This is a genomic window from Vibrio sp. OPT18, from assembly GCF_015163615.1.
GTDB lineage: Bacteria > Pseudomonadota > Gammaproteobacteria > Enterobacterales > Vibrionaceae > Vibrio > Vibrio coralliirubri.
In genome coordinates, this window is record NZ_JADDYK010000036.1 from 228,866 (window position 1) to 286,536 (window position 57,671).

The 57,671-nt window shown below is 44.7% G+C and carries 51 protein-coding genes (1 of these 51 cut by a window edge); 36 read left to right on the forward strand and 15 right to left on the reverse strand.

Annotation, left to right across the window (positions count from 1 at the left end; all coding sequences use genetic code 11):
- Positions 1-1,092: threonine synthase (gene thrC, locus IQQ51_RS09035; protein ID WP_228012755.1), on the forward strand; the 1,092-nt coding region annotated here is incomplete at its 5' end.
- 176 nt (positions 1,093-1,268) lie between these two features.
- Positions 1,269-1,928, forward strand: coding sequence for an NADPH-dependent FMN reductase (locus IQQ51_RS09040; protein ID WP_052880101.1), 660 nt, complete (start codon positions 1,269-1,271; stop codon positions 1,926-1,928).
- Between the two features lie 152 nt (positions 1,929-2,080).
- Here the strand turns inward: IQQ51_RS09040 and grcA are convergent, their stop codons facing one another.
- Entirely contained in the window at positions 2,081-2,458 is a 378-nt protein-coding gene (grcA, locus tag IQQ51_RS09045) for an autonomous glycyl radical cofactor GrcA (RefSeq protein WP_017059315.1), read from the reverse strand.
- 326 nt (positions 2,459-2,784) lie between these two features.
- On the opposite strand from grcA, the gene nfo reads away from it, so the two are divergent.
- The 3 genes from nfo (at position 2,785) to IQQ51_RS09060 (ending at position 5,409) form a co-directional block, all read left to right on the forward strand.
- Positions 2,785-3,693: a deoxyribonuclease IV gene (gene nfo, locus IQQ51_RS09050; protein ID WP_050654352.1), complete on the forward strand. Its 909-nt coding sequence runs from the start codon at positions 2,785-2,787 to the stop codon at positions 3,691-3,693.
- Between the two features lie 397 nt (positions 3,694-4,090).
- Positions 4,091-4,771 (forward strand): uracil-DNA glycosylase, encoded by a 681-nt coding sequence (gene ung, locus IQQ51_RS09055; protein ID WP_193840861.1) that lies wholly within the window; start codon positions 4,091-4,093, stop codon positions 4,769-4,771.
- Positions 4,772-4,857: 86 nt separating this feature from the next.
- Positions 4,858-5,409 carry a hemerythrin domain-containing protein gene (locus IQQ51_RS09060; protein ID WP_193840862.1) on the forward strand — a complete coding sequence of 184 codons (552 nt, stop codon included), beginning with the start codon at positions 4,858-4,860 and terminating at the stop codon, positions 5,407-5,409.
- Between the two features lie 152 nt (positions 5,410-5,561).
- Here the strand turns inward: IQQ51_RS09060 and IQQ51_RS09065 are convergent, their stop codons facing one another.
- Entirely contained in the window at positions 5,562-5,750 is a 189-nt protein-coding gene (locus IQQ51_RS09065) for a DUF3545 family protein (protein WP_017059319.1), read from the reverse strand.
- Positions 5,751-6,459: 709 nt separating this feature from the next.
- Between IQQ51_RS09065 and IQQ51_RS09070 the strand changes: the two genes are divergently transcribed.
- Both IQQ51_RS09070 and yaaA read left to right on the forward strand, forming a co-directional pair.
- Positions 6,460-7,887, forward strand: coding sequence for an alanine/glycine:cation symporter family protein (locus IQQ51_RS09070; RefSeq protein WP_032545312.1), 1,428 nt, complete (start codon positions 6,460-6,462; stop codon positions 7,885-7,887).
- Between the two features lie 208 nt (positions 7,888-8,095).
- Positions 8,096-8,872, forward strand: a complete 777-nt coding sequence (yaaA, locus tag IQQ51_RS09075; protein ID WP_048606773.1) for a peroxide stress protein YaaA — start codon at positions 8,096-8,098, stop codon at positions 8,870-8,872.
- A gap of 125 nt (positions 8,873-8,997) precedes the next feature.
- Here the strand turns inward: yaaA and srmB are convergent, their stop codons facing one another.
- Both srmB and IQQ51_RS09085 read right to left on the reverse strand, forming a co-directional pair.
- Positions 8,998-10,263, reverse strand: a complete 1,266-nt coding sequence (srmB, locus tag IQQ51_RS09080; RefSeq protein ID WP_017059323.1) for an ATP-dependent RNA helicase SrmB — start codon at positions 10,261-10,263, stop codon at positions 8,998-9,000.
- Positions 10,264-10,370: 107 nt separating this feature from the next.
- Positions 10,371-11,099: a tRNA1(Val) (adenine(37)-N6)-methyltransferase gene (locus IQQ51_RS09085; RefSeq protein ID WP_193840863.1), complete on the reverse strand. Its 729-nt coding sequence runs from the start codon at positions 11,097-11,099 to the stop codon at positions 10,371-10,373.
- 314 nt (positions 11,100-11,413) lie between these two features.
- On the opposite strand from IQQ51_RS09085, the gene brnQ reads away from it, so the two are divergent.
- A complete protein-coding gene (gene brnQ, locus IQQ51_RS09090) occupies positions 11,414-12,727 on the forward strand; it encodes a branched-chain amino acid transport system II carrier protein (protein ID WP_050651911.1) in 1,314 nt (437 codons plus the stop codon).
- 130 nt (positions 12,728-12,857) lie between these two features.
- Here the strand turns inward: brnQ and fldB are convergent, their stop codons facing one another.
- Entirely contained in the window at positions 12,858-13,379 is a 522-nt protein-coding gene (gene fldB / locus IQQ51_RS09095) for a flavodoxin FldB (RefSeq protein ID WP_048606779.1), read from the reverse strand.
- 150 nt (positions 13,380-13,529) lie between these two features.
- Here fldB and xerD point away from each other — a divergent pair, with 150 nt between their 5' ends.
- The 8 genes from xerD to IQQ51_RS09135 all read left to right on the forward strand — a co-directional run bounded on the left by xerD (position 13,530) and on the right by IQQ51_RS09135 (position 22,983).
- On the forward strand, positions 13,530-14,444 hold the full coding sequence (xerD, locus tag IQQ51_RS09100; protein WP_193840864.1) for a site-specific tyrosine recombinase XerD: 915 nt from the start codon (positions 13,530-13,532) through the stop codon (positions 14,442-14,444).
- A 26-nt stretch (positions 14,445-14,470) separates the two neighbouring features.
- Positions 14,471-15,250 (forward strand): thioredoxin fold domain-containing protein, encoded by a 780-nt coding sequence (locus IQQ51_RS09105; protein ID WP_017062874.1) that lies wholly within the window; start codon positions 14,471-14,473, stop codon positions 15,248-15,250.
- An 80-nt stretch (positions 15,251-15,330) separates the two neighbouring features.
- Positions 15,331-17,067, forward strand: coding sequence for a single-stranded-DNA-specific exonuclease RecJ (gene recJ / locus IQQ51_RS09110; RefSeq protein ID WP_017059329.1), 1,737 nt, complete (start codon positions 15,331-15,333; stop codon positions 17,065-17,067).
- A 235-nt stretch (positions 17,068-17,302) separates the two neighbouring features.
- A protein-coding gene (gene prfB, locus IQQ51_RS09115; protein ID WP_156169623.1) for a peptide chain release factor 2 occupies positions 17,303-18,401 on the forward strand; the annotation gives its coding sequence in 2 pieces (ribosomal slippage) (positions 17,303-17,377 and positions 17,379-18,401; 1,098 coding nt in all).
- Positions 18,402-18,499: 98 nt separating this feature from the next.
- Entirely contained in the window at positions 18,500-20,032 is a 1,533-nt protein-coding gene (lysS, locus tag IQQ51_RS09120; protein WP_017059330.1) for a lysine--tRNA ligase, read from the forward strand.
- A gap of 271 nt (positions 20,033-20,303) precedes the next feature.
- Positions 20,304-21,638 carry a cyclic-di-GMP-binding transcriptional regulator VpsR gene (gene vpsR, locus IQQ51_RS09125; RefSeq protein ID WP_050053118.1) on the forward strand — a complete coding sequence of 445 codons (1,335 nt, stop codon included), beginning with the start codon at positions 20,304-20,306 and terminating at the stop codon, positions 21,636-21,638.
- A 568-nt stretch (positions 21,639-22,206) separates the two neighbouring features.
- Positions 22,207-22,458, forward strand: a complete 252-nt coding sequence (locus tag IQQ51_RS09130; protein WP_017059332.1) for a hypothetical protein — start codon at positions 22,207-22,209, stop codon at positions 22,456-22,458.
- A 213-nt stretch (positions 22,459-22,671) separates the two neighbouring features.
- Positions 22,672-22,983, forward strand: coding sequence for a DUF6482 family protein (locus IQQ51_RS09135; protein WP_004735016.1), 312 nt, complete (start codon positions 22,672-22,674; stop codon positions 22,981-22,983).
- An 88-nt stretch (positions 22,984-23,071) separates the two neighbouring features.
- Here IQQ51_RS09135 and mutH read toward each other — a convergent pair whose 3' ends face one another.
- Entirely contained in the window at positions 23,072-23,737 is a 666-nt protein-coding gene (mutH, locus tag IQQ51_RS09140) for a DNA mismatch repair endonuclease MutH (RefSeq protein ID WP_048606845.1), read from the reverse strand.
- Between the two features lie 616 nt (positions 23,738-24,353).
- On the opposite strand from mutH, the gene rppH reads away from it, so the two are divergent.
- The 7 genes from rppH (at position 24,354) to IQQ51_RS09175 (ending at position 31,883) form a co-directional block, all read left to right on the forward strand.
- A complete protein-coding gene (gene rppH, locus IQQ51_RS09145) occupies positions 24,354-24,872 on the forward strand; it encodes an RNA pyrophosphohydrolase (RefSeq protein WP_017059335.1) in 519 nt (172 codons plus the stop codon).
- A 2-nt stretch (positions 24,873-24,874) separates the two neighbouring features.
- Positions 24,875-27,124: a phosphoenolpyruvate--protein phosphotransferase gene (ptsP, locus tag IQQ51_RS09150; RefSeq protein ID WP_050635061.1), complete on the forward strand. Its 2,250-nt coding sequence runs from the start codon at positions 24,875-24,877 to the stop codon at positions 27,122-27,124.
- A gap of 8 nt (positions 27,125-27,132) precedes the next feature.
- Positions 27,133-27,924, forward strand: a complete 792-nt coding sequence (locus IQQ51_RS09155) for a sulfite exporter TauE/SafE family protein (RefSeq protein ID WP_048606789.1) — start codon at positions 27,133-27,135, stop codon at positions 27,922-27,924.
- A 57-nt stretch (positions 27,925-27,981) separates the two neighbouring features.
- Positions 27,982-28,803: a prolipoprotein diacylglyceryl transferase gene (lgt, locus tag IQQ51_RS09160; RefSeq protein WP_017059338.1), complete on the forward strand. Its 822-nt coding sequence runs from the start codon at positions 27,982-27,984 to the stop codon at positions 28,801-28,803.
- 9 nt (positions 28,804-28,812) lie between these two features.
- A complete protein-coding gene (locus IQQ51_RS09165; protein ID WP_017056122.1) occupies positions 28,813-29,664 on the forward strand; it encodes a thymidylate synthase in 852 nt (283 codons plus the stop codon).
- Between the two features lie 124 nt (positions 29,665-29,788).
- Positions 29,789-31,189 (forward strand): winged helix-turn-helix domain-containing protein, encoded by a 1,401-nt coding sequence (locus IQQ51_RS09170; RefSeq protein ID WP_193840865.1) that lies wholly within the window; start codon positions 29,789-29,791, stop codon positions 31,187-31,189.
- Positions 31,190-31,406: 217 nt separating this feature from the next.
- On the forward strand, positions 31,407-31,883 hold the full coding sequence (locus tag IQQ51_RS09175) for a hypothetical protein (protein ID WP_172380486.1): 477 nt from the start codon (positions 31,407-31,409) through the stop codon (positions 31,881-31,883).
- A 364-nt stretch (positions 31,884-32,247) separates the two neighbouring features.
- On the opposite strand, the gene IQQ51_RS09180 is transcribed toward IQQ51_RS09175, so the two are convergent.
- Positions 32,248-33,393, reverse strand: a complete 1,146-nt coding sequence (locus IQQ51_RS09180) for a Na/Pi symporter (RefSeq protein ID WP_050646294.1) — start codon at positions 33,391-33,393, stop codon at positions 32,248-32,250.
- Positions 33,394-33,782: 389 nt separating this feature from the next.
- Here IQQ51_RS09180 and nhaR point away from each other — a divergent pair, with 389 nt between their 5' ends.
- Positions 33,783-34,673: a transcriptional activator NhaR gene (gene nhaR, locus IQQ51_RS09185; protein ID WP_048615016.1), complete on the forward strand. Its 891-nt coding sequence runs from the start codon at positions 33,783-33,785 to the stop codon at positions 34,671-34,673.
- A 100-nt stretch (positions 34,674-34,773) separates the two neighbouring features.
- Positions 34,774-35,067 (forward strand): ArsR/SmtB family transcription factor, encoded by a 294-nt coding sequence (locus tag IQQ51_RS09190; protein WP_004735028.1) that lies wholly within the window; start codon positions 34,774-34,776, stop codon positions 35,065-35,067.
- A 297-nt stretch (positions 35,068-35,364) separates the two neighbouring features.
- Here the strand turns inward: IQQ51_RS09190 and rpsT are convergent, their stop codons facing one another.
- The gene (rpsT, locus tag IQQ51_RS09195) at positions 35,365-35,625 is read right to left on the reverse strand and encodes a 30S ribosomal protein S20 (RefSeq protein ID WP_004739529.1); all 261 of its coding nucleotides are present in this window, start codon (positions 35,623-35,625) and stop codon (positions 35,365-35,367) included.
- Positions 35,626-35,876: 251 nt separating this feature from the next.
- On the opposite strand from rpsT, the gene murJ reads away from it, so the two are divergent.
- The 6 genes from murJ to ispH all read left to right on the forward strand — a co-directional run bounded on the left by murJ (position 35,877) and on the right by ispH (position 43,738).
- Positions 35,877-37,439: a murein biosynthesis integral membrane protein MurJ gene (gene murJ, locus IQQ51_RS09200; RefSeq protein WP_322632747.1), complete on the forward strand. Its 1,563-nt coding sequence runs from the start codon at positions 35,877-35,879 to the stop codon at positions 37,437-37,439.
- 70 nt (positions 37,440-37,509) lie between these two features.
- Positions 37,510-38,445: a bifunctional riboflavin kinase/FAD synthetase gene (gene ribF, locus IQQ51_RS09205; RefSeq protein ID WP_017088634.1), complete on the forward strand. Its 936-nt coding sequence runs from the start codon at positions 37,510-37,512 to the stop codon at positions 38,443-38,445.
- A 63-nt stretch (positions 38,446-38,508) separates the two neighbouring features.
- Positions 38,509-41,367: an isoleucine--tRNA ligase gene (gene ileS, locus IQQ51_RS09210; protein ID WP_019820547.1), complete on the forward strand. Its 2,859-nt coding sequence runs from the start codon at positions 38,509-38,511 to the stop codon at positions 41,365-41,367.
- 157 nt (positions 41,368-41,524) lie between these two features.
- Positions 41,525-42,025: a signal peptidase II gene (gene lspA / locus IQQ51_RS09215; RefSeq protein ID WP_004735054.1), complete on the forward strand. Its 501-nt coding sequence runs from the start codon at positions 41,525-41,527 to the stop codon at positions 42,023-42,025.
- A 149-nt stretch (positions 42,026-42,174) separates the two neighbouring features.
- Positions 42,175-42,606, forward strand: coding sequence for an FKBP-type peptidyl-prolyl cis-trans isomerase (gene fkpB / locus IQQ51_RS09220; protein WP_082151324.1), 432 nt, complete (start codon positions 42,175-42,177; stop codon positions 42,604-42,606).
- Positions 42,607-42,781: 175 nt separating this feature from the next.
- Positions 42,782-43,738: a 4-hydroxy-3-methylbut-2-enyl diphosphate reductase gene (gene ispH, locus IQQ51_RS09225; RefSeq protein WP_029235087.1), complete on the forward strand. Its 957-nt coding sequence runs from the start codon at positions 42,782-42,784 to the stop codon at positions 43,736-43,738.
- A gap of 157 nt (positions 43,739-43,895) precedes the next feature.
- On the opposite strand, the gene btsR is transcribed toward ispH, so the two are convergent.
- The 3 genes from btsR to IQQ51_RS09240 all read right to left on the reverse strand — a co-directional run bounded on the left by btsR (position 43,896) and on the right by IQQ51_RS09240 (position 48,149).
- Positions 43,896-44,627, reverse strand: coding sequence for a two-component system response regulator BtsR (gene btsR / locus IQQ51_RS09230; protein WP_193840867.1), 732 nt, complete (start codon positions 44,625-44,627; stop codon positions 43,896-43,898).
- A 105-nt stretch (positions 44,628-44,732) separates the two neighbouring features.
- Positions 44,733-46,403 (reverse strand): sensor histidine kinase, encoded by a 1,671-nt coding sequence (locus IQQ51_RS09235; RefSeq protein WP_048606801.1) that lies wholly within the window; start codon positions 46,401-46,403, stop codon positions 44,733-44,735.
- A 255-nt stretch (positions 46,404-46,658) separates the two neighbouring features.
- The gene (locus IQQ51_RS09240; protein ID WP_050651904.1) at positions 46,659-48,149 is read right to left on the reverse strand and encodes a carbon starvation protein A; all 1,491 of its coding nucleotides are present in this window, start codon (positions 48,147-48,149) and stop codon (positions 46,659-46,661) included.
- A gap of 332 nt (positions 48,150-48,481) precedes the next feature.
- On the opposite strand from IQQ51_RS09240, the gene IQQ51_RS09245 reads away from it, so the two are divergent.
- Positions 48,482-48,832 carry a DUF2799 domain-containing protein gene (locus IQQ51_RS09245; protein WP_193840868.1) on the forward strand — a complete coding sequence of 117 codons (351 nt, stop codon included), beginning with the start codon at positions 48,482-48,484 and terminating at the stop codon, positions 48,830-48,832.
- Positions 48,833-49,096: 264 nt separating this feature from the next.
- Here IQQ51_RS09245 and murQ read toward each other — a convergent pair whose 3' ends face one another.
- The 4 genes from murQ to IQQ51_RS09265 are packed head-to-tail and all read right to left on the reverse strand — an operon-like array spanning position 49,097 to position 53,652.
- Positions 49,097-50,017, reverse strand: a complete 921-nt coding sequence (gene murQ, locus IQQ51_RS09250; RefSeq protein ID WP_048658073.1) for an N-acetylmuramic acid 6-phosphate etherase — start codon at positions 50,015-50,017, stop codon at positions 49,097-49,099.
- A 45-nt stretch (positions 50,018-50,062) separates the two neighbouring features.
- Entirely contained in the window at positions 50,063-51,175 is a 1,113-nt protein-coding gene (locus tag IQQ51_RS09255; protein ID WP_193840869.1) for an anhydro-N-acetylmuramic acid kinase, read from the reverse strand.
- Positions 51,172-52,056: a BadF/BadG/BcrA/BcrD ATPase family protein gene (locus tag IQQ51_RS09260; protein WP_193840870.1), complete on the reverse strand. Its 885-nt coding sequence runs from the start codon at positions 52,054-52,056 to the stop codon at positions 51,172-51,174. The genes IQQ51_RS09255 and IQQ51_RS09260 overlap by 4 nt, the downstream gene beginning before the upstream one ends.
- Positions 52,057-52,059: 3 nt before the next feature.
- Positions 52,060-53,652 (reverse strand): sodium:solute symporter, encoded by a 1,593-nt coding sequence (locus IQQ51_RS09265; protein ID WP_193840871.1) that lies wholly within the window; start codon positions 53,650-53,652, stop codon positions 52,060-52,062.
- A gap of 241 nt (positions 53,653-53,893) precedes the next feature.
- Here IQQ51_RS09265 and IQQ51_RS09270 point away from each other — a divergent pair, with 241 nt between their 5' ends.
- The 4 genes from IQQ51_RS09270 to tyrA form a co-directional block, all read left to right on the forward strand.
- Positions 53,894-54,742, forward strand: a complete 849-nt coding sequence (locus IQQ51_RS09270; RefSeq protein WP_193840872.1) for a MurR/RpiR family transcriptional regulator — start codon at positions 53,894-53,896, stop codon at positions 54,740-54,742.
- A gap of 11 nt (positions 54,743-54,753) precedes the next feature.
- Positions 54,754-55,743 carry a beta-N-acetylhexosaminidase gene (gene nagZ, locus IQQ51_RS09275; protein WP_193840873.1) on the forward strand — a complete coding sequence of 330 codons (990 nt, stop codon included), beginning with the start codon at positions 54,754-54,756 and terminating at the stop codon, positions 55,741-55,743.
- A gap of 246 nt (positions 55,744-55,989) precedes the next feature.
- Positions 55,990-57,063, forward strand: coding sequence for a 3-deoxy-7-phosphoheptulonate synthase (locus IQQ51_RS09280; protein WP_017059354.1), 1,074 nt, complete (start codon positions 55,990-55,992; stop codon positions 57,061-57,063).
- Between the two features lie 118 nt (positions 57,064-57,181).
- Positions 57,182-57,671 carry the 5' portion of a bifunctional chorismate mutase/prephenate dehydrogenase gene (gene tyrA / locus IQQ51_RS09285; protein ID WP_050622330.1) on the forward strand. The gene runs 638 nt beyond the window's last position, so the window shows 490 of its 1,128 coding nt (coding positions 1-490); the start codon lies at positions 57,182-57,184; its stop codon lies beyond the right edge, outside the window.

Genomic DNA, 57,671 nt, shown 5'->3' on the forward strand with positions numbered 1-57,671 from the left:
CCAAAAGAGCAGATCGACCAAATGGTGGATGCAGCGTTCCAATTCCCTGCACCAATCAACCAAGTAAAAGACGGCGTTTACGCGCTTGAGCTTTTCCACGGTCCAACACTGGCATTTAAAGATTTCGGCGGCCGCTTTATGGCTCAATCTTTAGCCGCTGTTTCTGATGGTGGTCAAATCACTATCTTAACGGCAACATCAGGTGATACTGGTGCGGCGGTTGCGCATGCTTTCTACGGCATGGAAGACATCAATGTTGTGATTCTTTACCCGAAAGGCAAGATCAGCCCACTGCAAGAGAAGCTGTTCTGTACGCTTGGTAAGAACATCCACACTGTGGCGATTGATGGCGACTTTGATGCGTGTCAGGCTCTAGTTAAAGACTCATTTGATGACGCAGAACTGCGTAAAGAGATTGGCTTGAACTCAGCAAACTCGATCAACATCAGCCGTTTAATGGCTCAGATCTGTTACTACTTTGAAGCGGCTTCTCAGCTGACTAAAGAGCAACGTGAAAACCTGGTTATCTCTGTACCAAGTGGTAACTTTGGTAACCTAACAGCTGGTCTACTGGCTAAAGCGCTAGGTCTACCTGTTAAGCGTTTCATCGCAGCAACCAACGAAAATGACACGGTTCCTCGTTACCTAGAAACAGGCGAGTGGGATCCAAAACCGACCGTTGCAACAACATCGAACGCGATGGACGTAAGCCAACCGAACAACTGGCCTCGTATCGAAGAGCTTTGCCAACTGAAAGGTTGGGGCTTAGATACACTAGGCAAGGGTAAAGTATCTGACGAGCAGAGCGCTGAATCAGTACGCGACCTAAAAGCACAAGGTTACCTATGTGAACCACATGGTGCGATTGCTTACCGTCTACTGGAAGAGCAGCTGCAAGAGAACGAAACTGGCTTGTTCCTGTGTACAGCACACCCAGCGAAATTTAAAGAAGTGGTTGATGACATCCTAGGCTCTGATATCGAACTGCCTGGCCCGCTAGCAAAACACGCGGCGATGGAGTTGTTGTCTGAAGATCTTGATAACGATTTTGAAGCGCTAAAAGCAGTGCTTCGTCGAGTTCAACCTGCGTAATTTTTCAAAAACGTAAACGTAGAACTTAGATAGATCAGAAAAGGTGAATGAGCAATCATTCACCTTTTTTATTGTCTGAGTGTTTTTAAAGTAAGCTTTATTTAAGGGTTTTCTTACGCTTAAATGGCTTTAAGTCAGCTTATTGCTTTAACCCGATCAAAACGGAAAGGGATCGTATGAATTTTTTGATTTTTCTTGGCTCTGTACGTGAGAGCACACCTCCAAGACCTGCGCGATTAGGGATGAGAGTCAGCAAGGCGTGTGAAAAGCTGCTTGCGAATCAACACTCAGAGCATACGGTCGAGATTATCGACCCATTGAATTATGACTTTGGCGATGTGTTTAAGCCTGAGTTTTCGTATCATCGTTCAAAAGTACCCGCACATTTAGCGGAGTTAGCCGACAAGATCGCTAAAGCTGATGGCTATGTGATGGTTAGCCCGGAATACAATCATTCGATGAGCCCAGCGCTAGCTAATATTCTCAATCACTTTGGTAGCTCGCTATTTTCATATAAACCGAGTGCGATTGTGACCTATTCTGCCGGTCAGTGGGGCGGGGCAAGAGCATCCGTTTCAATGCGCACCTTCTTGTCAGAGCTAGGTTGCTTGCCAGTTTCTGCGATGATTCACTTGCCGAAAGCGCAAGAAGTGTTTGATGAAGAGGGCGGCGTTGTTCAAGAGTCTGATCAAGCACAATGGGATGAATACATGAACCGAACATTCCACCAGTTGATGTGGTGGGCACAAGGCGCTGCGCTACAAAGAGACAAGGTGGATCCAACGGCTCTGGCGAAAGCCTTTACTAAAGATCCTTCTCAACGAAATGCGCCATAACCAAATTTGATTGGTGACAGTGCTGTTTGGTTTTAAGGGAACGGGTTCGAGTTGGAACAATAAGCGATAAGAAGTTGCTAGGACAAAAACTAAAAAAGCTTGGCCATTTCTGACCAAGCTTTTTAAATCTTTAACACTCTAGTTTACTGAGATTATAGAGACTCAGTGAACGTACGTGCGATAACGTCACGTTGCTGTTCAGTTGTTAGAGAGTTGAAACGTACAGCGTAACCCGATACACGGATAGTTAGCTGTGGGTAGTTCTCTGGGTGAGCAACTGCGTCTTCTAGCGTTTCACGCTTAAGAACGTTAACGTTTAGGTGTTGGCCACCTTCGATGCGTGGTGCTGCTTCGATTGCAACTTCACGGCTTTCGTACTCGCCTAGGTCTGCAGCTGAGATAACTTGGTCAGCTTCGAAACCTGCAGTAGCAACAACACAACGAGCTTCATTCTTCTCGCTATCTAGTAGCCAGATTGAGTTTAGTAGGTCATCGTTTGCTGCTTTAGTAATTTGAATACCTTGGATCATAACTATCTCCTAGTCCACTGAATGTGGTTTGATTATGGTGTTAACTTTCGATTTTTATTGAGCTGGGTAATATATACCTAATATTAGTAAGGTTAACATTGATTTAAGTCAAAAAACAACCAAAAACCATATTTTTACAAAGGTGATTATATTGAGGTAAATCAATAAAACCTTTGAAAACAAAGTAATTACAAAATATTTTAAAGTATAAAAAATATTTAACAGTCATATTTGTTGTAAGTTTACTACATTTGTTGTGTTTTTATTGAACTGCAACCGATACGACCCTTTATTTATTAAGCATTCTGAAAGTGTAAAGTGATTTAATGACAAACAATAATTCATCCTCAAAACCGGAAACAAATATTAAGTTTATTGGCGCTCATGTATCGGCTGCTGGTGGTGTTGATCAGGCGCCTATGCGTGCACGTGAAATTGGCGCCAATGCGTTTGCACTGTTTACCAAGAACCAGAGACAGTGGGCGGCAAAACCGCTAGAAGCGAAAACCATTAGTGCCTTTAAAGCCAATTGCAAAATGTTGGGCTTCGGTGCTGAGCACATTCTTCCTCATGACTCCTACCTGATTAACCTAGGAGCACCAGAAGAAGAGAAGCTAGAGAAATCACGCGCGGCTTTTATTGATGAAATGGAGCGTTGTAATCAACTTGGATTAACGCTTTTGAATTTTCACCCTGGCAGTCATTTGAAGAAAATCTCAGAAAGCGAATGTTTGGCGAAGATCGCTGAATCGATCAACCTAGCTCATCAAGCGGTACCTGACGTAATCGCAGTGATCGAGAATACGTCTGGGCAGGGCACTAACCTGGGTTGGAAGTTTGAACATCTAGCAGAGATTATCGATCAGGTAGAAGATAAGTCACGTGTTGGTGTGTGCTTAGACACCTGCCATACGTTTACTGCTGGCTATGACTTACGTACAAAAGAGGCGTGTGAGCATACTTTTGCTGAGTTCGACCGCATCGTGGGTATGCACTATCTAAGAGCAATGCACATCAATGATTCAAAAGCTGAGTTCGCGAGCCGAGTCGATCGACACCATTCTTTAGGAAAAGGCGAAATTGGCTGGGATTGTTTTGAGTATATTGCCTCTGATTCTCGCTTTAATGGTATCCCTCTTATCTTGGAAACCATTGATTCGACCATCTGGAAAGAGGAAATTCAACAACTTAGAATGTTTCATCGCTCAGCAACGCTAGCGAGCGAAGAAGCGTAATAATAGAGGGGGAAATTTATTTCCGTCTATTTCTAAAAATTGGCACCTTTCTTTCATAGTATTAAAGTGAATATGTAGTTCACGATGTCTTAGAGGAGGTGCCTTTATGTATTCAATCACCCAAACTTCAACTATTGCAGTCGCACGCCGTTTACCTACACCAAACCGTCACGTGCATAACCACGGCCACCATCGTACACAGCAGAAAAGTGGTTAATCGAGATAAACACAACTTGAACTGATTATTATGATTCATCAACAAGTGAACCCTACACATCATGTTTATTGATAGCTGTATGAGGTATAACTAGAGCCTTATTTAGGACAGTTAGCCGATACAGCTATTTTTTTGTCTGGCGAAAGCCGCTAGAAACCTTGATGATTGGGAAGTAAAACGATGAGCGCACCAAAGACTTGGGAATCCATTATTAATGATGAACGTGATAAAGAGTACTTTCAGAGTGTCCTCGCGTTTGTTGAACAGCAACGTGATAGTGGCAAAACCGTCTACCCGCCACAAGATCAGGTGTTCAGTGCCTTTGATATGACGCCTTTCGAGTCCGTGAGAGTGGTTATCTTAGGGCAAGATCCTTATCACGGTGCTAACCAAGCTCACGGCTTAGCATTCTCAGTGCTTCCTGGTGTGAAAATTCCCCCTTCTCTACGCAATATGTACAAAGAGCTTGCACAAGATATAGAGGGCTTTGAGATTCCTAGTCATGGTTATCTCGATTCTTGGGCACGACAGGGGGTGTTGATGTTGAACACTGTCCTTACCGTAGAAGAGGCAAAAGCACACTCACATGCTAAGTGTGGCTGGGAAACCTTTACCGATGCCATTATTGCTGAGCTTAATCAGCGCTCTGAACCGATCATCTTTTTGTTGTGGGGCGCACACGCTCAGAAGAAAGGCCAAGCGATTGATGACGACAAGCATCATGTGTTGGTTGCACCTCACCCATCGCCATTATCGGCACGCCGTGGCTTCTTCGGTTGTCAGCACTTCTCTACAACCAACAAGCTGCTTTCTTCTATGGATCAACAACCTATTGACTGGCGTTTACCAACAGAAGTGTAGGTTGGTGGTTTTCTGAGCAGGGTCAAATCATAAATCAGCATATTCGTATACACTTATAAATAGTAGGTGTAATGGAGTGCAATACTATGATGATTGAAAGGATAAGACGAGAGCATGGCTATATGGCTCGTTTACTCGCGATACTCAACAGTAAGTTAGAATTTCTGAAAGAGGAGCGAGAAATAAACTATAGCCTGATCGCAGAGGTGGTTCATTACCTTATGAACCATTCAGACAAAGTGCATCACCCTAAAGAAGACGTCATTTATCGCTACTATCTTAAGCAATATGGCAGCGAGCAAGCGATTGAAGACTTGGAGTTAGAGCATCAATTGCTTTCTGAGAAAACGGCGGACTTTTTAGGTTTGGTCGATATGATCCTTCAAGATGCGGTGGTCCCTCAACAAGTCTTTATTGAGCAGCTTGAAGCGTTTGTGAAGGCCCAGCGAAAACACATGGAATATGAAGAGAAGCATGTGCTACCCATGATTGTTGAGGCGTTCACGGTGAAAGATTGGCAAGAAGTGGAGTCTCAATGGCTTCAACCTGAAGATGACCCTGTCTTTGGAGAGACCATCGCCGATCAATATCGCCAACTCGCGGCTCGGGTTCGACAAAATGAACAAGAGTGCGTTTAGCCTGTTTTAATGTTGAAACGCCCCTATTTTTAGGTGCCCTCTATATTAGAGGGTTGGTTTCCAAATGGCGCTTTGAGCGGATTAACTACCTCAAACAATAAAAAAGGCACCTATATAGGTGCCTTTTGCTATCTGATTTCTTATCGTGCTGATTAAAGCTTTATATCGTCAAGGCTAAAATCAAGACCTAGGTTCATCTCTCTCAGCTCTTTCTCAAGCTGCCTACGATCGTTGATGGCTTCGATTTCACGCCACTTACGCTTGAGTGGTTTCGAGCGTGATTTTTGAGTTACACGAGGCATTTCTAGTTCTGATACTTCATCGAATTGAAAGCTATCCATAAGCCATATCTCCTTCCGTGGGACTAGTTCTTACGAACCAATAAATATCATATTTAGGTTCACAATAACTTTGATTTGTTTCTCATTTGTTTCAAATCTATGAAGCTTTTGTTCTATTTTCTTATGCATGCTCACACATTATGAGAATTATTATGTATAAAAAACAGGCAAACAAACCTAAGTAAACGATTAAATTGGGGGTTATTGAATGTTAATTCATTGTGCGAATGGAATAGCGTTTTGACTACAATGCATTGAAGTGCACATGGTGCCGTGCGGTATAGGGATCTCATTGGCCTAGAAAAAAACGAAGATCTTCACTATACCTTGTAAAACCTAGGCTGACGTCATTTTTATAGGATGATGTTCTTGTTGGGGTAGTGCCGTGGCTGTTGTTGATATTATGTCCCGATAATGTGACTTTTATTGGGCTGCATTGTTGAAAGTTGTGTTAACAAAAGGTGTGTTATTAGTGAAATGTCATTTTAATATAAGTGCATTTGCATATTGATTTTTAGGCCGTCTCGCTGCATTATCCGCCCGTCAAAAAATACACTGATACGTAAAATGGATGCATGAAGCGACATTTACAGTCTCAATCGCCGCAAGAATATAACAAGAGTGCCGACACAACATTGACAGAGGCATAGGCGATTAAGAGGAAGGCTAGGAAGCATGATCGGTGCTTAAACTCAATTACGAGGTTCACGTGACAGACTTAATCAATTTGATGAACGATCTCCTTTGGGGATCTATCTTAGTTTACTTACTGGTTGGTGTGGGTATCTACTTCACTGTACGACTAGGCTTCATTCAATTCCGCCATTTCGGCCACATGTTCTCTGTTCTTAGAAACAGCCGTAAAGCAGACAGTGCTGGTATCTCTTCTTTCCAAGCTCTTTGTACTAGTCTCGCTGCTCGTGTAGGTACGGGTAACATGGCAGGTGTTGCTGTAGCACTAACAGCTGGTGGCCCTGGTGCTATCTTCTGGATGTGGCTAATCGCAATGCTAGGTATGGCAACATCGTTTGCAGAAAGCACACTGGCACAGCTATACAAAACGCGTGATAACGACGGTAACTACCGCGGCGGCCCTGCATACTACATGGAGAAAGGCCTAGGCATGCGTTGGATGGGGGTTCTATTCTCTATCTTCCTAATCATTGCATTTGGTCTTGTATTTAACGCGGTTCAAGCGAACGCGATTGCAAGCGCAATGAACACAGCATTCGACCTTGAGCGTAGCTACGTTGGTGTTGGTATCGTAATCATCTCTGCATTCGTTATCTTCGGTGGTATCCGTAAGATTGCACGTACAGCAGAAATCATCGTTCCAATCATGGCATTGGCTTACCTAGCGATCGCTATGTACGTAATGTTCGCGAACATCGAGAAAGTGCCTGAAGTACTGGCTCTTATCTTCAAGAGTGCATTCGGTCTGCAAGAAGCAGCAGCGGGTGGTCTAGGTTACGCAATCGCACAAGCGATGATTAACGGTATCAAACGTGGTTTGTTCTCGAACGAAGCGGGTATGGGTTCTGCGCCAAACGCAGCAGCTTCTGCTACGCCTTACCCACCGCACCCAGCATCACAAGGTTACGTGCAAATGCTAGGCGTGTTCATGGATACCATTGTTATCTGTTCAGCAACAGTCGCAATCATCCTGATGTCTGGTGAGTATGTACCACACGGTGAAGTAACGGGTATCGAACTAACGCAACGTGCACTAACAGCACAAGTGGGCGAATGGGGCGGCATCTTTGTAGCGGTAGCGATTTTCTTCTTCGCTTTCACTTCAATCATTGCAAACTACTCGTACGCTGAAACGAACCTTATCTTCCTTGAGCACAACAACAAGAAGGGCCTAGTGCTGTTCCGTATCGTTGTTCTGGGTATGGTTATGTTCGGTTCTCTAGCGACGTTACCAACGGTATGGGCACTGGCTGACGTATCGATGGGCCTAATGGCGATTGTTAACTTGGTGGCGATTATCCTGCTATCTGGCATCGTGATTAAGCTAGCGAAAGACTACAACCGCCAACTAGACGCGGGTAAAGTACCAACATTCGATTCGAATGACTTCCCAGAGCTTAAGTCTCAGCTGGAAGACGGTATTTGGGACAACAACAAGAAGTAATCTTGTTGGAGCGATAAACGGCTCATCCTAAAGTGATTAGAAAGGCTAAGGTTTCGACCTTAGCCTTTTTCTTTGCCTGTCATTTGTCTCATTCTGTCTATCAAAGCTAATTTTCTCTATCGAAGTAATAGGAAGAGTCATAAAGACAAGTTGATGTTTTTTCTATACTCTAGCAGCATCCAGTTAGATAACCGATTAGGGTAAAGTTATGTTAGTTGTCGTTTCTCCAGCCAAAACACTTGATTACGAATCACCATTAGCGACGGAACGCTTTAGTCAGCCTGAGTTTGTTGAACACTCTGCTGAGCTGATTGAAGAGTGCCGCAAACTGACGCCAGTAGATATTTCTGCACTGATGAAAGTCAGCGATAAAATCGCAGGGTTGAACGTAGCGCGCTTTGAGCAGTGGAGCGAGACCTTTACCCAAGACAACGCACGCCAAGCAATCCTAGCCTTTAAGGGCGATGTATACACTGGCCTAGACGCTGAAACGCTATCGGATGAAGATTTTGATTACGCACAAAACCACCTACGTATGCTTTCTGGGTTATATGGCTTGCTTAAGCCGTTAGATTTGATGCAGCCTTATCGCCTAGAGATGGGGACACGCTTGGCGAATGCTCGTGGTACTAACTTGTACCAGTTCTGGGGCAACATCATCACAGACAAGCTGAATGAAGCATTGAATGCTCAAGGCGACAACGTGTTGATCAACCTAGCGTCTAACGAATACTTTAAAGCCGTGAAGCCGAAGAACTTGGATGGCCAAGTGATTACCCCTGTATTCAAAGACTGCAAGAACGGTCAGTACAAGGTAATCAGTTTCTACGCGAAGAAAGCACGTGGCATGATGGCTCGCTACATTATCGAGAACAAGATCGACTCGGTTGAGGCGCTGACCCAGTTTGATACGGCGGGTTACTACTTCGTTGAAGAAGAGTCGAACGCGAAAGAGCTTGTCTTCAAGCGTGAAGAGCAAAACTAGTAGCCCTTGGCTAACGAGTTACTCTCGGTTTTAGCCCGATAACAGACCAGATAGAGAAAAGCCCCATGCAGCGAACTGCATGGGGCTTTTTTATTGAATCATTTAGAAGCTAGCAAATAGTCAGATTACTTCTTCTTTGCTGCTTTCTTTTTCTTCGCGATTTTTTTCTTCTTCGCGATTTTTTGTTTCTCTACAGCTTTCTTATCTTCTTTCTTCGGTTTCTTCTTCTTAGTCACGGCCGCTTTCTTATGCGTAGGGCGCATGCCTTCGATGAAGCGTTCTTTGATTGGTTCGTCTGTGTAACGAGCCACACGCTCAATCATTAGTTGATCGTGCGCTTCAATGATAGAAACCGCGTTACCTTTTTTACCAGCACGAGCAGTGCGGCCAATACGGTGTAGGTATACGTCAGCCGTACGTGGCATGTCGTAGTTGATTACGTGGCTTACGTCTGGAAGGTCGATACCACGAGCAGCAACGTCAGTCGCTAGTAGTACGTTTACAGAACCGTCACGGAAACGAGCAATCGCGTTGTTACGACGATCTTGAGGCATTTCACCTTGAATCCATGCACATGGGATTTGCGCGCTTTCAAGCTGAGCTCGTAGATCACCTAGACGATCACGCGTCTTCAAGAACACGATGCTGCGCTCAGCTTGCTCTGTGATGACGTGCTTTAGGATGTTCAGCTTGTGCTCTGCTGTGTCTGCACGGTGGTACCACTGAGTGATCTTCTTACGCTCACGAAGTGATGATTTCGCATCGATCTCCGCTGGGTTTTTAAGTAGATCTTCAGTGAAGCCTTCAATGCCTTTACCTTCTAGCGTTGCTGAGAACAGTAAAGTTTGTTTACGCCAGCGACACTCTGCAGACAGACGGTCAACAACAGGGCCAAAGCCCATGTCTAGCATACGGTCCGCTTCATCTAGAACTAGCCATTCAATCGCACGACAGTCAAAACGCTCGCCTTCAATGTATTCCATCAAACGGCCAGGTGTTGCTACTACGATATCTTGAGTCGTACTTAAGATATCTGCGTGCTCTTGGTACATCACACCGCCTGTGATCGTGAAGATGTTTAGGCTGGTGTATTTAGCAAGCTCACGTGCTTGTTCGGTGATCTGCATTGCTAGCTCACGCGTTGGCGTCAGGATAAGCATACGTGCAGGACCAGATTTCTTACGTGGGAAATCCAGTAGGTATTGCAGTGCTGGCAATACAAATGATGCTGTTTTACCAGTACCTGTTGGCGCAGAAGCCAAAACGTCTCTTCCATCTAACGCTTGTGGGATTGCTTCAGCTTGTATCTGTGTTGGACGTTCGTAGCCCATTTCGTCAATTGCTTTAAGCAGCTCTTGGTTTAGATCGAGTTCTGCAAAGGTTCTGATCACTGTTGTTTCTCCACAAGCAATAAATGTTTCTGCCTCAAAAAGCAGACGATAAAAAAGAGTAGTCGGACATTATAGAAGCATTAGTGATTAGGATCACATGGTATTTGCTACATCTTGAGATAAAAATCTTTAGTGAGCGCAATAAATGCTTCGCTATAACCACCTTGGTGGTGAATTGTAAGCGATTCGCGCTGCAAATCTTGCTCGCAAGCAGGATCTTTAGATAACTCGAATAAAATTCGGCTAGCTGGCTTTTTATCTGTTGTTTTCACATCAAGGCGTTTTGCTAGATACCAACCACATTGCTCGGCAAGCTTGATAAAACCTTCCCCCTCAGGCGTCGGTAGGATGAAACTGGCAGTCGCGGCGTCGGTTGTTATCTCGAAACATCGCTGGGCAAGCGCTAAATGATCCAAGCTGTCGGTGTGTCTGGCGGTGGCTCTTTGGCTTTGCTGCGCCTGTTCTCCAGAGTTGAAGTAGGGCGGGTTACAGATGATCGCATCAAACCTTTGTGGAAAGTCGGCCGTTAACACGCTGCCGTGATCAAGGGAGATACGATCTTGCCAAGGCGACTGCTCAATATTAACAGTGGCAGCATCAATGGCGTGTTGATCAATATCTATCGCAGAGATTGAAGCATCTTCAAAACGCTGCGCAGCCATCAAAGCCAGCAGACCTGTTCCGGTTCCAATATCGAGTACACATGATCTTTGTGGCAGGCTTACCCACGCGCCAAGTAATACGCCATCGGTACTGACTGGCATACCGCTTTTCCCGCCGTAAATTGAGAATTGCTTAAAATTGAAGCTTTTAGTTTGCACTGTTTTGTCTTTCATTAATGTTCTGAGTATCGAGATATTTTAAGTGATTAGCTCTAATGTTAACCGCTTGTATGAATCAATGTTCTGCTTGAGAAACTATTGTTGTGAATTATGGTTAGTTTATAATTGTGGCTATTTTTCTATAGCTAGTGGAATCCACTGCCTTTTATTCTCATATGCAAATTTATATGGTGTTTTTGTGTGGTGACTTGCAGCTAGCCAGTTGTTTCGTCATTATGCGCGACTATTTTATAGATTGATTGGCAGCTTTGAGCTGTAACATTCATGTAAGCACAACATAAATTCATAAATATAATTAAGGATTATCTGTGAAACAGAGTCTAAAACTAACAGATATAATGGCATTGGGCTTTATGCTTTTTGCGTTTTTCTTGGGTGCAGGTAACATCATCTTCCCACCTCTAGCTGGCCAATTAGCCGGTGATCACTTCCTGCCAGCGATGTCTGGTTTTCTGCTGACTGCCGTTGGTCTGCCGTTAATCACTATCGTCGCGGTCGCAGTGGCTGGTGGCTCTTGGGGTCACTTAACTAAAGATCTTCCTAAGAAAGCTGCAACCATCATGGCTGTGCTGATCTTTATCATTATCGGTCCTGCATTTGCTGCACCGCGTACTGGCCTTGTTGCCTATGAGATGGCGGTGAAACCGTTCTTCATCGATGCCTCTCAAGCTCACCTAACTCTCTTTTCGATTGCATTTTTTGTAGTAGCGATGTTCTTCTCATGGTCGCAAGGTAAGCTTATTGACATCATTGGTAAGGTACTAACACCTGCATTGTTCGTTGGTTTGGTTGTACTGGCGATTGCTGTGTTCGTTAACCCTCAAGGTGATATTCTTGCGGCTCACGGTGAGTACATCACTCAGCCACTGACCAAAGGTTTCCTTGAAGGCTACAACACCATGGATACTTTTGCTTCTTTGATGTTTGGTATGCTGATTGTTGATGCGATTCGTAGCAAGGGCATTACTGACCGTGCAGCGACGACTAAGTACCTAATTAGCGCGGGTTGTATTGCCGCAGCGGGTCTAGCGTTTGTTTACATCTCTCTATTCTACCTAGGCGCAACAAGTGCAACAGTCGCAGCTGGTGCCGACAATGGCGGCGCTATCTTAAGTCTATACGTTCAATCGTTGTTTGGCCCTTCTGGTCAGCTAGTGCTTTCTGTGATCGTACTATTAGCGTGTCTAACTACGGCGATTGGCCTTGTGTCAGCATGTTCTGATTACTTCAGCTCGCTAACGCCTCTGTCTTACAAGACTTGGGTAATCATCAACGGTGTCGCTTGTGCAACCGTTGCGAACGTTGGCCTTTCTCAACTGATTTCTCTGTCTGTTCCAGTACTGTTTGCACTGTACCCAGTCGCTATCGCGTTGGTTGCTCTGACATTCTTGCGTAGCCGTTTCCCTAATCCAAAAGCGGCTTACCGCGTAGTGGTATTAGTGTCACTGCTGTTTGCTCTTATTGATGGCGCTAAAGTAGCGGGTGTAGATGTGTCTGCACTTAAGATGCTGCCACTGTTTGAGATCGGTATGGGTTGGTTGCTTCCAACAACGGCTGCAATCATCTGTATGTTCTTCGTTGGTAAATCAACAGAACAAGAGATGGCTGAAGAGACTGTTTAATCTTCCGTTGAGATTAGATTGTCCTTCGAGATGAAATAGAAAAGGCCTCATTACTCCGCAGTAATGAGGCCTTTTTGTATTCTGTGGTCTTTTTATATTCAGCTACTTAGCCGGGAGCACTTCTGATTGGTTATAGCTTTTCGCTGTACTCAACCAGTACTTGTTCAACCCAGCTTGCGATACGGTCGTCGCTAAGCTCGTATTGTGAATCTTCATCAAGCGCCAAACCAACGAATTGAGATTTGTCTTCCGTTAACGCTTTAGACGCTTCGAACTCGTAGCTATCATCGTTTGGCCAGAAGCCAACAAACTCTGCACCCGCGGTTTTCAGTTCATCATGCAATAGACCCATCGCATCGAGGAACCATTCACCGTAGCCTTCTTGGTCACCCAAACCAAACAGAGCCACAACCTTGCCTTTCATTGGCGTGGTTGCGATGTCTTCCCACAGTTCATTCCAATCTTCTTGGATTTCACCGAAGTCCCAAGTCGAGATGCCCAGCAATAAAAGGTCGTAGTCCGCCATCAATGAAAGAGGGGTTTCTTTCACGTTATGGATATCAACTAGGTCTTCACCAATAATGCCGCGAATTTTCTCTGCTGCCATTTCTGTGTAGCAGGTGGTTGAGCCGTAAAATAATCCAATTTTCATAGCAAACGTTCGATTTTAATTTCAGATGGCGAATTCTAACCATAAATCGACTTCGATTGCAGCGATTATCCGCTCAAGTCGTAATTTTTATGGCATTCATATTTGCTCTGGCATACTCTCAAAACAGTTTCCAATATTGTGAGTAACACTATGCAGTCGCCTCAAGGGCAGAGCGCAGACCACGGTCTCGTTGAGCAGTTTTTAGATGCTATGTGGATGGAGCGAGGATTATCGGAGAATACGCTTGTCTCGTACCGTACCGATTTGTCCAAGTTATTAGCGTGGATGGAAAAGAACAATTACCGCCTCGACTTCATTAGCCTTTCAGGTTTACAGGATTATCAAGGCTGGTTAGCCGACGCCGGTTTTAAGCAGACTTCTCGTGCCCGTATGTTGTCGGCGATTCGTCGCTTGTTCCAATACTTACACCGCGAGAAAATCAGAGGTGATGATCCAAGTGCTTTGTTGATCAGCCCGAAGTTGCCGCAACGCTTGCCGAAAGATTTGAGCGAAGAGCAGGTTGATGCTTTGCTTGATGCGCCAGATCCGAACGATCCGATTGAGCTTCGCGATAAGGCGATGCTTGAGTTACTCTATGCAACCGGTTTGCGTGTGACAGAACTGGTTAGCTTGACGATGGAAAATATCAGCCTAAGACAGGGCGTGGTGCGTGTTATTGGTAAGGGTGGCAAAGAGCGCTTAGTACCAATGGGCGAAAATGCGGTGGATTGGATAGAGACTTTTATTGAACAAGGTCGTCCACATCTACTTGGCGAAAACAGTTCTGATGTGGTTTTTCCGAGTAAACGCGCCAAGCAAATGACCCGTCAGACGTTCTGGTATCGTATTAAGCACTACTCGGTCGTCGCTGGGATCGACACAGAATTGTTGTCACCACACGTATTGAGACACGCTTTTGCGACGCATTTACTGAACTATGGCGCAGATCTCAGGGTCGTACAGATGTTGCTTGGGCATAGTGACTTATCGACAACCCAAATTTATACTCACGTGGCGACTGAAAGGCTGAAGCAAATTCACGCGCAGCATCACCCACGTGCTTAAATCCATTTATTTTTAAGGTGAACTTAATGAGCGTATTACGCCGTCTTCCTCTACTAGCGCTTCCTCTTATGATTACTGCATGTAATGCATCAGAAGCGAAAGTAGAAACAACATCAACAGCCGTAGAAGCTGCTCCAGCTCAAGCTATTGATACAGCTGCGTTAACTAAGCGTTTTGAAAAAATCGGTATTAAGGTCGATAAGATTGTTCCTTCGGATATCGATGGTCTTTTAGAAGTTCAAACCAACAGCGGTATTATCTTTTCTTCTCCAGAGGGCGATCACTTTCTAGCCGGTACACTTTACTCTTTGGATGAAAACGGTAAGTTCAGTGATGTTTTGGCTGAGCGTCAAGCTCCGCTGAATGCTGAAAAAGTCGCGGCGATGTCGGATACGGTTATCGAATACAAAGCCGATAACGAAAAGTATGTTGTGACGGTATTTACTGACATTACGTGTGGCTACTGTGTTCGTCTGCACAGCCAAATGCAAGGCTACAACGATCTGGGTATCACCGTTCGTTACATGGCTTACCCACGTCAAGGCGCGACAGGGCAAGTTGCCGATCAAATGGCAGCAATCTGGGCTTCAGATGATCCAAAAACAGCGATGCATGACGCTAAAGTAAACCGTCAAATGCCAGCCTCTGGTAAAGACCTAGCTGAGCAAAAGCAGATCATTGCTAAACAGTACCAATTGGGTCGTGAGCTTGGCATCAATGGCACACCGGCTATCGTGCTAGCAAGTGGTGAGTTGGTGAGTGGTTACTTACCGCCAGCACAACTTCTTCAACGTTTAGAGCAATAATCTCGTTTTCTGTATTGCCAATTTATCCCCCATGTTTTTGATTTAAGGAGTGGCCTGATTGATATCGGGCCCATTTTTATATGATAGAGATCCAACGCCGTCCTGAGGTCGACATTTCAGTCTTACCTGCTCACTTACCTGACTTGTTAAAGCGCATTTATGTGAGTCGCGGAATCGACAGTGCCGACCAACTAGAGACAGCAGCGAAAGGCTTGCACTCTTATCAAAAACTGGGCGGTATTGATGCTGCGGTTGAGCTGTTGTTCAAAGCGATTCAGCAGCAAAAACGCATCATCATTGTTGGTGATTTTGATGCCGATGGCGCGACCAGTTCGGCGCTGTCTGTTTTAGCGTTACGTATGCTCGGCAGCTCTAACGTCGACTATCTGGTACCAAACCGTTTTGAAGATGGCTATGGCTTGAGCCCTGAGGTTGTCGAACAGGCAATCGAGCTTGGTGCTGAAGTGATCATGACGGTTGACAACGGTGTCTCTTCAATTGAAGGTGTTCGCTTTGCTAAAGAGAAGGGGCTAGAGGTTTTGGTTACCGATCATCACTTGCCGGGCAATGAACTGCCAATGGTCGATGCGATGGTTAACCCAAACCTAGAGAGTTGTGCTTTTCCTTCGAAAGCCTTAGCGGGTGTTGGGGTCGCTTTTTACCTGATGATGGCACTGTGTGTTCACATGCGTAAGTTGGGTTGGTTTGCAGAGCGCGGCATGACAGAGCCTAAGTTGATGGAACTGATTGACCTTGTGGCGCTGGGTACGGTTGCCGACGTGGTTCCACTCGATGAAAACAACCGAATTTTAGTACATCAAGGTTTGCAACGTATTCGTGCGGGTAAAGCTCGTCCGGGTATTCAAGCCTTGATCGAAATCGCTAAACGAGACGCTAAGCGTTTGGTGGCGTCTGACTTTGGCTTTGCTCTTGGTCCTCGCATTAATGCAGCTGGCCGACTGGACGACATGTCTTTTGGTGTTGAGCTGCTAATGAGTAACAACATCCATGCGGCGCGTCGCATGGCGAGTGAACTGGATGGTTTGAACCAAACACGTAAAGAGATCGAAGAGGGAATGAAGCAAGAAGCGATGGCTTTTTGTGAGCGCCTTGAATTTGGTAAAGACGACCTACCTTCTGGCTTAGCCCTGTTCCAACGTGATTGGCACCAAGGTGTGATTGGTATCTTGGCTTCGCGTATCAAAGATAAATACCACCGCCCAGTGATTGCTTTTGCTGATGGTGGGGAAGGGAGTATTAAAGGCTCTTGTCGTTCGATCCCGGGTCTGCACATGCGTGATGCGCTGGACCGTATCGACACTCAAAACCCCGGCTTGATTCTTAAGTTTGGTGGCCACGCAATGGCGGCTGGCTTAACCATCATGGAAAAGGATTTTGAACGCTTCAGCAAGCTGTTCAATGATGTCGTGAAGAATGAACTTGGAGAAACAGCACTGAAGGGCATTATCTTGTCTGATGGTGAGCTGTTACCAGAAGAGTTCTCTATGCACACCGCTGAAACGCTGCGTTCAGGTGGCCCGTGGGGACAAGCTTTCCCTGAGCCAATCTTCGATGGTGAGTTTAAAGTACTGCACCAAAAGTTGGTGGGTGAAAAACACCTTAAATTGATGCTCGAGCCGCTCTACAAAGGTCACCCTACCAATGTGATGATTGACGGTATTGCCTTTAACGTCGACCTACGTCGCTGGCCTGATGCCTCGGTGAAAACCGTTCATCTTGCATTTAAGCTCGATATTAACGAATTTCGCGGTAACCAATCGTTGCAGCTGATGATTGATCATATCGAAGCCAAATAGTTATTTTTGGCTCAATAATGCTCATCATATAGCGCCAAATTCAACAAGCTCTGTTCAAAAACAGGGCTTGTTTTCCTTCCTGCCCTTACAAATTTTACGTGTTTTTTCTGCTTGTCAATTTTATATCCCATTAAGTTGTTGAATCTTGGTTCACCACTCTAAAAAATTCTGTATCTCCGTCACACTTTTGAGTACAATTCTTCGGTTAAATTCTACTCATAAATGATGAGCTAAAATGTTTGAAATCAATCCTATAAAAAACCGTCTGCAGGATGTGTCTGAGCGCACAAATATCCTGAGGGGGTATCTTTGACTATGACGCTAAGAAAGAGCGTCTAGAAGAAGTAAACGCAGAATTAGAACAACCGGATGTATGGAACGAACCTGAGCGTGCTCAAGCGCTAGGTAAAGAACGTTCTGCATTGGAAGCGGTAGTAGAAACGATCGACCAACTTGACCAAGGTGTTGAGGATGTTGATGGCCTATTAGAGCTTGCGGTTGAAGAAGAAGATCAAGAAACGTTCGATGAAATTGAACCAGAACTGGCCGAGCTTGAAGCTAAGCTAGAGAAGCTGGAATTCCGTCGTATGTTCTCTGGTGATCACGATGCATCAGATTGCTACATCGATTTACAGTCAGGTTCGGGCGGTACAGAAGCTCAAGACTGGACTTCAATGATGTTGCGCATGTACTTACGTTGGGCAGATTCGAAAGGCTTCAAGACTGAAGTTATCGAAGTGTCGGATGGTGATGTTGCTGGCCTTAAAGGCGCAACGATACGTATTTCTGGTGAGTATGCTTACGGTTGGTTACGCACAGAGACTGGTGTTCACCGTCTAGTTCGTAAGTCACCATTTGATTCAAGTGGTCGTCGTCATACTTCATTTGCATCTGCGTTTATCTATCCTGAGATTGATGACAACATTACGATCGACATTAATCCTTCTGACCTACGTATTGACGTATACCGTGCCTCTGGCGCTGGTGGTCAGCACGTAAACACCACGGAATCGGCGGTACGTATTACTCACGTTCCGACCAACACCGTGGTTCAGTGTCAGAATGACCGTTCGCAGCATAAGAACAAAGATCAAGCGATGAAGCAGCTACGTGCTAAGCTTTTTGAACTTGAGATTCAAAAACAAAATGCTGAAAAACAAGCGAGCGAAGAAACGAAATCAGACATCGGTTGGGGCAGTCAGATCCGCTCTTACGTACTGGATGATTCTCGTATCAAAGATTTACGCACCGGCATCGAAAACCGTAATACTCAAGCGGTTCTTGACGGTGACTTAGACAAGTTTATTGAAGCTAGCCTGAAATCAGGTCTATAAGCTTTATCAACTATTAAGCTTTACCAATAATATTGGTAAAAATGCCTATATTTGCAAAAATATAGCGGTCCAAATTTTAAAAGCAGGGTACATCTCTAATGACTGATGCTGTTCAAAACGAAAACGCACAAGAAGCTTCTTCACCTGAAGAGAACAAACTAATCGCTGAGCGCCGCAGCAAGCTGGATCACATCCGCCAAAACTGCAAAGCTAACGGTCACCCAAATGACTTCCGTCGTGAGCACCTAGCTGGCGATCTTCAAGCGGAATTCGGTGAGAAGACTAAGGAAGAGCTAGAAGAGCTTAATCACATCGTTGCGATCGCTGGTCGTGTTATGGCGAAGCGTGGTCCATTCCTTGCGATTCAAGAAACTTCTGGTCGTATCCAAGCATACGCAGCGAAAGACGTACAAAAAGTACTGAAAGAGAAGTACCAAGGCCTAGATATCGGTGACATCATCGGTGTTAAAGGTGCGCTTCACAAATCGGGTAAAGGCGACCTTTACGTGAACATGGAAGAGTTTGAATTGCTGACTAAAGCACTTCGTCCTCTACCAGAGAAATTCCACGGTCTAACTGACCAAGAGATGCGTTACCGTCAGCGTTACGTTGACCTAATCGTGAACGAAGATTCTCGCAATGCATTCATCGTGCGTTCTAAGCTAGTATCTTCAATCCGTAACTTCATGAGCGCGAAAGGCTACCTAGAAGTTGAAACGCCAATGATGCACGTGATCCCGGGTGGCGCAACTGCACGTCCATTCATCACTCATCACAATGCACTAGACATCGACATGTACCTACGTGTTGCACCAGAGCTTTACCTTAAGCGTCTAGTGGTTGGTGGTTTTGACCGTGTATTCGAGATCAACCGTAACTTCCGTAACGAAGGTCTATCTCCACGTCACAACCCAGAATTCACAATGATGGAATTCTACCAAGCGTACTCTGACTACAAAGACCTTATGGATCTGACAGAAGAGATGCTAAGCACGGCAGCAATGGACGTTCTTGGTTCTACTTCTATGCCTTACGGTGACGAAACGGTTGAGTTCGGTGGCACTTACGCTCGCATGAGCATGTTCGATGCAATCAAACACTACAACCCTGAGCACGCTGAGATTCAAGCGCTAACAGAAGCAGATCTACAAGATCGTGAGAAGATGGTTGCTATCGCAAAATCTGTACACGTAGACGTAGAAACGTTCTGGACATGTGGTCAGCTTCTAGAAGAGATCTTTGGTGAAACGGCTGAGCCTCAGCTAATTCAACCAACGTTCATCACTGGCTACCCAGCGGACATCTCTCCTCTAGCACGTCGTAGCGATGACAACCCATTCTTCACAGACCGTTTTGAGTTCTTCATCGGTGGCCGTGAAGTAGCGAACGGTTTCTCTGAGCTTAACGATGCACAAGACCAAGACGAGCGTTTCAAAGCGCAAGTTAACGCGAAAGACGCGGGTGATGACGAAGCGATGTACTACGATGCAGACTACATTACTGCACTAGAGCACGGCCTACCGCCAACAGCGGGTCAAGGTATCGGTATCGACCGTCTAGCAATGCTATTTACAAACACGCACACAATCCGTGACGTGATCTTGTTCCCGGCAATGCGTCCACAAGCGTAATTCTCGCTTATAGGGCGTAACAGCCTATGTAATTAAAAAGCCACCTTCGGGTGGCTTTTTCTGTTTTTGGGCTTCAAAACCTAGTCTGTACCGCACTCTTGATTCGAAAAATCGTTATTTCTGACATAGTCTTACTATTGAGACATAAAATCTAAGATAGTCTCACTACTATACGTCTCTGCGCTGAATACGATCTCGCGGCATTTTGTCGAAGGATGAAGCAGTGACTCGTATTAGCCTGATTTAAATAAAAATAGAATAAGGAAGAAGGATGGGAACTCAATTTAAGATGGATTCCTTACCAGGTTCTCTTATCGTCGTTGGTGGTGCGTACGAACCCTGGTTATCAGTGTTAGAACAAGTGGGTTGGCAGTGTACCCAGTGTGCAGATTTACGAAAAGCCGATGCCTTGATTGCTGATATTGGCCCATGTATTGGTATTGTCGATCTTAGTCATGATGAGTTCAGTCTCAACGGTATTGCTAACCTTGTGAGCAATAACAAGCAGGTGAGATGGCTCGCCTTTATCCGTGAATCTCAATTAAGCTCTGATACGATCTGCCAGTTTATCGTCAACTTCTGTATCGACTTTTTCACGGCGCCAATCCCAGATGCTCAATTGCTGAGTACCATTGGTCACCAACTGGGTATGCTTAAGCTTGAGCAGAAGGTATGGCCAAACTACGGCATCAATAACAACATGGGACTGCTAGGCGATTCTGTGGCCGTGAAGCGCTTGAGAGACCAAGTGAAGCGTATTGGGCCGACGGATGTCAGTATCTTGATTTATGGCGAGAGTGGGGCTGGTAAAGAGACGATTGCACGCTCTATTCACCAAAACTCGTCGCGAGCACAGAAACCATTTTTAACGGTTAACTGTCGTGCCTTGTCTGAAATGAGAATAGAGGCCGAGGTGTTTGGTATCTCAGCACAGCCAGCGACCGCGCCTTGTATGTTGGAAGAAGCTGATGGCGGAACTATCTTGCTTAATGATGTTTTAGCGATGCCCCGCAATCAACAACTGAATCTGTTGCGCTTTCTACAAGAAGGTAAGATTGAAACCGCGAATGGACCTAAATCTGTCGATGTGCGTATTCTGGCTGCGAACTCCTCTGATATCGAGAAGGCGTTGATCGAGGGCGATTTCAATGAAGAGCTTTATCACTACATCAATGTTCTGCGTATTCATGTTCCAAGCTTAAAAGAACGTGTGAGCGATATTTCAGTACTGGCGAATCATTTTCTACGTGAGTACTCGAAAGAGTTTAATGCTCAAGCGAAGAGCTTCTCAGACGATGCTATCCGTTCGATGAATCGATACCATTGGCCTGGAAATGTGCGTGAGCTGATGAATCAGATTAAGCGTGTTGTGTTGATGTCTGATGCTGTGATCATTGAGGATCACCAACTGGATTTACCGAAACAGAATGATGAACGCCGAAGCTTGAAGAGTATTCGAGAGCGCTCAGAGCGCGATGCGTTGTTAATTGTTTTGGAATCTTACGGTGGTCAGGTTTCGTTGGCAGCTAAGGAGCTCGGTGTATCAAGAGCGACGATGTACCGTTTGCTGAATAAACACAGCCTAATCTCTGAAGGGGTTGTATAGACTCTTTTCTAAGTGGATTTATTCAGTCACTGTCAATTAAAGGCCACGTCTCTGCGTGGCTTTTATGTTTCTGAAGGATAGTCCGTTGTTTTCTAGCTCAGCCCTAAGAGAGATATGCTGTGATTTTATATAATCATAGTGAATATGTTATATGTAAATGAATATGCAACTGATATTTCAGGCGAATGCATTGTTTTAAAAATGTTAACCAATTAGCGGTTGAATAATATACTCACTTGGTTAGACTTTAACCGTGAAAGCAACGATTTAACAAAGACTTGTCTGCTTTTACCACCCCATTTCTTTTTGGATTTTTTAGTTAGCTTGGAGGCGCAAATGAAACATTTCGATTTTATACAGCATATTTGCGCGTCGTTTGATCCATGTACTGACATGGTGACTGATATGTCACACACATCAGCCATGGCCGATCGAAACACCCAAGATAAACCTAACTAATAGATCCGTACCCTTATTTGGCTGCGGAAAAATAGCAGCTAAGTGAGAAGCCCTCATACTATCTAACACGCTATTTTTCCTCAGTTGATTCAACAACTGGAGAGTTATTATGCGTCACTCAGTATATTTAAAATTAGCAACAGTCCTTATCCGTGCCGATCTTCGTCGTGAAGAGCGTGAATGGCAACGAAAAGTTCGTCGTAGTTCATATGAGTTGCCATGGAACAATACTCACTTATTAAGAGATATTGGTCTTGAAGCTGACGGTCGACCGATTGGTTTTTCTGAACCAGAAGTCGTGACTATTGAACGTCGAGTACGTCACCTTCGTCGTGTCTTAAGTGCGCGAATACCGACGTAATCTTAGGGGTTGATAGCACCTTTCAACCCCTAAGATAATTCACAGTGATAGTTATGGCGTCGAAAGTGCAAACTTTTGAACTAGAACTGGTCAAAAAAGAGAAGCGCTTGCTTCTCTTTTTGCTTTTTTAAGCCGTTATCTGTGCTTTTTTAAGTCGTTATCTAGTAAAGGAAAAGAGTTCTACTAAGCTTTATAGAGCAAGGGAGGTCGGCTATGCAAAAGCATCAATTAGACATGTGGTTACATGGAGAGCACAAAGACTCATATCAAACACCGAAAGTGTACGTTATTGGCTGTTCTGATATCTCAGAATATCTACTGGCGGTGGAGTACAAACACAAGCTAGAACCGGTAAAGCAAGACGGCGAGCCGCTTCACTTTGGATCCTTGGATCAAGTGAAAGAGGAGTTACTCCGGCTCGGCTTTGAAAAGGCGTATCTTCGCTTACACAACGCCTATGATGAGTTTGGTAATGAGCCAAGCCAAAGCTACTGCGATATTGAACTGGCGCTCAAACCTCATTAAGAGGCGTTTGTAGCGCGAGATTGATTCTAATTACAGACTGTTTTGTAACGCACAGATAGTTTTGGCGATCGAGGCTAGATTAAACGATCTATGCGTAATGTGTTGTCAGCAATTTGTGGGTGAATTGAGTTCGCAGATAGAAACCACGTGGTTTAGTTTTGATAGGTTTTCCACTTGCACCGTAAGCTTCAGTTAACACGCGGCTGTTGGCAGCTTTTGGACGTAAATGCAGTGCTTCACCGTGTCTTGCTGTTATCTGTTCAACATTGCCTAAAACGATCAACTCCATCAGTTCTTCCCAATCTCTTTTCAAGAGTTCGTCTTCAGCTTGGCTAGGTGTCCATAATAATGGGGATCCTACATGCCTCTCCGCTAGCGGGATCTCTCTTTCTCCCTCGACAGGGATCCACAAAACCTTAGACAGCTTGTTTCGAACGTGGCTGGTCTCCCAAGTTATGCCTTGCACGCCCATCAAAGGCGCAACACACACAAAGGTGGTTTCGAGTGGCTTGCCAGAGTAGCCAATCGGAATGCTTTTTAGCTCGATCCCGAGCTTGGCAAAATCTTGTTCTGGTTTACTGCCTGCAGGCGCTCCTAAGTGCCATTCCAATAGCTGCCCAACCCAGCCTTTATCACGCTTAAGGTCGTTTGGCATCACCATCTCGGCTTCGTCGGCGAGCTCTTTAAAGGTCATTCCGGCGATGGCATACGCGCGCTCTAACAGCTCTTGTTGTGTTTGTGGTTCTGGTTTCATAATAAAAGGCATGATCAAAAAAACGATTTTATCAGAAGTTATCACCAAATGACGACTGGTTAAGAAATGATCTCCTTGCGAGAAAAGGGATCAAACTCAGGGTTATCCACAGGACGTAAAGGTAATTAATTGAAATATTAATTTAGTGGATAAATAAACAGGGGTTTATGGTGGATAAAATGCTTGCCAAATGGGGTTCAAAATGAATCTTTCACTTGGTAGTGTGGATAAACATCGGAGTGGTTGATCTTTAACCATGTCAGATTTCTGAAAGATCTTTTACATTTCTAATGTTTTTTAAAACCAAAATATTATTTTAATTAACTGATTTATATAAAAATAAATTAGGTTTTATTGGTTTTTCGTTTTTGGTGTTGATGAATCTATGGATTAAAAAAAACGATTGCGGGTAATTCTTCACATAGTTATTCACAGAAAAGGTGAATAAATGTGGTCTATGTCTCACTATTGTGTGGGTAACTAGAATTTGAGCAAAACTTATCCATATTCCTAGTTATTATTCATAAATATAGCGCTTATCACGTCACTAAGTTTGCTCCGATTGGGGATATGTGGAAAAATCAGAGTAATTAAAAATTTAGATAGAGGTTGGCCAGTGATAGATGGCGATGGTTACCGATTAAATGTTGGTATTGTAATCTGTAACAACCATGGTCAGGTCTTCTGGGCTAAACGATACGGGCAACATTCATGGCAATTTCCTCAAGGGGGAATAGATGAAGGTGAGACTCCGGAACAGGCAATGTACCGCGAGTTGTATGAAGAGGTTGGCCTTACTAAAAAGGATGTAAAGATCGTCGCGACAAGTCGTCATTGGTTACGCTACAAGCTACCCAAACGACTGGTTCGGTGGGATTCTAAACCTGTCTGTATTGGACAAAAACAGAAGTGGTTCCTTTTACGTTTAGATTGCGATGAATCGCATATCAATATGCAGCGTGGAAGTACACCTGAGTTTGATGGTTGGCGTTGGGTGAGTTACTGGTACCCAGTTCGACAAGTTGTTTCTTTCAAGCGAGATGTTTACCGTCGAGCGATGAAAGAGTTCGCATCTTTAGCAATGCCGTTTAAAGAGCGAAAAATAAAAGGAAAGCGCAAATTGCGTAGAGGTTAAGCATGCTCAGTCAACTAAGGGAAATAGTTGAACACGTATCAAGAGTTGAAGATGTGTCGACGGCTCTTGATATTTTGGTTAAAGAGACATGCAGTGCGATGCAGACGGAATGTTGCACCGTGTATTTGGCAAATAATGATATGCAGCGCCTTGAGTTGATGGCAACTCAAGGCCTGATCTTCAAAGGTAATAGCATTCACATTGGTTTTGACGAAGGTCTGGTTGGCCTTGTTAAAAGAAGTGCTGAACCTATCAACCTTGCACAAGCGTCTGCTCACCCTGCTTATAAGTTTTTTCCAGAGCTTGGAGAAAACGTCTATCACTCTTTTCTCGGTACTCCGATTATCCACCGCAAGCAAGTGCTCGGTGTATTGGTCATTCAACAGAAGACCCCGCGTTTATTCAGTGAGATGGAAGAATCTTTCCTTGTCACGCTCTCAGCGCAACTTGCCGTTATTGTGGCGCACGCCCAAACTCAAGGCCATTGGCTGTTAGAGCAACAGAAGCTACCTGCGACTAAAGGTATTGCAGCTTCATCGGGCGTGGCGATTGGTGACTTATGGTGGGACAACACTCAGCCTGAACTCACCGATGTTTATCCTGCTTCGACGCTCAATATAGAGAGAGAGCATGAGTTGTTGGCGGTAGCGGTTGAAAACGCCCTCAATGACTTTAAGCGTATGCGAAAGCGCTTAGATAGCGAAATCAATAAAGATGCGTTGGCGATCTTTGACCTGTTTACTCACTTACTCAATGATCCAATGTTGCGTAAGGATCTGAAGAGCCAAATCCAGAAAGGCGATAAAGCCGATTGGGCATTAAGACAGGTTGTAGAGAGCTATTCGAATCGCTTTGCTCGTATGTCCGATGTATATCTTCGTGAGAGAGCACAAGACATCCGAGAGCTGGGACAAAGGCTGCTCTATTTCCTCCACAACTCTGAACATGAACTTCGCACGTTAGATAAGCCAATTATTCTAGTGGTTCGTGAGTTAACCGCTTCGGTATTAGCGTCCATTCCCAAAGAAAAGCTCTTGGCGGTTATTTCTTTGGAAGGGGCAGCGAACTCGCACGCAGCGATTTTATCTCGAGCGCTTGGCATACCTTCAGTCATGGGGGTAAATCTTAACTTAGCTCAAGCTAATGGTAAGCGAGCGATTGTTGATGGGTATAGCGGTGAGATCTTTATTGAGCCGACTAAAAGCCTGCTCAAAGAGTATCGAGGGCTGATTCTAGAAGAGAGTGAGCTCTCCTCTATGGTCAATCGCGAACTGTACCTTCCGGCAAAAACCCAAGACGACAAGCAAGTCGAGATCCTGCTTAATGCGGGCTTGAGTGCAGACACTAACATCGCTATCAACCAAGGCGTTGATGGAGTAGGGCTGTATCGAACTGAAATCTCTTTCTTGTTGCAGCAAAGATTCCCGTCAGAGGACGAACAATTCAAGCAGTATCGTTCTGTGCTGGCAAGCTACCCAGAGAAACAAGTGGTGATGCGTACACTCGATATCGGTGGTGATAAGGCCTTACCGTATTTTCCTATCGAAGAGGACAATCCATTCCTTGGTTGGCGTGGTATTCGTTTTACGCTCGATCATCCTGACATCTTTATTATTCAGTTACGTGCGATGCTACGTGCGAGTTGTGAAAGCCATAACTTGAGTATTTTGCTGCCGATGATTTCAGGTGCTCAGGAATTGGATGACGCGCTACAGCTGATTGAACAAGCGTATGACGAAGTGCATGAGCTTGATAACCGAGTGCGCATGCCTCGCGTTGGTATCATGATTGAAGTGCCGTCCATGCTGTACATATTGCCGTTGATTGCGCATAAGGTCGACTTCGTTTCAGTTGGTACCAACGATTTAACCCAATATTTATTAGCGGTTGATCGGAACAATTCACGAGTATCCGATGTCTATGAATCAATGCACCCTGCGGTGATCATGGCATTAAAACAAATTCATGATACTTGCAAGCAATATCAATTACCTGTGTGTATTTGTGGCGAGTTAGCCGGTGACCCGATGGGCGCGCTGCTATTGATTGGATTGGGGTATGAGACGTTAAGTATGAATACCTCGAATGTCGCAAGAACCAAATATTTGATTCGTCAATCGAACTTGGCTGAATTACAGGATTTGGCAAATAAGGCACTTTCAAAACCGTATGGTAGTGACATCTATAGTATGATGCTGAACTATTTCGAAGAGCGTGAATTTACAGGCTTCATTCGAGCAGGTAAAAAATAGGATTTAACGTGTCATATGAACTGATAGGCTTGTTAGCGGGCCTTGGTGCTATTGTTGGTGTTTTAGCAGGCTTGCTAGGCATTGGTGGTGGTTTGCTGGTGGTTCCTGCCTTACTGTTTTTGCTTCCTAAAGCGGGTATCCCCCAAGAGTTTGCGATGCAGATGGCATTGGCTACTTCGCTATCAACCATCATCGTTACGTCGGGATCGTCTGCGATTAACCATTTAAAATTGGGTAACGTAGAGATATTTGTCGTTAAATGGTTGATGCCAGGTGTGGTGATAGGTGGCTTCCTCGGCTCTTTCGTGGCCGATGTGATACCAGCTCAATACCTACCAAAAGTCTTTGGTGTGATTGTGTTGGTATTGGCGTTGCAAATGCTGTTGTCGATTCGCTCTAAGAGCCAAAAGTCGATGCCAGGTTCAGCTAAAACCGTGCTGTGTGGCGGCGGGATTGGTTTGGTATCAAGCTTAGCGGGCATTGGCGGTGGGTCTTTATCGGTACCTTTCCTTAACCATCACGGTGTGGAAATGCGTAAAGCCGTCGGCTCATCTTCGGTATGCGGTTGTGTTATCGCGATTTCGGGAATGCTAGGTTTCATTTGGCATGGATCTTCTGTCGATGACCTTCCTGCGTATAGCTTGGGTTATGTTTATCTACCGGCTTTGATCGCGATATCTTGTACCTCAGTTTTGACCACTCGAGTAGGTGCGAAACTGGCCACTCAATTGCCAACCCCTGTGCTGAAGAAATTCTTTGCGGTATTTTTAATGTTTATAGCAGCCACAATGCTGCTGTAGTGTCTTTTCTGTTAGTCAATGAGCTAACCGTTAATCAATTTAGATAGAGAGCCAAGTATGTCTCAGGGTTTTATCGAATTCCCAAATATCGATCCTGTTCTTATTGAACTAGGACCAATCTCAGTTCGTTGGTACGGCCTAATGTACCTTGTCGGTTTTATGTTTGCTCTTTGGTTAGCAAATCGCCGAGCTGATCAACCGGGTAGCGGTTGGACTCGAGAGCAAGTATCAGACTTACTGTTTGCTGGCTTTCTAGGTGTGGTGCTGGGTGGTCGTATTGGCTACGTACTTTTCTACAACTTTGACCTTTTCCTAGCAGACCCACTGTACCTATTTAAGGTATGGACTGGCGGTATGTCTTTCCACGGTGGCTTGCTTGGTGTTATTACTGCCATGTTTTGGTATGCCAAAAAGAACGGTCGAACCTTCTTTGGTGTGGCAGACATGATTGCACCATTGGTGCCATTTGGTTTAGGCATGGGACGCTTAGGTAACTTCATGAACAGCGAGCTTTGGGGCCGTGTGACTGATGTGCCATGGGCGATTGTGTTCCCTAACGGTGGTCCACTTCCTCGTCACCCATCTCAACTTTACGAGATGGCGCTTGAAGGTATTGTGTTGTTTTTCATCTTGAACTGGTTTATCAAAAAGCCGCGTCCTCTTGGTTCTGTATCAGGGTTATTCCTAGCAGGATATGGTACATTCCGCTTCTTAGTAGAATACGTACGTGAACCTGATGCTCACCTAGGTTTGTTCGGTGGATTTATCTCTATGGGACAAATTTTGTCACTCCCAATGGTTATCATCGGTGTGCTGATGATGGTGTGGGCATACAAGCGTGGTCACTACAAAGACGAATTACCACAACAAACGAAGTAAGGAATTGGTGTGAAACAGTATTTAGATCTCTGTCAGCGTATCGTTGATGACGGTACTTGGATTGAAAATGAACGCACGGGCAAGCGCTGCCTAACCGTGATCAATGCTGACCTTGAATATGATGTTGGTAATAACCAATTCCCACTGGTAACAACGCGTAAGAGCTTTTGGAAAGCCGCAGTTGCTGAGCTGCTTGGCTATATCCGTGGTTACGACAATGCTGAAGATTTTCGTAAGCTAGGAACTAAGACTTGGGATGCGAACTCGAACCTGAACGAAGCATGGCTGAATAATCCTTACCGCAAGGGTGAAGATGACATGGGCCGTGTTTATGGCGTTCAAGGACGTGCATGGGCAAAACCTGACGGCGGTCATATCGACCAACTGAAGAAGATTGTTGATGATCTAACAAACGGTATTGATGACCGCGGCGAGATCTTAAATTTCTATAACCCAGGTGAGTTCCATATGGGTTGTTTGCGTCCGTGTATGTACAGCCATCACTTCTCACTACTTGGTGATACTCTGTACCTAAACAGCACTCAGCGCTCTTGCGATGTTCCCCTAGGCCTGAACTTCAACATGGTTCAAGTGTATGTCTTCCTAGCTATCATGGCGCAAATCACGGGTAAGAAAGCTGGCGTGGCTTACCATAAGCTAGTGAATGCTCATATTTACGAAGATCAACTTGCACCTATGCGTGATATCCAGTTAAAGCGTGAGCCGTTAGCTGGCCCAACATTCCATATCAATCCTGAGATTAAGTCTCTAGAAGATTTGGAAACGTGGGTAACGATGGATGACTTCTGGGTTGAAGGTTACGAATGCCACGAAGCGATTAAGTACCCATTCTCGGTTTAATCTCACTCGCTTTGTTTGATTGAAAGGCTGCCTCTGTGCAGCCTTTTTTATTTGTTATGCTTGGCTTGCTTACTATTTGTAAAACCAATAATCTTGAGTGGTCTTTTCTAACTACAGAACTACTATGACTCGCTCGCATTGCTTTGTATTGCAACACGATTTTCCTATTGCTTTCTACCCTGATAAAAATCAGTTGGTGGTGGATAGCGAAGCGATTCATTTAGAGCCATTGCAGGCAAAGTTGCTCTGCTATTTCATCGAAAATCGCGGGCAAGTGGTTAGCACTCAACAGATAGCCGCGGATGTGTGGCAAAGAACTCAAGTGTCTGACAACTTGGTCAGACAGGTCATTAGCTTACTGCGCAGTCAGCTTCAGGATAAATCACGTCCGTATCGGATTATTCAGACCATTCCTAAGCAAGGTTACCTGTTCAATGTTGAGGTGACTCAGCCGAGCGTCGAACCAACTCCCGTTGAGGGCGCCTCTCTACCTGAATCTGAACCTAAACCTTTTGTTGCTAAGTCGAAAAAGAAAACCATCGCCCTGATTACAACCGCAGTATTCTCTGTTGGCTTAATAGCAACTTGGGCGTGGCAAACCGATGTCCCAACCGATGACACAGCTGTTATTTCTGCTAATCAAAGTGATGTGATTCCTGTTTATATCCATGACATAACACTCGATTCTGCGAACGATTATGAGATGTCAGAAAGCGTTTATAACTATCTTTTCTACGGGCTGAACTCGGCAAAAAACTTATCGGGTTACCACTTTTCTCAGCTATCGAAGCAGGGCAAGCAATCACTGGCCAACAATGGTGTCGAGCTCAAAGGTTGGCTTAAGCAAAAGGGTGGTGATTATGTGTTGAGCGTGCTTGTACAAAACAACCGCCAACCCAACCAAAGTCAGAAAGTGGAAAAGACCTTTAGCCAAGATAATTTCTTCGATGCCATTGGGGATGTGATTCTCGAGATCAAAGCCATTATTGCTCCAATGAGCTCAGAATACGGCGTGGCAAGTCATCGAGTGACCTCTATTGATAACTACGATGATTGGAGTGTTATTTCTGAGGGGATATCGTTGTTCTACCAAGGTAAAGGTGGTCAGCCATTTGAGGAAATAGCACTTCAGTTGGATACGATTCAACAACAAGGGCGAGATAATTATCTGGTCAATGCGTTACTGTCATATTCGGAATCTTTGGCTTATTTGCAAAGCCATGAGCAAGAAGATCGCGAACATGCACTGCAGCTGGCAAAGCAAGCCTTCGAGATGAACCCACGTTGTGACATCGCTAATCTTACCTTGGGTCTTGCACTGTTAATCAACCAACATGCCAATCAAGCTTTCCCTTACCTTTTTTATGCGGCCGAAAGTACACCGAGCCCAATCAGTTTTTATCTACTCAGTGTGGCTGACAAGCTGTCGGACAACCCAAAAGGTTCGCAATACAACTATCAACGCTATATCGAAGTGAAAAAAGAGCATGACGGTCAACTGTTTGATCTTATTGAATCTTTATAAAAAACAAACCTTTCCTAAACCTCGAAATACGTTTTTAAGCGAGGGTGTTTCGTGAGCGCTAATGGCTCCGGTACTTCCGCAAGGTGTCATTGTGCCAACAGGCTTCTCAATATGTTTGATTATTGTTTGGACTCAGGCTCGATTGCCTTGCATCAAGCGTAAAAACATCGACTTCCACATACTGGTCACCAAATCATTCATTATTTGGGGTACACACATGTTGAAGAAGTTTGCTTTTCAGATCATTCCAATTCAGGTCTTCATATTCGTCTTTTGGTTCAAAAATGGCTTTATCGATAAAGTGATGGGCGTGTTACTTGGCTTCATTACGCCTCAGACCGCTTATGCGGGAGACACTTGGGCTGGTTGGAAAGGTTACATTGTTGGCACTTGGGATAAGAGCCAAATCGGTCATGCTCTGCTGAGCCCAACGTTCGATTTTATGTTCCCGATTCTGATTGCTTTGCAATGTGTGCCGTTTTTATTGGTTCTTCGTTCAGTGCTTGCAGGTGAGTTCATGGTGGGCAAAGAGCGTCCGTGGTTGCTCTATGCCGCATTCGCTTCTCTGTTTGTGACGGCTTGTATGGCTTTCACTCAAACTATCACTGGCGCAAGCGACGGACAGTATCTATGGCAATTTATCGGCTTTGGCATGGTTGCCATTATGTACCTGCGCAATGAGCAAGGTAAGTAAGCGTTTTAGATGCTAGTAAACGGGATGCGGGATACGAAGATCAAAAGCGCACGTCATTCCCTAGGCTGACGAAGGAAGGAATAGGGAATCTTTGGTCGTTGCTAGGTGATTAGATTCCCTATCTCGCTCGTACCTCACTGTAGGGAATGACGGATTTTTAGATACGAGTAAACGAGATGCGGGATGCGAAGAGCTAGAACGGATCCCTTTGGTGAGTAATGCTTTCCAAGCCGATTTACTCTTGTATCGTATCTGCTTTTGCTCTCGTTACTCGTTCACTCGCATCCCGTATCTGCTCCTTAAAAGAAAAAGCCCGCAACCTAGGAGGTTGCGGGCTTTGCTATAAGCGATGTTTATTTTGCTGTTAAGCGGTAAGAGCTAACACGCTACCAGGCAGTACAAGGAATACCGCAACAAGGTAACCAGCCACTACAGCTTTGTTCTTCACAGCCATATCTGAAATCATGTCTGCCGCTTTCACTGGAAGTTCACGTAGGAACGGGATACCGAAGATGAATACCGTTGCCATGATGTTGAACACCAAGTGTACTAGAGCAATTTGTAGTGCGAATACTGCGAACTCACCAGATACTGCTGTCGCTGCAAGTAGAGCCGTAATACATGTACCGATGTTTGCACCTAGAGTGAACGGGTAAACGTCGCGTACTTTAAGAACACCTGAACCTACTAGTGGAACCATCAAGCTTGTTGTCGTAGAAGAAGACTGAACAAGGATAGTAACGATAGAGCCAGAAGCGATACCGTGGATTGGACCACGACCGATTGCGTTCTTTAGAATCTCACGAGCACGACCAACCATTAGGCTCTTCATCAGCTTACCCATTACAGTGATAGCTACGAAGATAGTTGCGATACCTAGAGCTATAAGCATGATGCCGCCCACGGTGTCGCCAAATGTTGATAGAGGCTCTTTAATCGCACTTACTACTGGTTTAGTGATTGGCTTGATGAAGTTAAGACCCCCCATGCTCATATCACCTGTTGCTAGCATCGGAGATACCAACCAGTGAGAAATCTTCTCTAGAATACCAAACGCCATCTCTAGTGGTAGGAAGATAGCAACGGCTAATAGGTTGAAGAAGTCGTGGATTGTCGCACTTGCGAATGCACGTTTGAACTCTTCTTTACAACGAACGTGACCAAGGCTAACTAGCGTATTGGTTACCGTAGTACCAATGTTAGCACCCATGATCATAGGAATAGCTAGCTCAACAGGTAAACCACCTGCCACAAGGCCAACGATAATTGAAGTAACTGTACTTGATGATTGAATAAGTGCTGTTGCTACTAAACCAATCATTAAGCCTGCAACTGGGTGTGAAGCAAACTCGAAAAGAACCTTTGCTTGCTCGCCTGTTGCCCATTTGAAGCCTGTACCAACCATTGAAACTGAAAGTAATAGTAGGTAAAGCATGAATGCCAAGTTAGCCCAGCGTAGCCAACGAGTAGTGCTCGAGATAGGCGCTGCTGCAGTAGTAGCTTGGTTCATAATGTTTTCTCCATTGGACCGTTTAAGTCTGTGTTTGGTCTGTTTGTTTAATCTGAGCGTGATGTTAGAGGGGAAATATTTCAGTAATATTACATTTTGGTTTAGGTTGGACTTTTTTGTGATGATTTACTCTTTAAATATTCCCATAGCTAATGTGGTTATTTTAAGTTCTTGTTTTTATTTGATTTTTAATGGTGGTTCTATAGGTGATATAGATCTTAAAAGTTAGAAAAAAATTGAAAATAATCGCTGAAATATTACATTATGAAATCAAACACTTCGAAAAAATAAGCAGTAAAGTCATGTTTAGTTAGGTTTTTCCGAGTTTGTTGAGTGGCGGTGTCATATTTGATATAAAAGGGTATCTACTCTTTTATTACGGCACATCTATGTCGCATCTCAACTACAACCATCTGTATTACTTCTGGATGGTTTGCAAGCAAGGCTCTGTTACTAAAGCTGCAGAAGCCCTATTCCTAACACCACAAACGGTAACGGGGCAGATAAAAGCCTTAGAAGAGCGCATGGATGGCAAGTTGACCAAGCGTAATGGCCGCAGTGTTGAGCCTACAGAGCTTGGGCAACTGGTCTTTAAATATGCCGATCGTATGTTTGGCCTGAGTTACGAGATGCTGGATATCGTGAATTACAGCCAGCACTCCAATATTCTGTTTGATGTTGGCGTCGCGGATGCGCTCTCTAAAAGACTCGTTAGTAAGATACTGATGTCGACCATTCCTCCAGATAACAGCATTCATTTACGCTGTTTTGAATCGACCCATGAAATGCTACTTGAGCAGCTCTCTCAACATAAGCTCGATATGATTTTGTCTGACTGTCCGGTGGACTCTAGTCAAAGCCCGGGCCTGTTTAGTAAAAAGTTGGGTGAGAGTGGAATGAGCTTTTTTAGTTCAGGTCAGGTTGAAGGTGTTAATTTCCCTGCTGTATTGGAGCAAAGAAAGCTTTTGATCCCTGGTAGCCGAACCTCAATGGGGCGTAAAGTGCTGCAATGGTTTGATAGACAAGGGCTTAAGCCAGATATTTTAGGTGAGTTTGATGATGCCGCATTGATGAAGGCTTTTGCTCGTTATCATCATGACGCAATATTTTTAGCACCGACGCTTTATATGTCTGAAGTGGAAGAAGACACATCACTGCAACTATTAGGCGGTATTGAAGAGTTAAAAGAGGAGTACTACGTCATATTTGCTGAGAGGATGATCCAACATCCAGCAGTAAAAAACGTATGTGACGCAGATTTTAGCAAATTGTTCGAATGAGTTAGTTTGTTAATGAATTGATATCGATTATCATAGCTCCACCATATGCCGGAAATACTGATAGCCCGTAGTTGGCGTAAAGGTTGTAGGGAGCCAAACTATGAACTTAAAAGAGATGGAGAAGAACTCAGCACAAGCTGTGATTCTACTCAAAGCCATGGCTAACGAGCGTCGCTTACAGATTTTGTGCCTATTACATGGTACTGAACTGTCGGTTGGGGAGTTGTGTGGCAAGTTGGAACTGAGTCAGTCTGCTTTATCTCAACATCTTGCTTGGTTGAGAAGAGATGGTTTGGTCGAAACTCGCAAAGAAGCTCAAACTGTGTATTACACATTGAGTAGTGAAGAAGTAAAAGCGATGATTAACCTACTGCATGGTATTTACTGCAAGTAGCTTATTGCTGGTGGGAGGGGGATTTGTTATCAGCGATAGAATGACACAAGGAAGTGTTAGTATTTCACATTGAACGTTAGTGTTTACCTATCTACCTATCTACCTATCTACCTATCTACGTACCAATTTGCTTCTCTATTTATTTTTCTGATTGTTTGTTTTATCTATCTGCTTAAATTGTTTATCGGTCAGAAAAACGGCTGTTAGCACGTAAAATAAAAGCGTTACTCAAAATTTAGATATAAAAAAACCGGCCTAGGCCGGTTTTTTTCGTTTTGCGTTGTAATCAAATTTCTATTAAAGAGCTTTGATTGCAGCAGCGAAACGAGACTTATGACGTGCAGCTTTATTCTTATGAATAAGGCCTTTAGTCGCCATACGGTCAAGAAGTGGTGTAACTTCTACAAGAGCAGCAGTTGCAGCTTCTTTATCACCAGCTGCGATAGCTGCGATAGTCTTTTTCATGTAAGTGCGCATCATAGAACGACGGCTAGCATTGTGCTGGCGACGTTTCTCAGCTTGGATAGCGCGCTTCTTAGCAGATTTACTGTTTGCCAAGGGTCTAACTCCCAAAAACTTAGTTCGGTGACAATTTAAGGGCGAGGACTATCCCTCATTAGCGCTTAATTGTCAAATGATTTGTGCAAAAACCAATCGTAGCCAAACAAACTTTGGTATGGAAAGGTCATCGCGGTTAAGATGGCGGGGATTCTAACAGCATTTTTAGACCAATGCTAATAAATATGCTTCTTAGGACAGGATAGTATTTATCCTCGCTTGAAAGTAATCAACCAGTGTCAGAGGTTTCTGTGAGTAAACGACTATTAAAGTCAGGCCTGATTGTCAGCGCAATGACTTTTGTTTCCCGTGTATTGGGGCTAGTACGTGATGTAGTAGTAGCAAATTTGATGGGGGCAGGAGCGAGTGCCGATGTATTTTTCTTCGCTAATAAAATTCCTAATTTCTTACGTCGACTTTTTGCAGAAGGTGCGTTTTCTCAAGCGTTTGTTCCTGTATTAACGGAATATCACGCCGCAGGTGATAAAGATAAGACACGAGATTTAATTGCTAAGGTGTCGGGTACGCTCGGGGTTTTAGTTTCTATTGTCACCGTTATCGGAGTATTGGGCTCTGGCGTGATCACCGCGATGTTTGGTGCGGGTTGGTTTATCGACTGGCTAAATGATGGTCCATCAGCGCCAAAGTTTGAGTTGGCGAGCTTTATGCTCAAGATTACCTTTCCTTATTTATGGTTTATTACCTTCGTTGCTTTATCTGGTGCCATTCTTAATACATTAGGTAAATTTGCGGTCTCTTCTTTTACCCCTGTGTTCTTGAACGTGATGATCATAGGCGCTGCGTGGTTTGTCTCACCTAATTTAGAACAACCAGAAATTGGTTTAGCCATTGGTGTGTTTCTTGGTGGCTTAGTCCAATTCCTTTTCCAAATGCCTTTCTTGATCAAAGCGGGTGTGTTGGTTAAGCCGAAGTGGGGCTGGAGAGATCCGGGTGTGGTTAAGATCCGCACATTAATGATCCCTGCTTTGTTCGGGGTATCGGTCAGTCAAATCAACTTATTGTTTGATACCTTTATTGCCAGCTTCCTCGCAACAGGTTCTATCAGTTGGTTGTACTACTCAGACCGACTGCTTGAATTTCCTCTCGGTTTATTCGGTATCGCGATTGCGACCGTGATTCTTCCTGCTTTATCTCGTAAACACGTAGATGCTCAAGGGGAAGGGTTCGCGCATACTATGGATTGGGGCGTACGCATGGTGTTGCTGCTTGGTATTCCTGCGATGTTAGGTCTTATCGTTTTAGCTAAACCAATGCTGATGGTGTTATTCATGCGCGGTGAGTTTTCTCCACATGATGTACAGCAGGCATCGATGTCATTGGTGGCTTACGCGTCAGGCTTGCTTAATTTCATGCTGATTAAAGTTTTAGCTCCGGGCTATTACTCTCGCCAAGATACCAAAACACCGGTTAAGTACGGCATTATCGCTATGGTGACCAATATGGTGTTTAACGCGATCTTTGCTTATTTCTATGGTTATGTGGGTTTGGCGATAGCGACGGCACTGTCTGCCTTTGTGAATATGGCATTGTTATATCGTGGATTACACCTTGCGGGTGTGTATCAATTAACTAAGACAACCTTGTTGTTTAGTGCCAAATTGATTATCTCAGGTGTGGTGATGGTAGCGGCTATTTTATGGCAGCTGGATAATATGCAACATTGGCTTGAATGGAGCTTCAGCCAGAGAGCGCTGACATTAACAGGCTTGATTGGACTTGGTGGCTTTGTTTATATTGTTTCGGTACTGATTTTAGGTATCCGAGTAAAACATTTAAAAGCAGCGACAGATTAATACTGATTAGTATATAATCCGTCGGTTTCACACAATAAATGATGCAAATAATAGGTTTTAGCTGATCATAATGGAACTGATCCGAGGTATACACAATATTAAAGCGCAGCATCATGGCTGTGTATTAACCATAGGTAACTTCGATGGTGTTCATTTAGGACATCAAGAGGTTCTGAGTCAGGTTTCTAAACAAGCTGCAGCATTAGGGCTACCTTCTGTTGTTATGACGTTTGAGCCGCAGCCTATGGAGCTGTTTGCCCGAGATAAAGCGCCAGCACGTTTAACTCGCTTACGAGATAAATACGTGCAACTGAGCAAGCTAGATATCAGTCGCCTATTGTGTGTTAATTTTAATCAGTATTTTGCAAGTTTATCCGCGGAAGCGTTCATTAAGGATCTTTTGGTTGATAAGCTTGGTGTGAAGTTCTTGGTGGTTGGTGACGATTTTTGCTTTGGTAAAGGTCGCACTGGCAATTTCGCTATGCTCAAAGAGGCGGGCGAGAAGTACGGTTTTGAGGTGGTAAGCACCCAAAGCTATTGCTTAAACCAATTACGAGTAAGCAGTACTGAGATACGAAATGCATTAGCGGTCGATGACTTGGCTGCAAGTGCTACCATGTTAGGACGTGATTACAGTATTAGTGGTCGAGTGTCCCATGGTCGAAAACTAGGGAGAACTATCGGTTTCCCTACCGCTAATATTCCATTAAAGCGTTGTGTTTCTCCTGTATCGGGAGTGTATGTTGTTGAAGCTTTGGATATCGACGGTGTTCCTGTCGGTGGCGTTGCTAATATTGGACAACGACCAACAGTTAATGGGGTAAGGCAGCAATTAGAAGTGCATTTTTTTGACTTTAAAGCCAATTTATATGGTAAACAGTTAGAAGTACGACTTTTGCACAAACTGCGCGACGAGATAAAATTTGAATCGTTCGACGCACTAAAGAATCAAATAGAATTGGATGCTGAAGCCGCAAGGGTGTGGCTGCTTCAGCTAAAGAATTAATCGGATGATTCCACCGATTAACATAATGTCTAACTTCGCCCAATATAACGGAATTAAGAATCGATGAGTGATTATAAAGATACCCTGAACTTACCAGAAACAGGGTTCCCAATGCGCGGCAATCTGGCAAATCGTGAGCCAGAAATGCTGAAGCGTTGGTACAAAGAAGATCTTTACGGCGAAATCCGTAAGGCAAAGAAAGGTAAAAAATCTTTCGTACTGCATGATGGCCCTCCATACGCGAACGGCGACATTCACATTGGCCACGCGCTGAATAAGATTCTTAAAGACATTATTATCAAATCTAAGACCCTTTCTGGTTTTGATGCACCGTACATCCCTGGTTGGGACTGTCACGGTCTTCCAATCGAGCTAATGGTTGAGAAGAAGAAAGGTAAGCCTGGTCAGAAGATTTCGGCTGCTGAATTCCGCGAAGAGTGTCGTAAGTACGCTGCGGGTCAAGTTGAAGGTCAGAAAGAGAGCTTCAAACGTCTTGGCATCATGGGCGAGTGGGACAAACCTTACCGCACTATGGATTTCGGCACTGAAGCGAACATCATTCGTTCTCTTGGCAAAATCGCAGATAAAGGTCACCTTCTTAAAGGTTTCAAGCCTGTTCACTGGTGTACTGACTGTGGTTCTGCTCTGGCTGAAGCTGAAGTTGAATACAAAGATAAAGTTTCTCCATCTATCGATGTGAAATTTACAGCAGCTGACGAAGCGGCGCTTCTAGAGAAATTTACTCTAGCTGAAGGCCACGCGGGTCAGGGCGAAATCTCTATCGTTATCTGGACAACAACACCATGGACTCTGCCTGCTAACCGCGCAGTATGTCTACGTGATGATCTTGAATACGTGCTTATCCAAGTTGAAGCGAATGGCGACCAGCCAGCTCAACGTATCGTTGTTGCTTCTGAACTAGCAAAAGACGTAATGGACCGTGCAGGTATCGAGCATTTCCACAATCTTGGTTTTGCTACAGGTGCTGATCTTGAGCTTTCTCAGTTCAACCACCCGTTCTACGACTTTACTGTTCCTGCAGTTCTTGGCGATCACGTAACAACGGATTCAGGTACTGGTGTGGTTCACACTGCGCCTGGCCACGGTCAAGAGGATTTCGTGGTTGGTAAAAAGTACAACCTAGAAATCGCTAACCCAGTTGGTTCAAACGGCGTTTACCTGCCAGATACTGAGCTATTTGCTGGTCAGCACGTATTCAAAGCGAACGACTCTGTTTTAGAAGTTCTAAAAGAGAAAGGTGCACTTCTGCATCACCACGCTTACGAGCACAGCTACCCACATTGTTGGAGACACAAAACTCCAATCATCTTCCGTGCAACACCACAATGGTTCATCTCTATGGATCAAGCTGGCCTACGTGCTAAAGCTCTAGAGTCAATCAAGAGTGTTGAGTGGTTGCCTGAATGGGGTCAAAGCCGTATCGAAGGTATGGTTGAAGGTCGCCCTGAGTGGTGTATCTCTCGTCAACGTACTTGGGGTGTGCCAATTGCTCTGTTCGTTCATAAAGAAACAGCAGAACTTCACCCAGAAAGCCCAGCGCTTATTGAAAAAGTAGCGAAGCTAGTTGAAGAGAAAGGCATTCAAGCTTGGTGGGATGTAGACGCTGCTGAACTTATGGGCGCAGAAGACGCTGATAAGTACGAAAAAGTAATGGATACGCTAGACGTATGGTTCGACTCAGGTGTTACGCACTTCTCTGTTGTTGATTCTCGTGAAGAGTACAACTTCCCTAATGAAGAGCGTACTCACAGTGCTGATCTTTACCTTGAAGGTTCAGACCAACACCGTGGCTGGTTCCAGTCTTCTCTAATTTCATCTATCGCGATGAAAGACGAAGCACCGTACAAGCAAGTACTAACGCACGGTTTCGTAGTGGATGGTAACGGCCGTAAGATGTCTAAATCTATCGGTAACGTTGTTGCTCCTAAAGATGTAACCAATAAGCTAGGTGCAGATATCCTGCGTCTATGGGTTGCTTCTACAGACTACACGGGTGAAGTTGCGGTTTCTGATGAAATCCTGAAGCGTTCAGCGGATGCTTACCGTCGTATTCGTAACACGGCTCGTTTCTTCCTAGCGAACTTGAACGGTTTCAACCCTGAAACTGACCTAGTACCTGCTGAAGAGATGGTTGCACTTGATCGCTGGGCTGTTGGCCGTGCTCAAGCTGCACAAGAAGAGATTGTTAAAGCATACGGCGAGTACAACACTCACGGTGTGACTCAACGTCTAATGCAGTTCTGTTCTATCGAAATGGGTTCTTTCTACCTAGACGTAATTAAAGATCGTCAGTACACAGCGAAGCAGGGCAGCCATGCTCAACGTAGCTGTCAAACGGCGCTTTACTACATCGTAGAAGCTCTAGTTCGTTGGATGGCACCTATCATGTCGTTCACTGCAGATGAAATCTGGAATGAAATGCCAGGTGAGCGCGACACGTTCGTATTCACAGGTGAGTGGTTCGAAGGTCTATTTGGTCTTGCTGAAGGCGAAGAGCTAAGCAACGAATTCTGGACTGAAATCCAGTCTGTTCGTGGCGCAGTGAACAAGCTTCTTGAAGATGCTCGTAAAGAGAAAACGATCGGTGGTGCACTGCAAGCTGAAGTTACTCTATACGCTGACGATGCACTAGCGGCTAAAATCAACAAGCTAGAAGATGAGTTACGTTTCGTACTTATCACTTCTGCAGCTGTTGTTAAGCCATTGAGCGAGAAGTCTGATGCAGCGCAAGCGACAGACGTTGCTGGTCTATTCGTTGAAGTTGCGGCTACTGAAGCTGAGAAGTGTGACCGTTGCTGGCACCACACTCCAGATGTAGGCACTATCGAAGGTCACGAGAAAGTTTGTGGTCGTTGTGTGTCGAACATCGACGGTGAAGGCGAAGTGCGTAAGTTCGCATAACGACTCAGAGAAAGACTGAACTTTTTGTAAAAATCATAGCCCCAGTATCAACTGGGGTTATTTTTAGTTATAGGAAATGTGTTTAACCAAGTTGGTAATCAAGGTCACTTAAAGTGACTAACAATGAATACCAACTTCGTAAATACTAGGAATAGAAATGAGTGAAGTTTCGTTAAAACAATCTGGTGTACGTTGGTTATGGCTGGCTTTATTGGTCTTCTTGGCTGATATCGGCATTAAACTCTTTGTCATGGACAACATGGGTTATGGTTGGGCAAACCGTATTGAGGTGTTGCCATTCTTTAACTTTTTGTATGTTCATAACTACGGTGCGGCATTTAGCTTTCTGAGCGATCAGAGCGGTTGGCAGCGTTGGTTGTTTACGGGTATCGCATTTGCGGTAACAGGTATGCTGACGTACTGGATGAGCAAACTGCCAGCAGCAGAGAAGTGGAATAACATTGCTTATGCGATCATCATTGGTGGTGCAGTAGGTAATGTGTTTGACCGAGTCGTACACGGCTTTGTTGTCGATTACTTAGACTTCTACTGGGGCACTTACCACTGGCCTGCATTTAACTTAGCGGATATGGGAATCTGTATCGGTGCTGCGATGATCATCTTAGATGGTTTCCGTAAGAAAGACGAAAGCAAATAGCTTGCCTCAAAGTCAGTCTATGACTCACAGAATAGAATAGCCCTAAGCGCTGTCGGTTGATTCCGACGGCGCTTTTTTTTATGCTGCAAGTAATATGAGAGTGAAGCAAATTGCGTTCTCAAATAATAAAGAAATCTAAGGAAAGTAACGTGGCAGCAATTAAAAATGATTCAGCAGTAACTCTACATTTTACGATTAAAATGAAGGATGGTTCAGTTGCCGATAGTACGGAAAATATGGGCAAGCCAGCGAAGTTCGTCATGGGCGATGGCAGCCTAAGTGAGAACTTTGAAGCGTGCTTACTTGGACTTGAAGCCGGCACTGAAAAGTCTATCGAACTGAAAGCGGAAGACGCGTTTGGTATGCCAAACCCAGATCATATTCACTATATGGATCGTGCTAAGTTTGTTGGCGACTCTGAAGTTGAAGTGGGCACTATCATGGCATTCTCAGGTCCTGACGGTATGGAAATTCCAGGTATTATTACTGAGATCGCAGGTGATTCAGTGACGGTTGATTTTAATCACCCACTCGCTGGCCAAGACGTTACCTTTGACGTCAATATCTTAGCTGTGGACTAACTATCTTAGCTGTGGACTAACTATCTTAGCTGTTAATCACTACCTTAACAGTAGAATAACATCGCCTTACAGCTGTGATGTCACCCAGAGCTTCACTGTCTAGACGCTTCACTGTAGAATGCGAACCTCGCTGACGGCGAACTCTATAGAAACAACCTTAGTACCGCGGTAAATGATGAGCAATGAAATGAAAATAATGTTAGCTAACCCTCGTGGCTTTTGTGCCGGTGTCGATCGTGCGATCAGCATCGTAGAGCGCGCACTCGAAATGTATCAGCCACCGATCTATGTTCGCCATGAAGTGGTACACAACCGCTTTGTTGTTGAGGGGCTCAAGCAGCGTGGTGCTATTTTTGTCGAAGAACTGAGTGAAGTGCCAGACGACAATATCGTGATCTTCTCGGCTCACGGTGTGTCTCAAGCGGTTCGTAAAGAAGCGAAAGAGCGTGAGTTAACGGTATTTGATGCGACGTGTCCTTTGGTGACTAAAGTTCATATGGAGGTTGCTCGTGCGAGCCGCAAACATATGGAAGTAGTACTGATTGGTCACGCAGGTCACCCGGAAGTGGAAGGCACTATGGGTCAGTACGCGAGCCAAACTGGTGGTATGTACTTGGTTGAAAGACCAGAGGATGTACAGAACCTCGTGGTGAACGACCCGAGTAACCTGCACTACGTTAGCCAAACTACGCTATCAGTAGATGAAACTGCTGATGTGATTGAAGAGCTACGTCGAGTGTTCCCTGAGATTCAAGGCCCACGTAAAGACGACATCTGTTATGCGACTCAAAACCGTCAAGACGCAGTGCGTGAGATGGCGAATGACGTTGATGTGGTAATTGTTGTTGGTTCTAAGAACTCATCTAACTCAACTCGCCTAAAAGAGCTGGCTGAGAAGCTAGGTACGCCAGGCTACCTAACTGATTGCCCTGAAGACATTCAAACTGAATGGGTTGAAGGGAAAAAGAAAATCGGTGTAACAGCCGGTGCTTCTGCTCCTGAAGAGTTGGTAAACCAAATCTTAGATCGTATCCGCGAGCTAGGTGCGACTGACGTTGAAGAGATTCAAGGTCGTGAAGAGAATATGTTCTTCGAAGTGCCGAAAGAGCTGCAGATTAAGCAAGTCGACTAATCTTTATTGATTAGTGACACCATCGATGCGTGATGCTAGCGATTCGTAAACACTATCGATTTGTAAACACTATTGATTTGTAAACAGCAGAAAGCCAACGTTGATACGTTGGTTTTTTTGATCGTGCTTTGGAACTAGGCGTCGAACTTCTAACGCGTTACTGGAGACCGAGTTGCTCTTTTAAAGTCTTTAAGTAGCGACGACTGACAGGCACTTCAAAGCCAGTCTGGGTAATGATCTCCGCTAATCCATTCTCTAACAGTTTGATCTCTTGGATCGATTTTATGTTGATCAAATACTGCCGGTGACAACGGATCAAATCGGTTTTTTCTTCCAGGACCTTTAGCGTTAACTGTGAGGTCGCGGTTTGCGATGAGCTACGAACATGCACACCACTGATATCGGAATAAGCACACTCGACCGTTTGGCTTGCCATGATCACAATGCGGTTATGACCGATACACGGGATCTGCTCTAAGTGACAGGGAGCAATCGCTGAGATGTTCTGTTCTGGTGCTTTCTGATTTTGTTTGATGACCTTATTCAGGCGACAAACGCTCTTGTTTAATCGACAAGGCTCGACTGGCTTAAGTAGGTAATCAAAAGCGTTATCTTCAAAGGCTTGAATCGCATATTGGTCGTAGGCGGTGACGAATACCACGTAAGGCATAGTATCTGGGTCAAGCATGCTTAACAGCTCAATCCCGGTAACCTGCGGCATTTGGATATCCAAATACACGACATCAGGCTTGAGTTGGTTGATTTGTTTCAGTCCTTCGATGGCGTTACTTGCTTGGCCAATGATTTCCACTTCTCCGGTTTCGGTCAGCAGCTCAATCAGCTCTTCGCGAGCAAAAAGCTCATCATCGACAACTAATGCCTTTAACATCCTACAATCTTCATCTTGGTTCTATCCCTGCTTGGTTCACGCTTATCTTTTAAATGTCTGCTTCTAAATGTTTCAACTCGGAGCGATCCGTCCCCGAAAATACCATTATTTGAGTATAGGTATGATAAAGCTCATTCGAGTAAATTGCTGTGGTTGAGATTCTATTTTTAGTGCTGAATCTTGTCCAAAGAAATTAGTGAGTCGTTTATCAACAATTTCCATCCCTAATCCTACATGATCTTGAGATGGCTTCTGATAATTACCTGCATTGTCTTCAACGGTTAACTTGAATCCACCCTCGAAAGCCTCGCTAGAGATCTTCACTTTTCCGCCTTCCAACATATTGGATATCCCATGTTTGATGGCGTTTTCTACTAGCGGTTGCAGGGTAAAGCTAGGCAATTGTGACTCATAAAGTTGCGGGTCGATATCCCATTCCACTTCTAGTCGATCGGTAAAGCGTGCTTTCTCTATGGTCAGGTAAGCGTTGACGTGTGCCAGTTCGTCTTTGAGCTTCACGGTGTTGATGTTCTGCTTTAGGTTGCTTCTAAAGAAGTGAGACAGGTGTTGAATCAACTCTCGAGCTTTATCTGGGTCACGGCGTGTTACTGCGCTGATGGTGTTAAGCGCATTGAACAAGAAGTGCGGGTTCACTTGAGCGTGCAGCAGTTTGATTTCTGCTTGTGTCAGTAGCGTTTGCTGCTGCTGGTAGTTGCTAAATAGGATCTGGCTCGATAATAGCTGAGCGATACCTTCACCCATCGACATATTGATGGTTGAGAACAGCTTTAGTTTTGGCTCATACAGTTTGATGGTACCGACCACTTCGTTACCCGCGCGCAATGGAATAATCAGAGCCGAGCCCAATTTACAATCCTGCGACAAGGAGCATTGGTATGGGTTCTCTTTGCCATCAAGGTAGATGATGTCGTTCTGTTCCATCGAAGTGAGCGTGCTTTGCGATGAAATCGGGGTATTTGGAATATGGTGTTCATCGCCAATGCCAACGAACGCGAGGATTTTTTCTCGGTCGGTAATCGCTACCGCACCTACGTTGGTCTCTTCATAAACGATACGTACGATTTTTTGTGCGTTATCGGAATTGAAGCCGCCATGCAGAATACCTACTGAACGCTCGGCGATGGTTAATGCGCGGCGTGAGAAGGTAGCCGAGTACTTTTCGAAGATGGTTTTCCTGTCTTGGATGATGCTCATGAACAGCGCTGCACCGACAGAGTTAGCAATGATCATTGGCGCTGCAATATCGGAGACCAGAGCATAGGACTGTTCGAAGGGTTTTGCGACCGCCAGCAGAATCAGCATCTGAATGATCTCTGCAAACAGGGTTACCGAGAAAACCACCAATGGATTAAACAGCTGGCTCGCTTTGTTTTTTCTGACTAAGTAAACGTGCAATAGGCCACCAATCAAGCCTTCTGCTGTGGTTGAAATCGCACAAGCCAAGTCAGTAAAACCACCTAATGAGTAGCGGTGAATCCCACCAGTAAAACCGACCGCAAAGCCGACAACCGGACCACCAAACAAGCCCCCCATGACCGCTCCCATCGCACGAGTGTTGGCTATCGCGTCATTAATCTGCAGTCCAAAGTAGGTGCCCATAATACAGAACAGAGAAAACAGAACATAACAGCTGACTTTATGACTTAAGCGTGAGGAGATGCTCAACAAAGGGAGAATCAATGGCGTTTTACTTAGCATGTAAGCAATCACTAAGTAGACACAGGTTTGTTGCAGCAGAGAGAGAATGAGTTCCATATTTTCACCTATTGAGACGCTTGTTAAGTGTAAAGCTCATTGCGTGGTAACGGTAGCTTTGCTTATGTTTTCGTTGGTTATATCGAGTGACGATTACTTCTCAATGCTGAGATACAGTAAAGCCCATCACAAAGGACGGGCTTTAGTCTTAATTTCCACGAATCACTGGGTGATTACGGGAGCAAACGAAGTGTGTTTGGCTGTTCTTTTGCCTCTCTATGAAGACGTGCCTCTTTTATTAAGAGTCTGAAAGAACTAGGCAGTTTTGGTTACGCCTTTTGCTTCTTTCTCTTCTTCATCAGCAAGGTCGATATCGCCTTTGCCTTTTGAAATCTTGATAACGTAAGCCGCAACACCAAGTGCACTCACCACACCAATGATGGTTGAGATTTGCATTGGTAGACCGAAGCCTAGCTGGCTGTTGTTCAGAATGAATGTGATACACACAGATGTCATGAACACAGCAGGAACCGTGGTTACCCAGTGCAGCTTGTTGTGACGAAGTAGGTAAGCCGAAGCTGTCCATAGCATCATGACTGCTGTTGATTGGTTAGCAAAACCGAAGTAGCGCCAGATGATACCGAAATCTACTTGAGTCAGGATGCCACCGATAACGAACAGTGGTAGAGCCATCAGCAGGCGGTTACGCAGTGTTTTCTGTTCCATGTTGAAGTATTCAGCAAGGATAAGACGGCTTGAACGGAATGCTGTGTCACCAGAAGTGATTGGTAGGATAACCACGCCAAGGAAAGCAAGGATACCGCCGAATACACCCAGTAGACCAAATGAAGCGCTGTATACCACGTTACCAGGGCCGCCGTTTGCAATTGCATCAGATAGAGACTCCACTGAACCGAAGAATGACAGAGCAAGTGCACACCAGATTAGAGCGATGATGCCTTCACCAATCATTGCACCGTAGAATACGAAGCGACCGTTCTTCTCGTTTTCCATACAACGCGCCATTAGTGGAGACTGAGTTGCGTGGAAGCCAGAGATAGCACCACAAGCGATAGTGATGAATAGAGCAGGCCAAAGTGGTAGGTCATTCGGGTTCATGTTGGTGAACATGTCCTTCATCTCGAAGCCACCCATGATTTGGTGCTCGTCAGAAAGACCAATCGCAGTGATTAGGCCAACAGACATGAAGATAAGCAGTGCGCCGAACAGTGGGTAGAAGCGACCAATGATTTTATCGACAGGGACAATCGTTGCGATGATGTAGTAAGCAAAGATGATAACAACCATGGTTGTTGCAGACATCGCGAAATCAGTTTGGTCGTTCACTAGGTTAGTGATCATGCCTGCAGGAGCAGATACGAATACCACACCAACTAGAAGCAGTAGAACAATGGCAAAGATGTTCATAAAGTGTTTTGCGCCATTGCCTAGGTAACGTCCAGTGATGGTTGGAACTGAAGCACCACCATTACGGATAGATAACATACCTGAGAAGTAGTCGTGTACTGCACCTGCGAAGATACAACCTAGCACGATCCAAAGCATCGCTGCCGGACCATAAAGGGCACCCATGATAGGGCCGAAGATTGGACCGACACCTGCAATGTTAAGCAGTTGAACTAGGTAAACCTTTGGTGTCGACATTGGAACGTAGTCCACGCCATCTTGCTTGGTGTGAGCAGGTGTTTGACGCTTTTCATTGATACCGAAAATTTTCTCGATAAAGGCACCGTAAATAAAGTAGCCACCAATGAGTGCTGCAACACAGGTAAGAAACCACATCATAATTTGTTATCCCTGAATGTATTAATTAAGTCAGGGTGTATATTAGAGGAGTGTATGAGAAGAAACTTCCGCTATGAGAGTGAGTGGTCGAATAGTCAATTAAGTGGTGTTATAACTGATTGAGTGGTTTGTTACGTTTGTAGAGCGGTTGGTTATTCATGTTGAGATGTGTCTTGCTTCTGGTAAGTGGTGATTTATCAGCTTTAAGCGGCAACCAATAGATATCAGTGGCAGATAACAGACATAAGTGGACATTAGCCAGTGTTCAGCGGAGAATCACCACAAAGGCAATGCTTCGTCAGGAAGTGGCTAGGTAAATATAAAGGACTGAAATGAAAAAAATAATCGCACTATTCGCCGTGGCATTTAGCCTTGCAGGATGCAGCGCCAATGTTCAAGATTTAGCAGCTGAAGGCAATTGGCAAGAGATTGGCTATCGAGATGGTATCAAAGGCCACACTCAGCGTTCGTATTCAGAGATGACTGATCTTGGTGCAGTCGATCAAGCGAGTTACACAGAAGGTTACCACCTAGGTGTGACTGAATATTGTAATCCGAACCATGCTTATCAGATTGGTTTATCTGGTCAGGTGTATGAAGGCGTGTGTTCTGGTACGGAAGACGCTCAACGTTTCCGTATGGAATGGCAACGTGGCTGGGATGAGTTCTCAAACGACTATTAAGCCCAAGCTAGCGAGAAAAAATTAAAACTAAAAAGACCAGTACCGCATGTGCACTGGTCTTTTTGTATGTAGCGATAGGAACGGTCAACAGTATAATACCAATCGTAGTAAATAACTGGCCATCCTAGCTGGTTAAAACACTCGATAACATCGTTAGAAATTTTGATTGTAGAATAACTACTTATCGAAAATTTCTGCCTTGTTCTCAAGAATTTTTCCTGCGCTATTTATGATCACTTACTTACTGTGATTGGTATCAGCAGATTACTGATTATTCTCGACTGCTTTTCTTAAGAAGCCATTTTGCTTATCAAGCTGAGCCTTGGCCAATTCTAAATCTAGCCCTGTTAGAATCATCAAAATAGACAACTTCACATCGTAATCAGTCGTTTTAAGTGTCGAGACTGCCAGTGCTTTGTCGCACTCAGTTGCTTGGATAACGATACGAGCAGCGCGGGCAACCAACTTTTCATTGGTCGCTTTTACGTCGACCATCAGATTTTGGTAGCTTTTACCAATGCGAATCATGCTGGCAGTCGTCAGCATATTAAGCACCAGCTTTTGTGCTGTACCTGATTTGAGTCGTGTTGAACCAGTCAATGCTTCTGGGCCAACCACTGGGCTAATTGCGATTTGAGCGATTTCAGCAATTGGAGAATCAGGGTTACAAGACAATGCAACGGTCACCGCGCCAAGCTGATTGGCATAGTTGAGTGCACCAATCACGTAAGGTGTGCGACCACTGGCAGCTATACCCACTACGACATCATTTTCTGAAAATTGAATCGCTTTCAGATCTTCAATACCGAGAGTCAGCGAGTCTTCTGCGCCTTCTTTGGCTTTTAAAATCGCCTCTGGTCCACCTGCAATTAGGCCGATAACCATTTTGTCTGAAACACCGAAAGTCGGTGGGCATTCTGATGCGTCTAACACACCTAATCGACCACTGGTGCCTGCGCCCATATAAATCAGTCGGCCACCGTTTTGAAAGGCATGAGCAATTTTATCTACCGCTTTCGCAATCTGCGGCAGTTCCGCTTCAATCGCCAGTGGGACTTGTTTGTCTTGTTGGTTAATCTTTTCAACCACTTCGAGAGAGGTGAGCAGATCAATATCCATAGTATCAGGGTTTCTCCCCTCCGAAACGAGGTGCGAGAGCGCTGATATGAGAGCGTCGTTACTCATAATGATCCTTAAATGGTGATTCTAAAATGATGGTTCTAAAATGGTTTAGTCAGCACGATAGAGAACGCCTAGAGAGGCCGCTCTGCTTGCGCCAGTCACTTCTGGTAAATTGCTTGGCAGTTGATGAACATGACGCTGAGCAAGCCACGCAAAAGCCATCGCTTCCATGTAATCGGCATCAACGCCTTTACTGGTCGTTGAGTCAACATCCCAACTTGGAAGCAGTTCGGACAATCTCTTCATCAACAATGGGTTTCTTGTACCACCGCCACACACATACAGTGCAGGCTGGTCACCCAAGCGATAAGTCTCCACTTCATTGGCTATCGTCAATGCGGTGTATTCACAAAGCGTGCACTGAACATCTTCTGCCGTAAGATCTTTAAATTCTGTAAGCTGTTGCTCTAGCCAGGGTAGGTTGAACAGCTCTCTGCCGGTGCTTTTCGGTGGCATTTGAGATAGATAAGATTCATTTAACAACTGTTCGAGTAAAGCTTGATTGAGTTGACCTTTAAGCGCAAATTGCGCATCACGGTCAAACTTCTCACCCGTGTGTTTATCAACCCAAGCGTCCATCAACATATTGCCCGGGCCTGTATCATAACCAAGCGTTGGCTGATTAGGGCGCAGTACTGAAATATTCGAGATACCACCAATATTTAACACCACAACCGAGCTGTCTTGCGGGTGGAAAATCGTGTGGTGGAAGGCTGGGACGAGTGGCGCACCTTGCCCGCCTAATGCCATGTCTTTACGCCTGAAATCGGCAACCGTTTGAATCTGTGTTTTAGCGGTAATGATGTTGGCATCACCCAACTGCATAGTAAATGGAGATTCGCCGCTTGGCTGGTGGAATACCGTTTGACCATGATTACCAATCGCAGTCACAGAAGATGCAGGTGTCCCTGACTTTTCGAGAAGTTGCAGAATCGCATCAGCAAATAGATGGCCAAGCTGGTGGTCGAGTTCTCCAATGGCAATCAAATCGGTTTTCTGACCAATACAAACTTCAAGCAGACGTGCTTTGAGGTCGTCAGGCATTGGGAACTCATCATGAGCCAGCAATGTGATGCGCGTATCTTCAATCGAAACTAAGGCCGTATCAACGCCGTCCATACTCGTCCCTGACATCACACCGATATATAACTCTGATTTCATTGTTCACTTCCTAAATTAAGCTGCTGGATCTTTTGGTTAGCGATGACTTCTGCACCATCCAGAGCATTACCTTGAATGTTTAAGGTACGAACTTGGAGTTCTTGGGAAAGCCTAGGGCGATAGAACTGTCCTAAACTGCCTAAGAACATAATCGGTAATGAGTTATAGTCTGAGCATGTTCGTGTGAGCTTCTCTATTTCTTCAATACCTTGTTTTAATATGGTACTTGCCGTTGAGCAGCGCTGTTCCATATCAACGAGCTCTCGTGCAAATTGGGCGTAATCGGTCGCATTAGCTTTGTCAATCCACTGTAGAATTTGGTTGCGTTCGTTGCCTGTCTTTCGCATTACAAGCTGACTCGTTAAAGAAGTGCGCTTGTTATCTAATTCAACGAGAGTTTGTTGAACAGCTCGAAAACCAAGCCAAGCGCCACCACCTTGGTCACCAATTGGGAAACCCCAGCCACCAATTTGATGAGTCTTTTGTTGTGCGTCCAATTGAATCGCAACAACTCCCGTCCCAATCGCAATACAGTTAACCCCTTGTCCTGAATTAGCACCAAATACTGACGCTTCTGCATCAGTCGTTACATACAGGTGCGGGCAATGGGTTAACGCCGATTGCAGTTTGGCTTTTAAATCTAAGTTTCCTACGCCAGCAACGCCAACCACAATATAGCACTGTTGTGATTTTATCTGATTAACACTCAACATTTCATCAATATAATGAGTCAGTTGAGTGATCGCAGCTTCACCATATAAGGTCAATGACGTCGCAGGTAAAATACACTCTTCGATGTTACTTAGTGTTGGTAATATTCGCTTCAGTCTAATGGCGGTTTTAGTTCCACCGCCATCGACTGCCAAAGTATGGGTAATCATTGGCTAAACCGTTTGTAGTTTATTAACTTCTTGAGTTTGCTTCTTTCCTGAAAGGCACACGATTAACGATACAAATGTGCCAACACAAAGTTGATAAGGGAACGCTAAACGAACTCCTACCCAATCATCGTTAATCACGCCCATCACGCTATCCCAAACATAAGCTTGCATCAGCAGAGTGGTGAAGAAGCCTGCCATTAGAGCTAAAGCGACCGAAATTTCGTTACCGCGCTCGGTGAATATCGCGGTGAAGTAGACACCCAACAACCCTGTGTAGGCAAAGACCATCACACTCAAAGCAAACGATAACAGTGGCATGTCAGTGTACTGCTGCCAGTAGTAACACAGGATTCCCATACTACCTAAGGCCACAGCTGCCGCCGCCATACCAAACCGGCCAGCTTTCACGTAATGGAAATCATCTTGTACTCCTTTACGAGCTTCTAGCCAAGGTTTGTAGATATCCTGAATAGCCACTGATGACATTGAGTTTAATCCAGAATTTAGTGTTGAAAGTGCCGCCGCAACAACCCCAACAGTAACCAAGCCTCTAAGACCTGCTGGCATTTCATTCAGCACGTAATACATGAAAATCGTGACGTTCTCGCCATTAAAATTTTGAACAACTTCTTTACCTTCAACGCCCATCAGTTCAGGTCTTTGGTAGAAGACATACAAAAGTAGGCCAATTGACATGAATACAAGCACAACTGGAATTGAGAAAATGATTGAGTTAATCATCGCCTTTGAACCTTGCTTAGCATCTTTACAAGTCAAAACACGTTGAGTCATGTCTTGATCAAGGCCAAACGCACCAATGTTTAACAGCACGAATCCCGTAATACATGCCCAAAAGCTGAAGGTGCCAGCAGGGCTAAAGTCGAGGTTAAAATCTAATAAAGTCAGTTTCGAAGCTTGGCCTTCACCAGGGTTAGCCAGTACCTGCGCAATTTGGTTGAAATCAGCTGGAATTTGTCCCAATAAATAGATGATCACAGCAATGGCTGCACCGACATAAACCACCAGCTGAATTAGGTCGCTCCAGATAACGGAACGAATGCCACCCATGTAGGTATAAGCAAGGCCAACGGCAACCAGAATGACCACTGAAGTAACTACGCTGCTTGGATCAATGTTGGTAAATAGAATCATGGAGACAGCGATAGCGGCCATGTATAGGCGCGCACCAGAAGCAAATATGCGACCGACCAAGTACATCACACCTGCGCGCTGTTTTGTTTTCTCGCCAAAACGAACTTTTAGCAGTTCGTAAACGGTAGAGACTTTGTTTTTGTAGAAGCGAGGTATTAGTACTAATGCGACAAAGACAGCCCCAATAATTCCACCAATGTTGGTCGCTAGATAAGTGAGATCGCCACGGTAGCTAGATTCTGGTCCACCTAAGAACGTCGCTGCCGATTGCGAGGTCGCCAGTACTGAGATGGCAACGACCCACATTGGCATCGAGTTACCGCCTAAGAAGTAGTCTTTGGTGCTCGTGATTTTGGTTCGACTGAAGTGCCAGCCTGTAAAAGCGATAACAGCGAAGTAAACCGCAAATACTGCCCAGTCCAGCGAAGTAAATAGTGAATTCATAGCAGCTCCGTAGCATGAATAGGATAGAGGGTGTTTATTATTATTTTTTCAGAATGTCAGTTTGAATAATGAGTTTCAAAATCTATTCCTTGGTGGAATAGTGACCAATGGTTTTCTTTGACAGTGATCCCAGAAGGCTGTGTTAGCTATTCCAAACAGCAGAATGTGAAGGAATAATTATTCCAATGAAAATACAAAACTCGTTATGATAGCGAGGCGTAGGCAGAGGGAAGGGCGTTTAATGAAAGGTATTGCGAAAGTTAAAGCGTTATTACCAAAACTCTCGCCATCGGATTCGCTGGTGGCTCGTTATGTATTAGATCATCCACAACAAGTTAAGCTGCTCTCCTCTCCTGAATTGGCTAAAGCGGTGGGTGTGAGCCAATCGACAATCGTCAAGTTTAGTCAGAAGCTCGGCTATAAAGGGTTTTCTGAAATGAAGGTGAAGCTCTACCAGAGTGATATGACCTACCAGCCAGTATCTCAACGTGGAATACACGGCACCATCACCAGAAAAGATCCGCCAGATACGGTGATGGACAAACTTCTTGCAAGTAAAACACAATCGCTTGAGCGTACAGTGTTATTAAATGAAGGTGAACAGTTAAGCAATGCTGCTGACTTGCTGCACCTTGCTAATAAAGTACAGATTTCTGGGGTGGGTGCATCGTCTCTGGTTGCGAAAGATTTCGCTTATAAGCTGATGAAAATAGGTCATGCTGTTAACGCAGAACAGGATGCTCACATTCAGATTGCTAATGCCGCTTCTCTTTCTGAAAATGATGTGTTGGTTGCAATTTCCTATTCAGGAAACACCAGAGAAGTGGTGAAGGTTGCCCAGTTGGCTAGATCGAAAAAGGCCAAGGTGATTGTGGTAAGCCAGTTATCCCCTTCTGCTTTAGATAAATACGCTGATATCAAACTCATCTCGGCGGCAGACGAAAATCATATTCGAAGCTCATCTATCACCGCGCGTGATAGCCAACTTTTTATTACTGACTTGTTGTTCATTGCGTTAACTCAGCAGGAAGAGCAGGCCGACCAATTAATTGAACAAAGTAAATCTGCAGTAGCGGAATTTAAGCAATAGAAGGAAATTTTATGGGACCGTTGTGGGTTGATGTTGCAGGCTACGAGCTGACAGCTGAAGACAGAGAGATTTTGGAGCACCCAACTGTTGGTGGTCTCATCTTATTTGCTCGAAACTACCACGATAGCAAACAGTTATCGGCGTTAAATAAAGAGATTCGCAAAGTTGCAAAACGTCCTATTTTAATCGGCGTTGACCAAGAAGGCGGACGAGTACAGCGTTTCCGTGATGGCTTTTCAATTATCCCAGCAGCTCAAGAATTCGCGACTAAGAATAATGGCGAACAGTTAGCAGAACAAGCGGGTTGGCTGATGGCGGCGGAATTGATTGCCCATGATATCGATCTGAGCTTTGCGCCAGTATTGGATAAAGGCCACGACTGTAAAGCGATTGGTAGCCGAGCGTTTGGTGAAGATATTGATACCATCGTTCGTCATAGTAGTGCTTTTATTAAGGGTATGAAGTCGGTTGGCATGGCGACGACAGGCAAGCACTTCCCTGGACACGGTGGCGTGATTGCTGACTCTCACTTAGAAACGCCATATGACCCTAGAGACGATATCTTTGAAACCGACATGGCAATCTTCAAGGCGCAAATTGAAGCTGGAATATTGGATGCCATGATGCCTGCGCACGTGGTTTTCTCTCACTATGATGATCAACCTGCGAGCGGTTCACAGTATTGGCTACAGAAAGTATTGAAACAGCAGCTTGGGTTTAAAGGCTTGGTGTTCTCTGACGATTTAACGATGGAAGGCGCTGCCATAATGGGCGGACCAGCCGACAGAGCGAAAGCGGCCTTGAATGCAGGTTGTGACATGGTGTTGATGTGTAATAAACGAGATGCACAAATTGAAGCTCTGGATCACTTAGCGATTCAAGAGGTGCCTTTAGCCAACTCATTGCTTAAAAAACACAGCTTTAATTTGTCGACACTTCACTCGGATGCTAGGTGGAAAGAGACCTCAGAGACGATTAAGCGAATGCTAGGCAGTGAGTGATAAATAAACACATAATAATTTTAGATAAGGCGATATGATAAATATCGCCTTTTTTGTATGTGCGATCCGTGGTTTAAACCTATTTATTCTTTAGAGTGAGTTAAAGTTGGTGTGTAAATTAAAGTTTACAGTGAATGTTTTTTATTGTTTACACTTGCAATCGTTTTTTTAGCTGTTATTGTGTTTTTAAAGATTGTTAGCCCAAATGGAAATGTTGGGTGTAAAAATAAATATACAGGTTGAGTTATGCAGAAAAGTGAATTAAGCAATGTCAATATCATCGACGAACAGGTACTGATTACTCCTGAGGAGTTAAAAGCAAAACTGCCTTTGAGTGATAATGCTCGTCGTTTCATTCAAGAGTCTCGTCAAACTATCGCAAACATCATTCATAAGAAAGATCATCGCATGCTTGTTGTATGTGGCCCATGTTCTATCCATGACATTGAAGCTGCGAAAGAGTACGCGAAACGCCTAAAAGCCTTATCTGAGCAACTTAGCGATCAACTGTATATTGTTATGCGTGTTTACTTTGAGAAACCTCGTACCACTGTCGGTTGGAAAGGTTTGATCAATGACCCGCATCTAGACGGCACTTTTGATATTGAGCATGGTCTGCATGTTGGTCGTGAGCTACTTGTTGAACTCGCTGAGATGGAAATCCCACTAGCGACTGAAGCATTAGATCCAATCAGCCCGCAATACCTAGCAGATACCTTTAGCTGGGCGGCAATTGGCGCACGTACTACTGAATCTCAAACTCACCGTGAGATGGCAAGTGGTCTTTCAATGCCAATCGGTTTTAAAAACGGTACAGATGGCAACCTAGGCACTGCAATCAATGCAATGCAGGCGGCTTCTTCTAGCCACCGTTTCATGGGTATCAGCCGCGAAGGTCAAGTTGCACTACTAACAACGCAAGGTAACCCAAATGGTCACGTGATTTTACGTGGCGGTAAGCAGACGAACTACGATTCAGTATCAGTACACGAATGTGAGCAAGAGCTGGGTAAATCTGGTTTAGAGGCCGCGCTAATGGTCGACTGTAGCCACGCGAACTCTCGTAAAGATTTCCGTCGCCAACCTTTAGTTGCAGAAGATGTGATTCACCAAATTCGTGAAGGCAACAAGTCGATTATCGGCCTGATGATTGAAAGCCATATAAACGAAGGAAACCAATCTTCGGATATACCTCTCAATGAGATGAAATACGGCGTTTCTATTACCGACGCGTGTATCAATTGGGATTCAACTGAGGCACTATTGAAACATGCACATACGGAATTAGTCCCGTTCTTAGAGAACCGCTTGAAAGGTTAGTCAGAGTTTTAAATTTAAGTGCCTCATCTAATGGGGCATTTTAAGATCTGTTGCTAGCGAACCTGCGTGATTGTGGGCTTATAGATTGGCACGGGCTTATAGATTAGTAAGGAATAAAATGGCCGTTGAACTGAACGAATTACGCGACCAAATCGATGCTGTCGATAAACAAATGTTGGATTTACTGGCTCAACGCCTTGCTCTAGTAGAGAAAGTAGGCGAAGTAAAAAGTGAACATGGTTTACCTATTTATGTACCAGAGCGTGAAGCTGCGATGCTGGCATCTCGTCGTCAAGAAGCCGAGAAAATAGGAGTTCCACCACAGTTAATCGAAGATATTTTGCGTCGTACTATGCGTGAGTCTTATGCCAGTGAGAAAGATTCTGGCTTTAAGTGTCTTAACCCAGAGTTACGTTCAGTGGTTATCGTTGGTGGTAATGGTCAACTTGGTGGCTTGTTTGGTCGTATGTTCAAACTGTCTGGCTACGAAGTGAAGATCCTCGGCAGCCAAGATTGGGATAAGGCCGACGAAATCTTAGATAATGCTGGGCTTGTGGTTGTTACGGTTCCAATCCACTTAACTGAAGGTGTGATTGCGAAGCTAGGTA

What these genes read in the sequence shown, in the direction of transcription:
- IQQ51_RS09190 (WP_004735028.1), top strand. Translation starts at nt 34,774, where the DNA reads ATGAACTTAAAAGAGATGGAGAAGAACTCAGCACAAGCTGTGATTCTA.
- lgt (WP_017059338.1), top strand. Translation starts at nt 27,982, where the DNA reads ATGTCTCAGGGTTTTATCGAATTCCCAAATATCGATCCTGTTCTTATT.
- ribF (WP_017088634.1), top strand. Translation starts at nt 37,510, where the DNA reads ATGGAACTGATCCGAGGTATACACAATATTAAAGCGCAGCATCATGGC.
- vpsR (WP_050053118.1), top strand. Translation starts at nt 20,304, where the DNA reads ATGGGAACTCAATTTAAGATGGATTCCTTACCAGGTTCTCTTATCGTC.
- grcA (WP_017059315.1), bottom strand. Translation starts at nt 2,458, where the DNA reads ATGATCCAAGGTATTCAAATTACTAAAGCAGCAAACGATGACCTACTA.
- yaaA (WP_048606773.1), top strand. Translation starts at nt 8,096, where the DNA reads ATGTTAGTTGTCGTTTCTCCAGCCAAAACACTTGATTACGAATCACCA.
- IQQ51_RS09260 (WP_193840870.1), bottom strand. Translation starts at nt 52,056, where the DNA reads ATGATTACCCATACTTTGGCAGTCGATGGCGGTGGAACTAAAACCGCC.
- IQQ51_RS09135 (WP_004735016.1), top strand. Translation starts at nt 22,672, where the DNA reads ATGCAAAAGCATCAATTAGACATGTGGTTACATGGAGAGCACAAAGAC.
- mutH (WP_048606845.1), bottom strand. Translation starts at nt 23,737, where the DNA reads ATGAAACCAGAACCACAAACACAACAAGAGCTGTTAGAGCGCGCGTAT.
- btsR (WP_193840867.1), bottom strand. Translation starts at nt 44,627, where the DNA reads ATGTTAAAGGCATTAGTTGTCGATGATGAGCTTTTTGCTCGCGAAGAG.
- nhaR (WP_048615016.1), top strand. Translation starts at nt 33,783, where the DNA reads ATGTCGCATCTCAACTACAACCATCTGTATTACTTCTGGATGGTTTGC.
- IQQ51_RS09040 (WP_052880101.1), top strand. Translation starts at nt 1,269, where the DNA reads ATGAATTTTTTGATTTTTCTTGGCTCTGTACGTGAGAGCACACCTCCA.
- IQQ51_RS09245 (WP_193840868.1), top strand. Translation starts at nt 48,482, where the DNA reads ATGAAAAAAATAATCGCACTATTCGCCGTGGCATTTAGCCTTGCAGGA.
- lspA (WP_004735054.1), top strand. Translation starts at nt 41,525, where the DNA reads ATGAGTGAAGTTTCGTTAAAACAATCTGGTGTACGTTGGTTATGGCTG.
- IQQ51_RS09105 (WP_017062874.1), top strand. Translation starts at nt 14,471, where the DNA reads ATGAGCGTATTACGCCGTCTTCCTCTACTAGCGCTTCCTCTTATGATT.
- IQQ51_RS09265 (WP_193840871.1), bottom strand. Translation starts at nt 53,652, where the DNA reads ATGAATTCACTATTTACTTCGCTGGACTGGGCAGTATTTGCGGTTTAC.
- IQQ51_RS09180 (WP_050646294.1), bottom strand. Translation starts at nt 33,393, where the DNA reads ATGAACCAAGCTACTACTGCAGCAGCGCCTATCTCGAGCACTACTCGT.
- IQQ51_RS09255 (WP_193840869.1), bottom strand. Translation starts at nt 51,175, where the DNA reads ATGAAATCAGAGTTATATATCGGTGTGATGTCAGGGACGAGTATGGAC.
- IQQ51_RS09085 (WP_193840863.1), bottom strand. Translation starts at nt 11,099, where the DNA reads ATGAAAGACAAAACAGTGCAAACTAAAAGCTTCAATTTTAAGCAATTC.
- IQQ51_RS09240 (WP_050651904.1), bottom strand. Translation starts at nt 48,149, where the DNA reads ATGATGTGGTTTCTTACCTGTGTTGCAGCACTCATTGGTGGCTACTTT.
- murQ (WP_048658073.1), bottom strand. Translation starts at nt 50,017, where the DNA reads ATGAGTAACGACGCTCTCATATCAGCGCTCTCGCACCTCGTTTCGGAG.
- recJ (WP_017059329.1), top strand. Translation starts at nt 15,331, where the DNA reads ATGATAGAGATCCAACGCCGTCCTGAGGTCGACATTTCAGTCTTACCT.
- ileS (WP_019820547.1), top strand. Translation starts at nt 38,509, where the DNA reads ATGAGTGATTATAAAGATACCCTGAACTTACCAGAAACAGGGTTCCCA.
- lysS (WP_017059330.1), top strand. Translation starts at nt 18,500, where the DNA reads ATGACTGATGCTGTTCAAAACGAAAACGCACAAGAAGCTTCTTCACCT.
- IQQ51_RS09065 (WP_017059319.1), bottom strand. Translation starts at nt 5,750, where the DNA reads ATGGATAGCTTTCAATTCGATGAAGTATCAGAACTAGAAATGCCTCGT.
- IQQ51_RS09060 (WP_193840862.1), top strand. Translation starts at nt 4,858, where the DNA reads ATGATGATTGAAAGGATAAGACGAGAGCATGGCTATATGGCTCGTTTA.
- IQQ51_RS09280 (WP_017059354.1), top strand. Translation starts at nt 55,990, where the DNA reads ATGCAGAAAAGTGAATTAAGCAATGTCAATATCATCGACGAACAGGTA.
- ung (WP_193840861.1), top strand. Translation starts at nt 4,091, where the DNA reads ATGAGCGCACCAAAGACTTGGGAATCCATTATTAATGATGAACGTGAT.
- IQQ51_RS09170 (WP_193840865.1), top strand. Translation starts at nt 29,789, where the DNA reads ATGACTCGCTCGCATTGCTTTGTATTGCAACACGATTTTCCTATTGCT.
- nagZ (WP_193840873.1), top strand. Translation starts at nt 54,754, where the DNA reads ATGGGACCGTTGTGGGTTGATGTTGCAGGCTACGAGCTGACAGCTGAA.
- fldB (WP_048606779.1), bottom strand. Translation starts at nt 13,379, where the DNA reads ATGAAAATTGGATTATTTTACGGCTCAACCACCTGCTACACAGAAATG.
- IQQ51_RS09235 (WP_048606801.1), bottom strand. Translation starts at nt 46,403, where the DNA reads ATGGAACTCATTCTCTCTCTGCTGCAACAAACCTGTGTCTACTTAGTG.
- IQQ51_RS09175 (WP_172380486.1), top strand. Translation starts at nt 31,407, where the DNA reads ATGTTGAAGAAGTTTGCTTTTCAGATCATTCCAATTCAGGTCTTCATA.
- xerD (WP_193840864.1), top strand. Translation starts at nt 13,530, where the DNA reads ATGCAGTCGCCTCAAGGGCAGAGCGCAGACCACGGTCTCGTTGAGCAG.
- nfo (WP_050654352.1), top strand. Translation starts at nt 2,785, where the DNA reads ATGACAAACAATAATTCATCCTCAAAACCGGAAACAAATATTAAGTTT.
- ispH (WP_029235087.1), top strand. Translation starts at nt 42,782, where the DNA reads ATGAGCAATGAAATGAAAATAATGTTAGCTAACCCTCGTGGCTTTTGT.
- ptsP (WP_050635061.1), top strand. Translation starts at nt 24,875, where the DNA reads ATGCTCAGTCAACTAAGGGAAATAGTTGAACACGTATCAAGAGTTGAA.
- IQQ51_RS09130 (WP_017059332.1), top strand. Translation starts at nt 22,207, where the DNA reads ATGCGTCACTCAGTATATTTAAAATTAGCAACAGTCCTTATCCGTGCC.
- IQQ51_RS09270 (WP_193840872.1), top strand. Translation starts at nt 53,894, where the DNA reads ATGAAAGGTATTGCGAAAGTTAAAGCGTTATTACCAAAACTCTCGCCA.